Origin of the sequence: Agrococcus sp. KRD186, from assembly GCF_017168255.1 — a bacterium.
Lineage (GTDB): Bacteria > Actinomycetota > Actinomycetes > Actinomycetales > Microbacteriaceae > Agrococcus.
In genome coordinates this window covers 2,280,645-2,336,701 of the sequence record NZ_JABFAP010000001.1, presented here as the reverse complement: position 1 = coordinate 2,336,701, position 56,057 = coordinate 2,280,645, and the positions used below count along the sequence as shown (strand labels likewise).

Sequence of the window (56,057 nt, the reverse complement as noted above, 5' to 3'; positions counted from 1 at the left end):
CGATCGCCTCGACGGGGTGGTGGACGTTCTTCTCGGACCCCGAGCTGACGCTCGACAACTACACCGAGGTGCTCTTCTCGGGCTCGTCGACCTCGCCGCAGCTGGGCGAGTACTTCGTGAACTCGCTCATGATCGCCATCCCGGGCTCGATCTTCCCGCTGGTGCTGGCCGCGCTCGCTGCCTACGCCTTCGCATGGGTGAAGTTCCGCGGCTCGTCGACGCTGTTCGTGATCGTCTTCGCGCTGCAGATCGTGCCGCTGCAGATGGCGCTCATCCCGCTGCTGCAGCTGTTCGTGACCTTCGTGCAGCCGTTCCAGAACGCGCTGCACGAGGTGGTGCCGTTCATCAGCGACAAGCAGTTCATGCCGGTCTGGATCGCGCACACGATCTTCGGCCTGCCGCTGGCGATCTTCCTGCTGCACAACTTCATCTCGCAGATCCCGGGCGACATCATCGAGGCCGCCCGCGTCGACGGCGCCGGGCACGGGCAGATCTTCTTCCGCATCATCCTGCCGCTGGCGATGCCGGCGATCGCCTCCTTCGGCATCTTCCAGTTCCTCTGGGTCTGGAACGATCTGCTGGTGGCGCTCGTGTTCTCCTCTGGCACACCAGATACGGCGCCGCTCACGCAGCGGCTGGCAGAGCTCGCGGGTTCGCGCGGCGAGAACTGGGCGAGGCTCACCGCCGGTGCGTTCGTGTCGCTCATCGTGCCGCTGATCGTGTTCTTCGGGCTGCAGCGCTACTTCGTGCGCGGGCTGCTGGCGGGCTCGGCGAAGGGCTAGCTAGATCCCCTGCGGCGCGGGCGCGCTCGTCACCAGGTGCAGGTGCGCCCGCCCGCGGGGGCGCGTGCTCGGCGTGTGCGCGTTGATCTCCATCGGCTCGGGCGCGCTCGGCGGCACCGCCACGATCAGCCGCTCGGCATCCTTCGGCAGCTCGGCCTCGGCGGCGGCGCGCAGCGCCATCGAGACCGGCACGACGGATGCGGCGCTCCAGGCCTGCGGGCTGCAGGCACCCGGGTAGGGGATCGGCGTGGGCGTCTCGTCGAGGCCGAATCCGCCGTAGACCTCCGGCATCCGGCCGCCGAACGCATCCGCCGCCCGCTCCAGCTGCTCAGCGAGTGCGCGCGCGTCGGCGACGAAGCCGGAGCGCAGCAGCCCCTCGATGGCGATCGCCGTGTCGTGCGGCCACACCGCGCCGCAGTAGTGCGCGAGCGGCCAGTAGCGCTCGGCGTCGCTCGCCATCGTGCGCAGCCCGAAGCCGGAGGAGAGCCGCTCGTCGAGCAGCAGCCGCGCCACTTCGGCCTCCTCGACGCGGCTGAGCAGCGTCGTGCCGATGAGCTGGCCGATGTCGCTCACCAGGGTGTCATCCGGGTGGCCGTCGGCGTCGAGCGCCATGGCGGGGAAGCGCATGCCGCGCCGCTCGACCCAGAACTGCTCGCGGAACCGCGTGCGCAGCTGCTCGGCCCACGCCAGCCAGCCGCTGCCGTCGTCGCCCAGCGCGTCCAGCAGTGCCGCGCCCGCGACCGCCGCACGGCACGCGAGCCCCTGCGCCTGCGCCGTCGCCATGCCGGTGCCCACCAGCCCGGCCTCGCGCGACCCGTGCGCCGCGCTCAGGCGCAGCCCCTCTGGCTGCTCGCGCCAGCCCTTGCCCGAGAGCCCGAGCCCGGCTTCCTCCGGGCACCGCAGGAAGCCGTCGCCGGTGTGCGCGCGCAGCCAGAACAGTGCCGCGTGCAGCGCGGTGCGCAGCTCGCGCACCGCCTCGATCGGCAGGCCGGCCCGCCAGGCGTCGTGCAGCAGCACGATCCACAGCGGTGTGGGATCGAGCGAGCCAGCGTAGACCGGCGGGGCCTCGACGCCGGGCCGCAGCGCATCCGTCACGCCCTGCCGCATCTCGTGCAGCATCCGCCCGGGCTCCTCGCCCGTGCTGGCGTCGAACTGCACGCCCTGCCGGGCCGCGAGCGTGCGCAGCGTGCCCTCGGCGAGCTGCGTGCCGAGCGGCAGCAGCAGCCGGCAGGCGATCAGCGCGTCGCGCGCGACCATCGTCATGTGCCAGGGCGCGCCGGCGGCGGGGAAGGCCCCGTGGCCGGCATCGAGCAGCAGCCGCTCGAGGTCGCCCATCGCGCGATCCGTCCAGCGGTCCAGGGCGGGGCGCCCGCTCGGCTCCGGCTCGTCGCAGGGCTCGTCGCAGGTGGCGCCGTGCACGGGCAGCGTCGGGTCGACGATGGCGAGCTCGAGGGTGATGCCGGCCCAGTCGTCGGGCACCACGTGCACGCGCTGCGACACGACCACCCGGCCGTCCTCGATGCGCACCTCGCCGCCGCGGCTGCTGGCGCGCAGCGTGCGGATGCCGTCGGTCGCGACCGCCTGCTCGCCCTCGAGCCGCAGCTCGATCGCGACGGGCCCGGGCTCCCCGGCGCGCACCGTCGACATCGGTGCGAGCTCGACCTCGCACACGAGCTCGAGCAGCGTATCGATCGGCTCGTCGCGGCCGTTGATGAGCGTCACCCGCTCGACCATCCCGCCCGGGCTGATCTCACGCATCCGCTCGACCGAGACGCGGGGGATGGGCCGGCTCGTCCCGGGATCGACGGTGACGGCGCGGAAGACGGTGCGGCCGGGCTCATCGGCGGTGGAGATGTGCGCGGTGGGCGAGCGGTCGAGCAGCAGCTCGATGCCCCGCACGTAGCGCCAGTCGCCGTGGAAGACGCCGTGCGAGCCGCCGGGCATGGTGCCGTCGTCCGCCGACCATGCCTGCGTGGGGGCCGCGAGCGAGACGAGCTCGGTGTGGGGGAGCGACGGACGGCTGCCGTTCCTCCGAGGCTCGTCGTGCATAGCTGCACTCCCATCGCTGATCGAGACGTCCATCACGCTAGCTGGCGACCCGCGAGGCCCACGCAGGACGGGGTAAGCCTTGCCTCACAGGAACCTCAAGCCCCGGCGTGGCCCGCTCTCAGCAAGGTGTGCATGCCGCTATGGCGTCGGCGTGCGCGCGTCGTAGTCGAGGAAGGTGCGCTGCGCGCGCGTGAGCACCGCGATCAGCACGATGATGATCAGGCCGCCGAACAGCGGCGGCGCCCAGAGCGCGATGAGGGTGGCGGCGGCGCCCGCGTAGAGGTCGCCGATGCGCGGGCCGCCGGCGACGACCACCATGAACAGGCCCTGGGTGCGGCCGCGCATATCGTCGGGCGCGGCCGTGAGCATCATGGTGGAGCGGAAGATCGCGCTGATCTCGTCGCTCGCGCCCATGCCGGCGAAGGCGAGGCACGCGACGCCCAGCGCCACCCACGACACCTGCGACCAGTCCTCGCCGACCGGCCCGCCCCATCCGAGGGTCATCGCCAGGATGACCAGGCCCAGCAGGGCGACGAAGCCGCCGTAGACGGTGATCGCGCGCGAGACCGCCAGGCCGTGCCGGTGCACGTGCGCGACCGGGCCCGAGAACAGGCTCGCGAGCAGCGTGCCCATCGCAGCCGCGGCGGTGAGCACGCCGACGGTGACGGGGCCGCCGCCGATCGCGACCGCGCCGACCGCCGGCAGCAGCGCGAAGGGGCGGCCGAAGGTCATGGCGACGATGTCGACGATGAACGACATGCGGATGTTGGGCGCCTGCCGCATGAAGGCCACCCCGTCGAGCAGGGAGGCCAGGCCGGGGCGCGCGACCGTGCCCAGCGGCGGCAGCTTCGGCAGCCCGACGATGCCGAGGAAGCCGGCCGTGAACAGCACCGCGTCGACCGCGAAGGTGATCGGCAGGCCGATGGTCGCCACCAGCACGCCAGCGGCGGCCGGGCCGACCGTGAGCATCACGCCCATCGCGATGCCGTTGAGGGCGGCGGCGCGCGAGATGAGGTGTGCGGGGAGGATGCGCGGGGTGACGGCGCTGCGGGTGGCGCCCGAGATGGTGGCGGCGACGGTGTTGATCGTCGTCAGCACGTAGAACGGCCACACCTCGGCGCGCTGGCCGTCGGCGATGAGCGCGGCATCCCAGTTGGAGAGCGCGAACAGCCCCAGCACCGCCAGCCAGCCGGTGAGGCTCGAGAGCATCAGCACCAGCCGCCGGTCGAAGGCGTCGGCGAGCATGCCGCCCCACAGGCCCGCGACCACCATCGGCAGCAGCGCGACGCCGCCCACGAGCGCGACCATCATCGTGCTCGCGGTCATGTCGAAGACCTGCAGGCCGACCGCGACGATGGTCATCTGCGCGCCGATGCCGCTGATGGCGTTGCCGATCCAGAGGCGCGCGAACGCCGGGGAGGCGCGCAGCGGCGCCAGGTCGACGAAGCGGCGCTTCTTGCCGGGGCCGTCGCCGGCATCCAGCGGGGTGGGCGGCAGGATCCCGTGCGCGCCGGTGGTGGGCTCGCCGCCGGACTCGAGCTGCGGGTCTGTCACGCCGGGCGGTCGATGCCGTACAGCGCGTCGATCGCCGACAGGAAGTCGTCGTGACGGCCCTCGGCGGCCAGCTCGCGGGCGCGCACGGTCGGCTTGTGCAGCAGCACGCCGGCGAAGTGGCGCAGCGCCTGCTCGGCGAGCCGGCGCTCATCCTCGGTGCCGCGCTTGCCGATGCGCTCGAGCTCGGCCTCCATGGCCTCCTGCACGTGCTCGCGCAGCGCGGCGATGGCCGGCCCGACCTGCCGCTCGGCGGTGCCGCGCTCGAAGCGCAGCGCGGCCTTGCGCACCAGATCGCGCGCGTCGGAGGTGGCGGTGAGGTGCTCGAGCGGGGCGTGCAGGCGGATGGTCTCCAGGTCGAGCACCTCGACGCCGTGCACGGTCGTCACGTCGGGGTCGACGTTGCGCGGCATCCCCATGTCGACGACCAGCTGCGCCGAGCGGCCGTGCTCGACGGGGCAGCGCGGCTCGTCAGTGATGGCTGCGTGCATGGGGCAGCCGGCCGGTGCAGAGAGCGCCGGTGCGGACAGACCCGGTGCAGACAGACCCGGTGCCGGCGCGGCAGCGGCGCTCGGCGCGGCCTCGCCCTGCGCGCCCAGGTGCACCGGGCAGCCGATCGCGCCGGAGGCCTCGGGCTCCGAGCCCGGGAAGGCGTGGGTGGCGGCCAGCTGCTGGCGGCCGGCGCGCAGCAGGGCGGCGTCGACGACGAACCCCTCGGCGCTCGTGCAGGCGACGATGATGTCGGCGCTCGCGGCGGCCAGCGCGGCATCGCGGCCGTCGACATGGCCGATCGCGTGGCTGCGGGCGAAGCCGTTGCCGCGGCCGGAGGGGCTCCACACCTCGATGTGCCGGGCGCCGCGGCGGCGCAGCTCGGCGAGCGAGACGCCCGCGAAGCGGCCGGTGCCCACCAGCAGCACGCGGGCGTCGGCGATGTCGATGCGAGCGCTCGCCAGATCGAGCCCGAGCCGCACGATCGAGCGGCCCGCCTCCCCCAGGCCGGTGCGGTTCTTGATGCCGCGCTGCGTCTCGGAGGCGCGCTGGAACAGGCGCTCGAGGTGCGCGCTGGTGGTGCCGGCCTCCTGCGCGGCGGAGAGCGCGCGCCGCACCTGACCGGCGATCTCGCCCTCGCCGACGACGACCGACTCGAGCCCGGCGGCGACCGCGAACAGGTGCTCGGCGGCACGCGCTTCGGTGAGCGGCTCGAGCGACTCCGGGTGGTGGAAGCCGAGGGCATCCGCCGCGGCGGTCTGCGCGATGCCCGCCGCCGAGTGCTCGTCGGCCTGCACGTCGAGGTAGACCTCGAAGCGGTTGCAGGTGGAGACGACGACCGCGCCGTCGACTGCCGGATGGGCGGCGAACGCGATGGGCAGCTGCGCCGCGTCAGCCGTCGACAGTGCCTCGAGGGCGGTGAAGTCGGCGTTCTTGTGACTCGCCGTGAGGCAGATCAGCACTGACTCAGCGTACCGCGTCTCCCGACCGGCCCCCGCGGTGCACCGCCTCGCAGTGCACCGCCTCGCAGTGCACCGCCTCGCAGTGCGAGGTCGTGGCATAATCGTGGCATGGTGAGAGCACGAGTGAGCACGACGGTGGACGCCGACCTTCTCCGGGCCGCTCGAGCGCTGCGGTCGAACGCATCCGATGCTTCGATGATCGAAGAGGCGCTGCGAGCCTTGCTGACGCGCCACCGCTCAAGCGAGATCGACGCCAGCTACGCCGCGTACGACGAGCACCCACTCGATGCGCCGGACGCGTGGGGCGATCTGGCGTCGTTCCGCGAAGCCGCGGCACGGTCATGACCGTGCTGCCCGCGCGAGGCGAGGTGTGGTGGTGCGAGATGCCGGAGGTCGGCCGTCGCCCCGTGGTCGTGCTCTCGCGCGACGCGGTGATCCCAAGACACCGACGCGCGCTTGTCGCGCCATGCACCACGACGATCCGCGGCCTGGTCAGCGAGGTGGGTCTCGAGCCTGGTGAGGATCCGATTCCGCTGCGTTCAGTGGTCAACCTGGACTCGGCGGAGAGCGTGTCCGTCGCGGTCCTCGTCGAGCGCATCGGTCGACTGGCCGATGCGCGGATGCGACAGATCTGCTCCGCGCTCGCCGTTGCGGTCGACTGTGGCGACTGACCTTGGGTAGTGTGCTCCCCACTGACTGCGACGCTGGCTCCTCACCGCTGCTCGTGCGCCGGACGCGCCGTGCCCATCGCCGATCGGTAGCGTTGCTCAGTGCTGAACAATCGATCGCGAAAGGCAACGCGCTTGCTGGTGCTCCACACGTTCTGGTCGCTCGACGACGGCCCCGGCCTGTGGGCCGAGGACTCCGAGCAGACCGTGATGAGTCCCAGCCAGTCGCTCAGGACGGCTCGGCCTCATCCCTTCGCGGCCCCGGCAGATGCGCTGGCCGCGCTGCAGCCCGGCGAAGCCGGTAGCACCGCACTGCTGCTGCCGTCGTTGCGGCGCTCGCCATTGGACTCGCCAGAACTCGTGCGAACGGTTCCGCGGCCGGAGCGCTCCAGCGATCCTTCCCTGCTGCCGTGGACGGTGCCCGTCCTCTGGCTGGCACCGGCGGGGCTGACGGCCATGGCCGACCCGGACTCCGCTGCACAGGGCGGCACGGCGCTCGCCTCGGCGCTCTTCCCCGACCGCTTCCCGGATGCAGCAGAGGACATGGACGCTGAGGAGTCCGTGGACGATGCGCTGACCGACGTGGGCGACGCGCGCATCGCACCCTCGGCGCGGTTCCTCGGCGAACTGGCGCGATTCGCCGCCGAGCTTGCCGAGCGCGGCCGGGTGCTCCCGGAGATCGTCTGGGCCTCCGGCACCGAGGGTGCTCCTTCGGCCGAGGCCCGATGGCGCGCGGTGCTCCGCGGGGCGGATGCACTCGCGTTCGGCGATCTGATCGCGGCCACACCGCCCGCATTCCGGGCCGCACCTGGCGCGCAGGACGCTGGCGCACTGATCGCGGTGGCACTCGACACCCTGACCGACGCCGCGGTTCGGCACCGTCTGCCGGTCGACCTGGCGATGCTGCCGCCGCGTCGCGGGCGCAAGCCGCTCCAGCCGCGCGCGGCAGAAGCGTGGCTGGAGGCACTCCGAACGCCGGACCCGCGCATCCGCATGTCTGCCCCGGAACTCGCCGGGCTCGAGCAGTCGCTCCTGCCCTGGGCAGGCTACGCGCGGGAAGCCGGTGCTCCGGCGCGCGCCACCTTCAGGCTCACCGAGGCTTCCGGTCCCGATCCCGACGGCGAGACCGGAGACGTCGATGCTGCACCCGCCCAGGGCACCGCTCCCGGCGCCCACCCATGGCGGCTGGAGTTCTTGCTGCAGTCCTCGGCAGACCCGAGCCTGGTGGTCCCCGCCGAGCAGGTCTGGCGGGATGACGGTGCGCTCGCGCGCTGGCTCGGGCGTCCGCAGGAAGTGCTGCTGAGTGAGCTGGGCAAGGCTGCACGTGTCTACCGCGGCCTGGAATCGGGGATGCGCCAGGCGCGCCCGACAGGCCTCGACCTCGACGCAGAAGCCGCATTCGCGTTCCTTGACGAGGCAGCGCCCGCCCTGGACGAGGCGGGGTTCGGGGTCATGCTGCCCTCCTGGTGGGGGCAGCGGGCGAGGCTCGGGCTGCGGCTGTCGGCGTCCACCCCGATGGGCGATGACACAGGCAAGGCGACCGCGTTCGGTCGCGAGCAGCTGTGCGACTTCGAGTGGAGCCTCGCCGTCGGCGAGCACTCCCTCACCGAGGAGGAGATCGCGGCTCTCGCCGAGGCGAAGGCGCCGCTGGTGCGGCTGCGCGGCCAGTGGGTGGCGGTCAACACCGAGCAGCTGCGCCGGGGCATCGACTTCCTTCAGCGCGAAGCGGAGGGACGCGGCACCGTCGCGGAGGTGCTGGCCTTGGCCGCCGCGCATCCCGACGACCTCGGCCTGCCCCTCCCCGTCGCCGAAGTCAGCGCCGAGGGTTGGCTCGGTGCGCTGCTGGAGGGTTCGGCGGATGCCATCGTCCAGCGCGTCTCCCTGCCGGAGGACTTCAGGGCGACGCTCCGCCCCTACCAGGAGCGCGGACTGTCGTGGCTGAGCTTCCTCGCCGATCTCGGCCTCGGTGGCTGCCTGGCCGACGACATGGGGCTCGGCAAGACGGTGCAGCTGCTGGCGCTGGAGTCGGTGCGCCGGCAGGCCCATCCGGGAGCTGGTCCGACGCTGCTGGTGTGCCCGATGTCGCTGATCGGCAACTGGGAGGCCGAGGCCGCGAAATTCGCTCCCGGACTGCGGATGCGGGTGCACCACGGTTCGGACCGGATGCGCGGCGAGGACTTCGATGCGGCCATGGACGGCATCGACATGCTGGTCACCACGTACGCGACGCTGACCCGAGATGTCGAGCAGTTCGCGGCGCGCACCTGGAACCGCGTCGTCCTCGATGAGGCACAGGCGGTGAAGAATCGGCTCTCCCGTGCGGCGAAGGCGGTCAAGCGACTGACTGCCGACCATCGCATCGCCTTGACCGGCACCCCGGTGGAGAACCGGCTCGGCGAGCTGTGGTCGATCATGGACTTCCTGAACCCCGGGATGCTGGGCTCGCCAGAGCAGTTCCGCACCCGGTATGCGATCCCCATCGAGCGGTACGGCGATGACACGGCAGCCCGGCGGGTGCGCGCGATCACCCGGCCCTACCTGCTGCGTCGCGTGAAGACCGATCCCGCCGTCATCGACGACCTGCCCGAGAAGATCGAGATCAAGCAGTACTACACGCTCACGAGCGAGCAGGCATCGCTGTACCAGTCGGTCGTCGACGACATGATGGAGAAGATCGAAGGCTCCGACGGCATCGAGCGCCGCGGCAACGTGCTGGCCGCGATGGCGAAGCTCAAGCAGGTCTGCAACCACCCGGCCCAGCTGCTGCACGATCGATCCGCCATCGGGCGGCGCAGCGGCAAGGTCATGCGGCTGGAGGAGATCCTGGAGGAGATCCTCGCGGAGGGCGACAAAGTGCTGTGCTTCACCCAGTACACGGAGTTCGCCGAGATGCTCATGCCCCACCTCGCGGCGCGCCTCGACACCGACGTCGCGTATCTGCACGGCGGCACGTCCCGGCAGCAGCGCACGGAACTGGTGCGCCAGTTCCAGTCCGACGACGGACCATCCGTCTTCCTGCTGTCGCTGAAGGCCGGCGGCACCGGACTCAACCTGACGGCAGCCAACCACGTCATCCACCTCGATCGATGGTGGAATCCCGCCGTCGAGAACCAGGCCACCGACCGGGCGTTCAGGATCGGCCAGCAGCGACGTGTGCAGGTGCGCAAGTTCATCTGCCGGGGCACGCTGGAGGAGCGGATCGACACCATGATCGAGGAGAAGCGAGCGTTGGCGAACATGGTGGTCGGCGACGGCGAGGGGTGGCTCACCGAGCTGTCGACCGCGAGCCTGCGCGACCTGTTCGCCCTGTCGAAGGAGGCCGTCGGTGAGTAGACGCAGCTATCAGTCGCCGTTCTTCCCGCCATCGACCCCGCGCAGTGTCGAGGGCGGCGTCAAAGCCAGGAGCGTGCGGGGCGCCATCGGCACCAGCTGGTGGTCCGGGCGATTCATCGAGGTGCTCGAGGGGCTGGGCGTGGGGGGACGCCTGCAGCGCGGTCGCAACTATGCCCGCCGCGGGCAGGTGATCTCCCTCGACATCGATGCCGGGAGCGTCGTCGCGAGCGTGCAGGGCTCACGCGCGAGGCCATACCGGGTGCGCATCGGCATCACGGCGTTCGGCAAGGCCGAGTGGGCATCAGTGGAGGAGGCGCTCGCCGGGAACGCCTGGTTCGTGGCCTCCCTGCTGGCCGGGGAGATGCCCGCCGACATCGAGGACGTCTTCGCCGCGGTCGGGCTCTCGCTCTTCCCGCGCGGCGCGGCTGAGCTGAGCATGGACTGCTCCTGCCCTGACTGGGAGGTGCCCTGCAAGCATCTCGCGGCGGTGTTCTATCTGCTGGCCGAACGGTTCGATGACGACCCGTTCCGCATCCTCGCCTGGCGCGGACGAGAGCGCGAGGAACTGCTGGGGCGGATGCATCAGGCGGACTCCACGAGCGAGCATCGGGCACCTGTGGGAGCACCGCTCACGGACGTGCTCGACATCTTCTTCGTCTCGCCCTCGCCCGTGCCCCTCCGGCGCAGCCACTCGGGTGGCGCGCTGCTGGTGGATCAACTGCCACCGGTGGATGTCATGGTGCGCTCGCGCCCTCTCGCCGATGCGCTGCGTCCGGTGTACGCGGCGCTGAGCGCACCCGCCGCTCAACCATGAGCCGGGCTGCAGCGCGCGGCGGTGTCCGACGCGGGGCCGCCGCGGCGCGCCGAAGGTGGGAGAATGAAGGCGATGCCTGCGCTCCGTGAAGACCACCCGCTCAACACGCGCACCGCCGCCTCCGGCCTGGTGCGCGCCTATCGCGGCGACCGCCCCGACGTCACGCCCGTCTGGTTCATGCGACAGGCGGGCCGCTCGCTGCCCGAGTACCGCGAGCTGCGCGCCCGCACCGACTCGCCCGCGCGCGACATGCTCGAGACCTGCCTGGTGCCGGAGCTCGCGAGCGAGATCACCCTGCAGCCGGTGCGCCGCCACGGCGTCGACGCGGCCATCTTCTTCAGCGACATCATGGTGCCGCTGAAGCTCGCGGGCGTCGACGTGCGCATCGAGCCGGGCGTCGGGCCCGTGGTGGCCGAGCCCATCCGCACGCCCGACGACGTCGAGCGGCTGATCGCCAGCGACCCGGCCGTCCTCGACGCCGCGCTCGAGCCGGTGCGCGAGGCGGTGCGGCAGACGGTCGCCGGCCTGACCGAGATCGGCGACGGCACGACGCCGCTGATCGGCTTCGCCGGCGCCCCGTTCACGCTCGCCGCGTACCTGGTCGCCGGGCGCCCCTCGAAGGATCACCTCGAGGCGCGCACCCTCATGCGCTCGTACCCGGAGGCGTGGGATCGCCTCACCCGCTGGGCCGCCGAGGTCACCGGCCGCTTCCTGCGGGCGCAGGTCGCCGAGGGCGCCAGCGCCGCCCAGCTGTTCGACTCGTGGGCCGGCTCCCTGCCGCTCGATCAGTACCAGGAGCACGTGGCGCCGGCCTCGCGCCTGGCGCTCGAGCACGTGCGCGACCTCGCTGACGGCTCCGGCCGCCACGTGCCGCTCGTGCACTTCGGCGTCGGCGCGGGCGAGCTCTACAGCGCCATGCACCTCGGCGTCGACGCGGTGGGCGTCGACTGGCGGGTGGCGCTCGACGTCGCGCTCGAGCGCATCGACGCCGACGTGAGCGTGCAGGGCAACCTCGACCCGGCGGTGCTCGGCGCGCCGTGGGAGATCATCGAGGCCGCCATCGACCATGTGCTGATGGCCGGCTCGGTCGCCCGCGCGCACGTGTTCAACCTGGGCCACGGCGTGCCGCCGACGGCTGACCCGACGGTGCTGACCCGCATCGTGCAGGCGGTGCACGAGCGGTGAGCGCCGACGCGGCCACCGGCGCACCGATGGCGGAGGGCACCGTGCCGGCTGACGACGCGGTGCCGGCCGGCGACGCCGTGCGGCCCGACGGTGCGGTGCAGGCGGATGCGTCGGCCCCCGACGGGCCCGTGCACTACGACACGATCGTGGCGGGCGCCGGCATCGCGGGCCTGACGATCGCCCACGACCTGGCGGCGCGCGGCTACCGGGTGCTGGTGCTCGAGGCGGCGCAGCGAACCGGCGGCACGGCGGCGAAGCTCGCGCTGGCCGCCCCCGGGTCGGATGCGCTGGCGCTCGACGCGGGCGCCGAGTCGTTCGCCGTGCGCGGCGGCGCCGTCGCCGAGCTCATCGGCGAGCTGGGCATGGCCGACGACATCGTCGAGCCGAACCCCGCGGGCGCCTGGCTGCTGCTGCCCGGCAGCGGCGGATCGCACCGCGCCGTGCCGCTGCCGAAGCGCACGCTGCTGGGCATCCCCTCGACCCCGCTCGCGCAGGATGTCATCGACGCGCTCGGCTGGGGCGGCGCGCTGCGCGCCCACCTCGACCGCCTCATGCCGGTGCTGCGCATCGGCACCGACGACGCGCTCGGGCCGCTCGTGCGCCGCCGCATGGGGCAGAAGGTGCTCGACCGCTTGGTCGCGCCGCTCGCCGGCGGCGTCTACTCAGCCGATCCCGAGCAGCTCGACCTCGCCGTCGTCGCGCCGGGCCTCAACGGCGGCATCACCCGCACCGGCTCGCTCTCCGGCGGCGTCGCGCTCGTGCTCGAGGAGCGCGCCGCGGCCGCCGGCGGATCCGACGCGACCGGCGCCAAGCCGGGCAGCGCGGTGCAGGGCCTGCGCGGCGGCATCCACCGCATCGCCGAGCGGCTCGCCGAGCGGGCGCGCGGGCACCACGCCGAGATCCGCACGGGCGAGCGCGTCCAGTCGGCGGCCGAGACGGGCTCCGGGTGGCTCGTGACGACGGATGCCGGCAGTCACGCCGCGTCGTCGCTGGTCGTCGCGCTCCCCGAAGCCGAGGCGCGCCGCCTGCTGGCGACCATCACGTCGGTCGAGGAGCCCGCGGCGAAGCCGCTGGCCTCACGAGACCAGGCCGCTGCGACTGCCCCAGGCGTCAGCGTCGAGCTCGTCACCCTGGTCTTCCCCGCCGGCGCGATCGAGGGCGATCCGCGCGGCACCGGCGTGCTGGTGGCCGCCGACGCCACCCAGGTGCGCGCGAAGGCGATGACGCACGCGACCGCGAAGTGGGCGTGGCTGCGCGAGGCCGCGGGCGGCCGCGAGATCGTGCGCCTCTCGTACGGCTCCGGCACCGCCGCACCCGCGACGGCAGGGCTCGACGCCGCCGCCGCCGCCGCGCTGGCGCTCGAGGACGCCCGGGCCATCTTCGGCACCGCGCTGCCCCAGCCGCTCGCGAGCGCCCGCGTGCGCTGGCAGCAGGGCCAGCCCGCGAGCATCATCGGCGCCCGGCAGCGGCAGCAGGCGCTGCGGGATGCCGCGGCCGAGCACGAGAACCTGCTCGTGGTCGGCGCCGCGGTCGCCGGCACGGGCCTGGCGCAGGTCGTGCCCGACGCCCGCAGGGCAGCGCTCGAGATCCGCCGCGAGCGCTTCGCCGAGCCCGGCAGCCCCTGGACGGCAGACATCGCGCCCGATGAGGCGCTCGACGACACAGCCGCAGCCGCGGCGGACGCAGACAAGCGAGGAGACACATGAGCGACGAGACGCCCATCGGCGACGGCTTCACCATCTGGGCAGTGTTCAAGCGCGGCGGCCAGGCGCACGCTGCGCATGGCTCGGGTCGCCCCGCGCTGGCCGACGAGCTCGCCGCCCTCGCAGGGCAGGGCGTGGTCACCCGCGGCATCTACGACATCTCCGGCATGCGCGCCGACGCCGACATCCTGGTCTGGATGCACGGCACGCCCGGTGGCAGCACGCGTCCCGAGGCGCTGCAGGCGGCCGTGCGTCGCATCCGTCGCTCCCGCGAGCTCGCGGGCACCGAGCAGGTGTGGGGAGCGATGGGCGTGCACCGCGACGCGGAGTTCAACAAGCGCCACGTGCCCGGCTTCCTGACCGGGGTCGAGCCGAAGGCGTGGGCGACCGTCTACCCCTTCAACCGCTCCTACGACTGGTACCTGCTGGAGCCGACCGAGCGCAGCCGCATGCTGGCCGAGCACGGCCGTGCCGGCGCCGCCTACCGGGGCGTGGTGGCCAACACCGTCTCGGCGTTCGCGCTGGGCGACTACGAGTGGATCCTGCCACTGGAGTCCGACGAGCTCACCGAGCTGGTCGACATGATGCGCGAGCTGCGCGCGGTCGACGCCCGCATGCACGTGCGCGAGGAGATCCCCTTCTTCACCGGCCGCCGCATCGGCGCCGACGAGATCGAGGAGGTGCTCGCGTGAGCGAGACCCAGATGGAGCAGTCGGGCGGATGCTGCGGCGGCGGATGCTGCGGCGGTGCGCAGGCGCAGGCGCAGGGCGGGCAGGCGCAGCCGCTGCAGCTGCAGGTCGAGCAGCAGCAGGCGCAGGAGCAGCAGGCCGAGCAGGCCCGCCGCGAGACCAAGCCCGCTTCGGCCACCGGCGTGCACCTCGAGCCCGGCGCGGCCGTGCCGAGCGCGACCCCCGCCGCGCAGGCCGGCCCCGAGCACGTGGAGGAGCCGGTCGCCTACGACGGCATCCTGCTGTCGGGCTTCGGCGGCCCGGAGGGGCAGGACGACGTCATCCCCTTCCTGCGCAACGTCACCCGCGGCCGCGGCATCCCCGACGAGCGCCTCGAGGAGGTCTCCACCCACTACCGCCACTTCGGCGGCGTCAGCCCGATCAACCAGCAGAACCGCGACTTGAAGGCCGCCCTCGAGGGCGCGCTCGCCGCGGCGGGCGTCGACCTGCCGGTCTACTGGGGCAACCGCAACTGGGCGCCCTACCTCGACGAGGCGCTGCAGCAGGCCGCCGACGCCGGCGCCACGACGCTGCTCGCCATCCCCACCTCCGCCTACTCCTCCTACTCGTCATGCCGGCAGTACCGCGAGGACTGGGCGGATGCGCTGGAGGCGACGGGATTGCAGGGCACGATCCAGATCGACAAGGTCCGCCAGTTCTTCAACCACCCCGGGTTCCTGGCTCCCTTCGTCGACGGTGTGCGCGCATCCGTCGACGAGGCACGGGCTGCCGGTTTCGCGGATGCCGACATCGAGGTGCTCTTCGCCACCCACTCCATCCCCACCGCTGACGCCGAGCGCTCGGGCGCGCCCGATCTGCACCAGTGGGGGCCCGGCGGCGGCTACGAGGGCCAGCACCTCGCTGCCGCCGAGCACGTGATGGCCGAGGCGGCACCCGGCCTCGCCTGGCAGCTCGTCTACCAGTCGCGCTCAGGGCCCGCCTCGCAGCCATGGCTCGAGCCCGACATCAACGACGCGATCGGCGAGCTGCAGGGGCGCAAAGCCGTGGTGATCGTGCCGCTCGGCTTCGTGAGCGACCACATGGAGGTCATGTGGGATCTCGACGAGGAGGCCATCGAGACGGCCACCGAGGCCGGGCTGTGGGTGCGGCGCGCGCCCACGCCGGGCGTCGATGCGCAGTACGTGGGCGCGCTCGTCGACCTCGTGCAGGAGCGGCTCGAGGGCAGGCCGGCCGCCGAGCGGAAGGCCGTCACGTCCATCCCCGCCTGGTACGACGTGTGCCGGCCGGGCTGCTGCGAGAACCCGCGCCTGGGCTTCCGCCCCGCGATCGCCGGGCTGCAGCCGTGAGCGGCGTGCTGAAGGTCGGCACACGCGGCTCCGAGCTCGCGATGGCGCAGTGCGCGGCGCTCGCGAAGCGCTTCGCGGGTGAGGTCGAGCTCGTGCCGATCACCACGCAGGGCGACACCGACCGCTCCTCGCTGCAGCAGATCGGCGGCACCGGCGTGTTCGTCTCCGCCCTGCGCGACGCGCTGCTCGACGGCACCGTCGACGTGGCCGTCCACTCGCTGAAGGATCTGCCGACGGGCGCGGCCGAGGGCATCGAGCTCGCCGCGATCTCGAAGCGCGAGGACGCGCGCGACGCGCTCGTCGCCCGCGACCGGCTGACCTTCGCGCAGCTGCCGGAGGGCGCGAAGGTGGGCACCGGCTCGCCGCGCCGCATGGCGCAGCTGCGCGCCGCGCGCCCCGACCTCGAGGTGGTCGACCTGCGCGGCAACGTGCCGACGCGCATCGCCCGCGCGCTGGGCGATGCCGAGACCGGCGAGGGCGTCGACCTCGACGCGGTGGTGCTCGCGCTCGCGGGCCTCAAGCGCCTCGGCCTCGACGGCAAGGCGACCGACACGCTCGAGCTCATCGATTTCCCGACCGCGCCCGGCCAGGGCGCGCTCGCCGTCGAGATCCGCGCGGGTGACGCGGTAGCCCGCAGGGCGGTCGCGAAGACCGACCACGCCGCCACCCGCGCGGCGGTCGAGGCCGAGCGGCATGTGCTGGCGGGGCTCGAGGCCGGCTGCGCGGCGCCGCTGGGCGCGCACGCGGAGGTCGCCGACGGGATGCTCTTCCTGACGGCGAGCGCGTACGCGACCGACGGCACCAAGCGGCTCACCGCATCCCACGCCTACACGCTCGACGAGCGCACGGCTGCCGAGTACGCGGAGGCGGCGCACGATGTCGCCGGGCGCGCGGTCTCCGAGCTGATGGAGGCCGGCGCGGCCGACCTCATCCACGGCAGCGTCGGCTGAGGCGCGCTCGAGCGCGGCGGGGCAGCGGACGGCCATTGCCACAACTCATGCTCAAATGTACAATTTCGCTATGACCACGATTCCCGCGACTGCTGCCCGCCAGCGCTGGGCCCAGACGCTCGACGCCGCCCGGCGCCAGCCGATCACGATCACCGAGCACGGCCGCGAGACGGTCGTCGTGATGGATGTCGAGCTCTCCCGTCGTGCACTCGCCGCGCTCGAAGAAGCGCAGGACGCGGCAGCCGCGTCCGAGGCCGCCCGCGCGATCGAGGCCGGCGAGGAGACGGTGCCACTGGCGCAGCTCGCTCGCGAGCTCGGCTTCAACCTTGGCTGAGCGCTACAGCGTCGAGCTTTCCAAGCGCGCAGCCAAGGCACTCCGCAAGCTCGATCGGACCGCCCAGGCGCGCCTGCTCGCTGCGCTCGCACTGCTGCAGGACGACCCCCGACCCGCCAGTGCGAAGGCGCTCACCGGCTATACCGGGTACCTCCGGATCCGCGTCGGCGACTACCGCGTGGTCTACACGGTCGAGGACGCGCGGCTGCTCGTCCTCGTGCTCGCCGCCGGGCACCGCAGCTCGATCTACGACGAGCTCTGACACGCGCGATCCCATCGATCGGGGGGTACCAGGACACGAGGCCGGTACCTTGGCGCTATGCGGTCCATCGCCACGATCCTCGCCGTCGTCAGCCTGCTGTGCCTCGGTCTCGTGCTGCTCGATCAGGGCGGCGAGCGATCCGCGATCGCTGCGGTGACGTGCGCGATCGTCGCGGTCGCGTTCGCGGTTCTCTCCCTCGGCACTCGCGGTCGCGAGCCCGTGCCCCAGGCGGGCGAGCACGCGATCGAGCGATCGAGCGACTGACGGCGTCGGTGCTCGGCTTCGCGCCGCGACCGCGCGTCGGCGGCGCGCGGATCGTGCGCCACGCGCGAACGGCGACCCGACGCATCCGCCGTCGGTGATTGGATGCAAAGCGACCGAACACCGCAAGGAGACCCATGCGCGTCCTGATCCCCCGCGGCGGCAGCTGGGGCGACGACGTCGCCCGGCGCGTCACCGAGGCCGGCTTCGAGCCGCTCATCCTGCCGCTGGTGCAGATCGAGCCGGCCGAGGACCAGCAGCAGCTGCAGGCCATGTTCGGCCACCTCGCCGACGGCCGCTTCGACTGGCTCGTCGTCACCAGCCAGTCGACCGTGCGGGTGCTGCCGCGGGTGCCGGCGTCGGTGTCGGTCGCCGCGGTCGGCAACGTCACCGCGGCCGCCCTGCGCGAGCGCGGCGTGCCGGTGGCCTTCATCCCCACGAAGCAGTCGGCAGCGGGCCTGGTGGACGAGTGGCCCATCCGCGAGGGGCGAGTGCTGTGGCCGCACGCGCTCGACGCGAAGCCCACGATCGCCGACGGCCTGCGCCAGCACGGCATGCAGCTGAGCGAGGTCGTCGCCTACCGCACGAGCCCGGTGTTCCACTCTGCCGACCAGCTCGTCGAGGCGATCGAGACGGGCGCGATGCCCGTCATCGATGCGGATGCGCTGCGGCAGCAGGAGGAGATGCAGGCGGCCGGGCAGGACGGCTCGGAGGGCGTGCTGACGGCGGTCGAGCCCGCCGAGACGCCGATCGACGCGGTGCTCGTGACCTCGGGATCGGTCGCGAAGCAGGTCGCGCGGCTGGGCCTCGCGCCCGCCACGCGGATCATCGCGATCGGCGAGCAGACCGCCGAGGACTGCGGTCGCAGCGGTCTGCAGGTGGCGGCCATCGCGAAGCACCCGAGCGCCGCCGGCCTGGTCGACGCGCTCGTCGGCGCGGCCTGAGCGCGTCGGCGTAGCCTGGGCGCATGGCTGACACGAACCTCGCACTCGAGGCGCTTGCCGCATCCGGTCTCGAGCACGAGGTGACGCGCCACGGGATGGTCCGCTCGCTCGCCGAGGCGGCGGAGGCCCGCGGCGTCGAGCCGGCCGACATCATCAAGACGATGGTCGTGCGGCGCGGCGAGGACGATCATCTGCTGGTGCTCGTGCCGGGCGATCGCACGATCTCCTGGCCGAAGCTGCGGGCGCTGCTGGGCGTCAACCGGCTGTCGATGCCGGATGCCGACGCGGCCTTCGAGGTGACCGGCTTCCGGCGCGGCACCATCACGCCCTTCGGCACGAAGCAGCCGCTGCCGGTCGTCGCCGACGAGCGGGTGCTCGGCCGCCGCGTCTCCATCGGCGCCGGCGACCACGGCGTCGCCGCGACGGTCGACGGGCATGCGCTCACGCAGCACCTCTCGGCGACGGTCGCCGACGTGACCGAGCCCGAGCCGCAGCGCTGACGAGCCACCGTGAGCCACGACTTCGACGCCGACTACTGGCGGCAGCACTGGCGCGAGACTGGTACGGGCGGCGCAGAGCGGCAGGTGCCGGCGCACCCCAGCATCGCCAGTGAGCTCGGCGCCCTGCAGCCGGGCACCGCGCTCGACGCCGGCTGCGGCGAGGGCGCCGAGGCCATCGCGCTCGCCCGCCGCGGCTGGCGGGTCACCGGCGCCGACATCTCCGCCGAGGCGCTCGAGCGGGCCAGGGCACGCGCCCCGCGCGAGGGCGCGAGCGTCACCTGGCTCGAGGCCGACCTGGGGCGCTGGGAGCCGGCGGAGCCGTTCGACCTCGTGACGACCTTCTACGCGCACCCCGACATTCCGCAGCTCGACTTCTACGCGCGCATCGCCGAATGGGTGGCGCCCGGCGGCACGCTGCTGATCGTCGGTCACCTGCGGGGCGGCGGGCACGCGCACGACCACAGCCACGGCTCGGCGACCGGGGGCGAGCGCACCGGGGCGCATGCGGACGAGCACGCGGGTGGGCATGCGGGCGCCCATCCGGGCGCGCGTGCGGGGGAGCACGCGCGGGAGTCCCAGTCCCCCATCGAGGCGACGGTCCGCGCGAGCGACGTGGCGGCGCTGCTCGATCCCGATCGTTGGAGCGTCGAGACCGCACAGGAGCGCGAGCGCGAGGTGCCCGATCGCGCGGGCCGGCCGCGACTGCTGCACGACGTGGTCGTGCGCGCGACGCGACGCTGACGCATCCGCAGACGCGACGCATCCGCAGGCCCGACGCATCCGCAAGCCCGACGCACCCGCAGGCCCGACGCATCCGTGGCCCGACAACATCTGCCCTTGCCTCCCGCGCGCGCGTCGCGTAGCGTCTCCTGCGCAATCGCGAGTGGTGTCAGTGCCCGCGTCCTCCGCATGAGAAGAGCCGAGATGACCGAGATCCAGGGAGCCGCGACCCCGCGCTGACCCGACCGCACACGCACGGTCGATCGATCCGTCAGCGCACCCCACGCTCTCGGAGGATCTCTCTTGGCACATCCCGCCATCGCGCTCACGCGCGTCCACTTCTCCTGGCCCGACGGCACCCCGGTGCTCGACGGCGTCTCCGGTGCGCTCGGCCACGGCCGCACCGGCCTGGTCGGCCGCAATGGCGCCGGCAAGTCCACGCTCCTGCGGCTGATCGCGGGCGAGCTCACCCCTGCCTCCGGCGAGGTGCAGCTGCACGGCACCGTCGCGACGCTGCCGCAGGAGCTCGCGCTCGGCTCGGGCACGGTGGCGGATGCGCTCGGCATCGCAGGGCTCCTCGGCGCGATCGAGGCGATCGAGTCGGGCGACGTCGCGCCCGAGCGCTTCGACCAGGTCGGCGACCGCTGGGGCATCGAGTCCGAGGCGCTCGCCGAGTTCGCGGCGCTCGGGCTGCCGGCGCTCGAGCGCACCCGCGGGGCCGAGCTGCTGCGCAGGCCGATCGCGGCCCTCTCCGGCGGCGAGGCCGTGCTGGTCGGCCTGGCCGCCATCCGCCTGCAGCGCGCCGACATCGCGTAGAGGGTGGCGATGTCGTTCACGCCGAAGATCAGTTCTCGCAGTACGCATACGTGACATCCATCTGTGTTCCGCTTGTATGAGGCGATCACACTCGATCGGTTCGCCGTCCGACGGTGCCCCCTTGCGGCATATCACTTCACGCTGGCCGGGTGTAGTTGTAGACGGCTGCTGTCGATTTGGCAAGCCTTGAGGATGGACTGGGCGTCTCGCTCTGGCCGCGACGCGATGCTGCGTGGGACGCTGAATGCGACCGGATGGTGATTTCTGCGAATGGTCTCGCGGACTTCCTGATCGAACGGTGGACAGGGCGTGTGCCTCCCTCGATCACGAGCAACGACTGGCCGAATGAAAACTGCTTCACTGAGGAAGCGGAGAGGGTTCGTCTAGTTGTGTTGCGTGTAAAGACGGCGGTGGACGACTTAGGTGTCGATGAGGTCGGCCCGCGCACCGGCATTCCCGCGACGGAGATGCAGAGCTGGGTTGATGGTCGTCGGTGGCCGACTCAGCTGGAGCTGGCACAGCTCGAACTCGGGCTCGGCAATCGAGTATGGACACGCTCTCCCGTTTGATACTTGGAGTCGGCAGACCCGTCTGCGAGTTTCTCCTGGTAAGTCGACTTTCGCCGGCGATCGGCAAGGCAATATCGGGCGGGCTGCCATAGGCCATGCCGCTCTTCGCCCAGCAGCACGGACACGCTGTTCGCAGGCTTCACCATGTCGGCGATGCGTATCGGGCCGGATTCTGCCGCGTAGCCGATGTCGAGTACTGGACGCTCGCGTTCAGGGCTCTATCGGCCGATTAGGTCCCTGTCACTCGTACCAATTCTCGTGCCAAAACAACGCACGAAGATTGAGTGATCTGGACCCACCCAGAAACCGTCGTTATATTGACACATCGCCGTCGGCTCGCGAGCGATAGCGAGCGAGATCTAGTAGTTTCAAGCGCCGAGAAGCGGAAGTCCCCGAGTGGCAGCGAAGCGGGCAGCACTATGGCTCACGTCTTGAGGGGTCACGTGGATCCGCTAAGTCCAGCGAGTCGTGATGCGCTGGAATTCACTGGCAATTGCGCACGATCTTCCTGAGAACTGAGCTGTGAGCTGTCTCTGACAGGACTCTGCGTCGCCAGACGTCACATCGCCGACGCTGGTGCACCGGCGTCCACGCGGTAGTGCTCGACGACCGACAGGTCGACGTTCACACCGAGTCCGGGCGAGTCGGGCACGCGGACACGTCCGTCCTCAAGTGCGAACCCTTCGGTGAGCAGTTCGTCGCGGAGCGGGTTGCGGGTTCGGTCGAACTCGATGACCGGTTCGTTCTGTAGCGGCACCGGCACGTGTGTGTACGGCGTCAGGGGCAGGGTGCTGCACACCTGCAATGCGGCGGCCAGGGCGATGCCCGATCCCCAGACGTGTGGGATGACGCGCATATTGCGCGTCGAGGCGAGCGTCGCGATCCTCTGTACTTCGGAGATGCCCCCGCACACGCAGATGTCGGGCTGAAGGATGTCGACGCAGCCAGCCTCGATGAAGTCGCGGAAGCCGTAGCGGGTGTATTCCGCCTCGCCGCCGGCGATCGCGATGTCCAAACGGGAGCGGACCCGGGCGTATCCCTCGCGGTCCTCCGGCGGCACCGGCTCCTCGAAGAACAGGAAGCCATTGGCCTCGAGCTCGCGGCCGATCGCCACCGCGGTGCTGGCGCTGTAGGCGTGGTTCGCGTCGGCGAGGAGGGCGAAATCGTCGCCGAGCGTTTCGCGGACCGTCGCGATGCGTCGGGCATCTTGCGCGACCGCCAGGAGCCCAACCTTGAGCTTCAGCATGCCGAAGCCGTCAGAGGCGTACCGCGATACGGTTTCCGCCAGTGCCGGCAGGTCGCGATCGGCGTCGAATTCAGTCGAGGAGTAGTAGCCCCCCGTCCCGTACGCTTTGACGCTGTCGCGGAATCGTCCGCCGATCAGCGCTGAGACGGGCGCCCCGAGCGACTTGCCGAGGATGTCCCAGAGGGCGATGTCGATCGCGCTGAGCGCCTCGACGTAGGTACCCTTCTGGCCGAAGTCGCGAGTGCGCGAGTAGAGCGTCTCCCAGACCACTCCGGGCGACGCGTCGGGCATCGCGAGGAGCTGGGCGGCGAGGACGTCGTCGACGCATGACTTTACGGGTTCCGCCGGGCCGTACTGACCGCCTTCGCCCCATCCGGTGATGCCATCGGTGGTCGTCAGCCGAACCAAGAGACTGGTGCGCTCAGGAAACGCTGCCTGAGAGGAGAAGAACGTGTCAGACCCGAGGGGGGCCTTCAGGATGAAGGTCTCGACGCGCGCAATCTTCATAGGGATGCCTTTCGCTGCAGGTGCAGGGAAACTGTAACAGGTCCTCAGAGGAGTGGTTGCCGGTGCCACATACAGGCTCGATCCTCAGGTTCTTCCTCTCGGATTGACAGCGCTTAAGCGGTTGCATACTGTGTCAAGTTGTCTGAGGAGTCGTGCCGTTGACGCGGGGCATTTCCCGCGAATCCGGTGCGTCGTCCGGCGCTGGCCCGAGTCGAAAGCGGTGACACAGTCAGCAGCTGGGCTGACCGCGCTCTTCATCCTCGTATGCCTCGCAATCGGGCGAGCCATCGTCTGGCTTCGCGTGAACCCGGCCATCGCGTTGCTCTGCGGCACGATCGTGCTGGGGCTCGCTTCGGGAATGTCGTTCGCCGACGTGGTCCACGGGGTGAACCAGGGCTTCGGTGCGCTGGTGGCCGAGCTCGGCCTCCTGATCAGCCTGGGCATCGTCATGGGCACGCTGATGTCAGTGTACGGGGCCGTGGAACGCATCGCCGGCAGTATCGTGAAGCTGTCCGGCTCCAAGGGTTCGCCAAACGCATTCAGTCTGACGCTCTCCACGGTCACGCCTTCGATCGACTGCGACGTGCTGCTGGCGCTGGTGGCTCCGATCGCGCGCACCGCCGCACGTCGCACCGGTCGACCGGTGGCGTCCCTCGTAGGGCCTGTGGCCATGGGCCTCGCCGCTGGAAGCGCGCTCGTGATCCCGGGGCCGGCGATGCTCGTCTACATCGGCATGCTCGAGTTGACCGCCGGGGAGATGCTGCTGCCAGGGTTGCTCGCCGCGATCCCAGCGGTCATGGTGACGACGTTCGCGTATCTCCTGCTGATCGAGCGCGGGGGATGCTGGAAGACGACGCTCGACGAGGACATCGCGGATGAAGCCGTTCCCGGGTTGCCGAGGACGACGGCGACACCGGCGGTCGGCTTCCCTCGCTGCTCGTGACTCTCGCGCCGATCATCGTCGTCCTTGAGCTGATCGTCACGTCGAGCATGACCACGGCATTGGGGGCTGAGGTCCCAATCGTCGAGTTCCTGGGAAGCCCTGTGATCGCCCTGCTGGCGGGTACGCTGACCGCACTCGTGATCATCGTCGTCCGAAAGGCCTTGGCGGCTGAGGAGAAGCAGGTGAACCGGGCTCGAGACCGTGGGGACGATCCTCGTCGTCACCGCTGCCGCCGGTTCGCTCGGCGCGATTATCGTCGGAACGGGCATGCAGGAGGTGCTCGCCGATCTGCTCGATGCGAACCCGGCGCTTCCGCTCGTGACGGTCTGGGGCATCGCGGCGGTGTTTCGGATGGCGATCGGCGGTCAGACGGTCGCCGGCCTGACGGCCATCGGCATCATCGCTCCCCTCATCGCCGATCTCGGTCTCTCTCCGATTCTCGTCGTGCTCGCCGCGGGGCTGGTGGCTGCTTCGGCGGCCAGTTCAGTGACAACGTGTTCTGGATGCTCCGGAGTCTGTGCGGGCTGCCCACCCGGGGCACGCTGAAGACCTATACGCTCGCCCAGTCGATGCTCGCCTTGGTGGTCTTGGCGTTCGTGCTCCTGGCCGACATCTTGGTCTGAGCCGCGAGGCACGTCGGCGCCTTCAGTTCTCCGTGGTGGCGCCGGCCCGCAGTTCTCGTTGCACCGCGAACACATGCTCACGGGCGCGCTCGGCGGCCAGATCCGCGCAGCCGGCGAGGATCGCTTCGACGATCGAGCGGTGGTCTTCGTGCGCGCGGTGCTGGCGGCCCGGCATGCAGATGACCTTGGTCGAGTACTCCTCGAACTGCGCGGAGAGACCCTCCCACATGTGCAGCAGCAGTGGATTGCCACTGGCCTCGGCGACCTGACGGTGCAGTCGCGCGTCCAGAGCGACGAAGCTCATCGCGTCTATCTCCGGGTCCGACGCGGACGCGATGATCGACTCGAGCAACTCCCGGTGGTGGTCAGTCAGCCGGCGCGCCGCGAGAGCAGCCGCGGTGGACTCGATGGCAACGCGAGCTTCGAACAAATCACTCATGGTGTACCCGCCCATGAGCGACTGGTCCATGCCGAAGGCGCGCGGCTCGCGACGGACGACGAAGACTCCGACACCCTGTGTGCTTCGCAGGTACCCGGCGGTCTGCAGTGTGCGTACCGCTTCGCGCATCGAGCTTCGGCCTACGCCCAGTTGTCTCGCGAGCTCCTGCTCGGAGGGCAGCCGGACACCGACCTCGTAGTCGCCACGCATGATTCGTCGCCGGAGCTCCTCGGCTGCCGAGTCAGACACGCGCGCGCGAGGCTGATCGGTTCCCATGCGCTTCATCGTAGCCAGCGTGCGCGCAGGTCTCCTGCGGTGCGACACACCGTCAGGCGCGGGGCGCGGCCGTCGACGCGCGCACTCGCACGACCGGCGTCGAGTCGACCATGACATCGCGCGGCCGGCCGCCGCTGAGCTGGGCGATCAGTTCGCTGGCTGCACGCGCCCCGAGCTCTCTGAGCGGGAGCTCGATCGTCGTGAGCGGCGGATCGAGGTAGGCGGCGACCGGGAAGTCGTCTGCGGTGATGACCGACATCCGGCTGGGAACGTCGACACCGAGCTGACGGAGTGTGTCGAGTGCGCCGAGCGTCTGCATCAGAGTCCCGAGATAGATGGCAGTGACGTCCGGGTGCTGCCCGAGCAGGCGGCGGGCGGCTTCGGCTCCGTCGCGTTCGGAGAACTCCGCGTGCAAGACCGGTCCTGCGGTCCCGGAGGGCAGCGCCTCCATGGCCGAGACGAACCCGGCCGCTCGTTCGTCCGCGGTCGAGACGCCACGGGGTCCGGCGATGTGCGCGATGCGGGTATGCCCCAGGGCGCTGAGGTGTTCAACCGCCGCGCGGCTGGTCGCCGCATTGTCGAGGCTGACGTTGCGTCCGGAGCCGGCCGCCGCGCGGTTCACGTACAAGAACGGCACGCGGTGGGCGTCGAGGAGGTCGACGAGTCCCGTCTGCGGCTGAGGGGTCCCGAGCAGAAGGCCGTCGACGCGTCCGGCGAGCACCAGCTCGGCGAACATGTCGGCCGCGGCGACCGTCTCGGCCGCCTCGACGATGAGTACGACGTACCCGCTCGCGGTGGCCGTTTCCCAAGCGCCGCGGTTGATCATCGCCATGCCGGGATTGGTGAGGTTCGGTGTGACGAACGCGATCGCTTTCGCGCCCGCACCGTTGATCGCCCTGGCGGCCGCGCTCGGCCGGTAGTTGAGCTCCTCGATCGCAGCGAGGACGCGCTCTCGGGTCTCGGGGCGGATGGCGAGCGTCCGGTCGCCGTTAAGGACACGGCTCACGACCGACTTGGTCACGCCGGCGTGCGCGGCGACGTCGACGAGCCGCGCCCGTGTGCGATCGCCGTCTGTCCGCGTCATTGTTCCACCGTACTCGCCACGCCGCCGCTGCGTGCACGGCTCAGCTGCCTCCGATCCGTGCCGTGAGACGCTCCATCGCGCGCAAACCCAGGGCCATCATCGTCAGGTGCGGATTCACCCCGGGGCAGGTCGGGAACGTCGCGCCGCTCAGCACGAACAACCCGGTCGTGTCGTGCACTTCGAGGTCGGGGCTGACCACGCTCGTACGCGGATCCTCGCCCATGCGCGCACCGCCCAGATCGTGACTGGACCCGACCCCGGTCAGGCGTCCGCTCGACCAGGTCTTCGTCGCGCCCATCTCCCTGAGGATGTCGCGGGCGCGTTCGTCCATGAAGTCGCGCAGCCGGTGCTCGTTGGCGCGCATGTCCGTCGTGACCCGCAGGACGGGCAGTCCGAGCCCCGAACGGTCCCGGTGGACGGGATCGAGATCGACGAAGTCGGAGGCGTAGGGAAGTGTTTCGGGCTGGATCCGGACCGCGGTGATGTCCTGCCAACGGCGGAGATGCTCCTGGTACGGGCGGCCCCAGGGCCGCACATCGTCGGGGAGCGGGTCCCTGGCGATCTGCAACGGCAGCACCTGATTCTCCATGCTGAGACTTGCGCCGCCGATGAAGCCGCCGGCGCTGGAGTCGAACGATTCGGCGGTGAGGTCGTCCATCGTGACCATCTGAGATGCCGGGCCGGTGTGCGCGTTGAAAGTTGCGCCCGGGACGATGCCGTAGACGTCGCCCCACTGCTTGACCATGAAGTGCCGGCCGAGCTGTCCGCCGGAGTTCCCCAGGCCCGCGCGGTGACGATCATCCGCGGACAGGAACATGAGGCGGAGGTTCTCGAAGGTGTAACTGCTGAGGATCACCGTCCGAGCGCGTTGCACCTGCACGTCGCCTCGAGCATCGACGTATTCCACGCCGGTCACGCCGTCGGCGTCGGTGAGCACTCGGATGACCCGGCACTGCGTGCGCAGGTCGAGCAAGCCCGACTCGAGCGCTTCGGGCACGGAGGTGAGCCCGGGATTCCAGCGTTCGTCGTCGAACGCGCCGAACGCCGCCGCCCAAGCGTGATAGCGCAGGCTCGGAAGCCCGTTGTACGGCTCGCTGTTGACACAGGCCGGCGTCGGATACGGGTGGTAGCGCAGGCGCGAGGTCGCGTCGGCGAACAGCTGTCCCTTCCGGAACGGTCGCAGCGGCGGCATTGGATAGTCGCTGCGCCGCGGGACGAACGGATTGTCGGTGTTGCCCGCGACCCCCGCCAGGTGTTCGGCGATTTCGTAGTACGGCTCGAGATCGCTGTACGAGAGGGGCCAGTCGACGAGGGTCGAGCCGTCAGGCAGCGCATCCTCGCCGTACCGGTCGACGACGTGGCTGAGGAACCGGAGCTGGTGCGGATGGAACCGCCGCAGGGCGCCGCCCCAGTGCACGATCGTCCCGCCGACGCCGTTCATCATGCGTCCGAGGGAGTAGGTCATGGGCTGGGTGGGGTCGCCGTCGTTGCGACGCCAGCGCGGAGATTCGGACGTGAACTTTGCGCCCATGCCGGCTCGCGCGTAGTACGCGGCCTCGAGCTCGTCCGGCCGGTAATCGCGACGTTGGCGCCACCCGCCGGCTTCGAACCCGACCACGCGCAGACCCGCTGCGGTGAGGAGGGGCGCGACCATGCCGCCCATCGCGCCCATGCCCACGATCACCACGTCGGCGTCATCGGCGGGCGGTCGAGCTCCGGCCTGCGGGTCGAAGCCCGGGATCTGGGCTGGGGCGGGCACAGCGGTCATCCGGTAGCCCGCGTCGGCGGCCGTGCGGATCTCGCCGCCCCGATCGACGGGCTCGCTCGAGAGGTTCTCCTCGGCGCTGTGGTCGAGCCACACACCCGGGTGCCCGAGGAATCGCCAGCCGGCCGTTCCGGCGTTACCGCCGTGAACGGGATCGGCGAACATGCCCTCCTGGACATGGGCGCGCAGGCGCGCGAAGAACCGGCGTTGGGGCGGGTGGATCTGCCCGGGCAGTTCGTTGCGCTCGAGCCGTTCGATGAGCTCATCGATCTGATCGTCGCTCGCTGCGACGATCTCGCAGTCGAACAGCTCCGAAGCCGCCCGGGCGAGATGATCGAGGCCGAGTCGGTACTCGTCGAGCTGCTCGTGGTCGTGACCGCCCAACGCGCGATCGATATACGTGACGACGCCGGCTTCCGTCGCGCCGGGGTGCCCGTCGAACGGCGGGAGGATCCGGTCGGCGACGCGGGCGAGGATCTGGGCCCGGTACGGGTCCAGACTCACCAGCGGTGTGCCGTCTGCATGCCGACTCGACATGGGCTCAGTCCTCGACCCGCCGCGTGAAGTCGAGGTAGGTGGTGCGGCTGCGGACGTACCGCCGGTAGCCGTGCTCGCCGTCTTCGCCGCCCATGCCGGATTCCTTCCACCCCGTGTGGAAGCCTTGGACCTCCTCCGGGCCTGTGCGGTTGACGTAGACCTCGCCGAATTCAAGATCCCGGGTGGCGTTCATCGCCGTGGCGAAGTCGGTCGTGAAGACGTAGGAGGTCAGGCCGAACGCGCTCGCGTTCGCACGCGCGATTACCTCGTCGTATCTGTCGAACGTCGTCACCGGGAGGACCGGACCGAAGATCTCGCGGGTCATGATGTCCATGTCGTCCCGCACGTCCGTGAGCACGGTCGGGGCGTACCAATGTCCGTCGCCCGCGGAAGGGAGCCGTGCCCCGCCCGTCGCGACCCGGGCTCCCGCGTCGATCGCAGATTGCACGAGCGCGTCGACCTTCTCCAGCTCTGCCGCGGAGACCTTCGGCCCCATCTGCGAGTGCTCGGAACGCGGGTCGCCGACGACGAGTGCGTCGACACGGGCGCGCAGCTTGGCTTCGAAGACGTGGGCGATGGACGCGTGCACGAAGGTGCGCTCATTGCAGGTGCAGACCTGCCCGCAGTTCTGGAAGCGCGCGGTCACCGCCTCATCGACGGCGGCGTCCAGATCGGCGTCCGCGAACACAATGAACGGCGCTTTGCCGCCGAGTTCGAGTGATACGGGAGTCAGTGAGGTTGACGCGGCCTGGAGCACCTGCTTCCCGGCGCGGGTCGAACCCGTCATCGTGACGAGGTCGACGCCGGGGTGCTTCGCCAGCCGGTCGCCGACGGTGAGTCCGTCGCCGGGCACGACGTTGACGATGCCGACCGGCACTCCGGCGCGGTGGCACAACTCGGTGAGGGCCAGCGCCGACAGCGGGGTGATCTCGCTGGGCTTCAGCACGATCGCGTTGCCGGCCATGAGCGCCGGCGCCACCTTGCGGGCGAAGATCGCGGCCGGGAAGTTCCAGGGCGTGATCGCGGCCACGACGCCGAGCGGTTCCTCGGTCACAGTGAGCATGCGCCGATCGGCGGTCGGGGCGATGACCTCGCCCAGGTCGCGATACCGGTGGCGCGACGCCGCGAAGTCGAAGAAGCTCCGGACGCCGGCGATCTCGCCGCGGGCTTCGGTGATCGTCTTGCCCTGTTCAGCGACTACGATCGCCGCGAGCTCTTCGCTGTGGCGCTCGACCTCGGCGATCACGCCGCGCAGGACGTCGGAGCGCTCCGCCATGGTCTTCCGCCCCCACGCCGGCTGCGCGGCGCGGGCCACCGCGACCGCTTCGTCCGCGACGTCGGCCGTCGCGTCGCCCACGGTCGCGATGATCTCGAGGTCGGCTGGGTTCTCGACCGGTCGTGCGGATTCGCCCGGGCGGCGGCTGCCGCCCACGTCCGGCCCCAGCGGGCCGCTCAGCAGCGTCCAGGAATCAGAGTGCTCCGAGGTCATGCGGGTGTCCTTTCAGTGAGATGGGAGAAGCGGATGGCTCACGCGGAGGTGCGTGCGCTGATTCGCGACGGGCGTAGGGCCTCGTAGTCGAACTCGAGCCCATGTCCGTCGCGCTCCGGGGCGATCGCGAAGCCGTCTTCGATGACGAGAGGGTCGCGCAGGAATCGTTCGAGGCCGAATCCGTGCGCCTCCATGTAGCTGCGGTTGGGGGCAGCGGCGAGCAGATGCACCGTCAGGTCGTGCGCGCCATGGGACGTCACGGGCAGGTTGTGCGCTTCGGCGAGCGCCGCAACCTTGCGGAAGACGGTCATGCCGCCGACGTTGCAGACGTCGGGCTCGGGGAAGGTGACCGCACCCGCGGTGATGAATGCGCGGAACTCGTGCAGAGTGTGGAGGTTCTCGCCGGTCGCGAGGGGCAGCCCGCCGTCGCGGAGGACGCGGAGGTGACCCGGGATGTCGTCGGGGATCGTGGGTTCCTCGAGCCAAACGAGCCCGAACTCGGCGAACGACCGCGCGGCGCGGACCGACTCGTCCGCGGACCACTGCATGTTCGCGTCGACCATGAGCGGGAAGTCGTCGCCGAGGTGCTCGCGCATCGCCGCCACACGCTCGATGTCCTCACGGAGGCGCGCGCGGCCGACCTTCATCTTGATCGCGCGGAACCCCTCGGCTTGGAAGCGGTCAGCCTGCTCGAGCAGCTCGGGCAGGGAGAACTGCAGATCCACACCGCCCGCGTACACCGGGACCTTCGGGTCGTATCCGCCGAAATAGCGCCAGAGCGGGCTGCGGTCGCGGCGTGCTCGGAGGTCCCAGAGCGCGATGTCGATGGCCGAGATCGCCGAGGTGGCGTGTCCGCCGCGCCCGGCGTAGTGCGTGGCCCACCACATGCGCGTCCACGAGAGTTCGGTGAGATCCACATCGAGCCCGATGACGGCCGGCACGAGGTACTCGTCGATGAGCACCGCGATTGCTCCGGCGCCGGAGTTCACGGTGTAGGTGTAGCCCGTGCCGACGGCGCCGTCGCTGTCGGTGACTCGCACGATGACGAGTTCGAAGTGCGGGATGAGGCCGTGGGTCGAGTCAGTCAGGGTGATTGGGAGGTCGACGCGGTAGAAGTCGGTCTCGACACTCGCGATGGTGCTCATGCGGATTGCCTCTCGTAAAGAAGGTAGAAAACTGGTTTTCTACATAAGCACAGGTACGTCACCGCGGTCAATCGCACTCGAGACGTCAGAGGGCAGAATCGCCGTGGCGCTGCGCGGCGCGGGCGACCGCGAGAGTGCGACGAGCCGTCTCGATGTGCACCACCATTGCCGCGCGAGCGCCTTCGGAATTGCGCTCGAGGATGAACTCGGCGATCGCCTGGTGCTCGATGCTGGCGCGCTGGACTGCGCCGGGCACCGTGTCGGTCGCGCGACGTACCGCGACGAGCGTGTTGGACACCGCGGCCAGGGCTGCGGAGTAGGCGGAGTTCATCGAGGCCTTGGCTACGGCGGCGTGGAACTCCACGTCTCGGCGGTACGCGTCGACACCGGCCTCGGCGGCTTCTTCGTATCGACGCAGAGCCGCTGCGACCTCGGCGCGCTCCTGTGGACCGGCGCGCTCGGCCGCGCGTGCGGCTGCCTCGGTCTCGAGCAGCATCCGGAACTCGTACAGGTCGTCCACCGCCGTGTCGGTGAGTAATCTTTCGAGGTGTTCGCGCTCGATCGCCCGCCTGCCGTCGACGCCCAACACCGTCGTGCCGCGGCCGGGCCGTACGTCGAAGATCGACTGTGCGACGAGTGATTGGACGGCTTCACGGATCGTGTTGCGACCGACCCCGTACCGAACCATGAGCTCGCGTTCGGTCGGCAGTTTGTCGCCGACCGCGAATTCCCCCGAGCTCACGGACGCGAGGAGTTGAGCGGCGACCGACTGCGAGAGATTCTGTCTCATCGGACGTTCCCTTCCCTCCTCGTGCCTGGCATTACCGTACGGCCCTGATGCCGCTACCGGCAGCGAGCGCCTCCACTTCGGTTCGCCGTGCGCTGGACGTGTCCCCGGGCGTGGTCATCACAAGCGCGCCGTGTGCGACGCCCAGCTCGAGCGCCCATGACAGCTCGGCCCCCGTGAGCAGGCCGTACGCGAGGCCGGCGACGAATGAGTCGCCCGCGCCTACCCGGTCGAGGATGTCGAGGCGTTCACGTACCGATGAGTGCACGACGCCGGTGCGGTCGGACCACGCGATCGCGCCCCAATCGTTTACGGACGCCGAGCGCATGGTGCGTTGCGTCGCCGCCATGAGCGCGATGTTAGGGAAATCCTTGCGTGCGCGTTCGACCATGCGGAGGAAGCGCTCGGCCTGAGCGTCGGATGCATCGACGACGGTCTCGCCGACGCTGAGCAGGTACTCCGGCTCGTTGCTGATGAGCACGTCGACGTACCGGAAGATCTCCCGCGTGGTCGCTGCATGGTCTGCAGGGTCTGCGAGGGCGCGCCAGAGACTCGGCCGGAAATTGACGTCATACGACACCGTCACCCCGTGCGACTTGGCAGCCCGCACCGCTTCCAGCGTCAGTGCGGCTGACGACGGGGAGAGCGCGGTGAACACGCCGCCGGTGTGGAACCAGCGCACCCCGCGACGTCGGAACAGGTCATCCCAATCCACCTCGCCCGGCGCCAGCCTCGCCGCCGCGCTGAATGCGCGGTCCGAGACGCCGTATGCCGGGCGCACACCGAAGCCGCGTTCCGTGAAGTTCAGGCCGTTCCTGGCGCCGATCCCCGTACCGCCGTCGTCACGCCGCTGAATGAGGGAGGTGTCGACGCCGCCCTGTCGGATGAGCGAGCTCATCAGCGCGCCGACCTCGTTGTCTGCGAGTGCCGTGACCACGCCCGTGCGCAGCTCGAAGCAGTTGCTGACCGCGAAGGCGACGTTAAACTCGCCGCCGCCGACGTGCGCTTCGAACGTTCGGGCATCGCGAATGCGCCCCTCGCCCGGGTCGAGTCGCAGCAGCACCTCGCCCAGCGAGACGAGATCGAACTCGTGTCCTGCGCGCGTGTCGGTGAGCACGCCGCTCATCGCGTCAAAGGATTCGTCAGCGCGGCGAGGGCGTCGCGAACTCCTGTGGCGGTGGCCTCCGGGTCGCGCGAGGACGCACCCTTCGGCAGGAACCAGCTGCCGCCGACGGCAAGCAGGTTGGGTCGCGCGAGGAAACCAGGAGCGCTGGCGGCGTCGATGCCGCCGGTGGCGACGAAACGCATATCGGGGATTGGGCCGGCGATCGCGGCGAGCCACGCTGCGCCGCCTATCACCGAGGCAGGAAAGAACTTCAGCGTTCGCAGGCCCATCTCGCGAGCGGCGAGCACTTCGGTCGCGGTCGCCACGCCCGGCAACACCGGCATCCCATTGTCGAGGCACCAATCCACGACGCCGCTGTGCAGGCCCGGTGAGACGATGAAAGACGCACCCGCGTCGGCGGTGGCTTTCGCGTCGTCGACCGTCAGCACCGATCCGGCCCCCACGCGCAGGGCGTGCGTCGACGACGCTCGGGCGATCGCGCGGTGCGCATACGCGCTCCGCAGGGTGATCTCGACGATGGGCAGCCCCGCCAGGGCCAGGCCCCCGGCGAGCGCGTCGAGGTGTGCTTCGTTCTCAATCGACACGACCGGAACGATTCGATGGCGCTCGAGGTCTTCGAAGACCCGAGCGGCGCTGTCAAGCGGCATCACTACCTCCCAAACATAGGATGAAGCCTATCTATCACGAACGCAAGTCCGCTGAGTCTTTTGACATTTGGCGGAGTAGGTTCTAGTTTGATCCTACATTCAATGGAGAGCGCGACCGCAGAGACGCGTTTGATGGGATCAACGGAGGCCCAGTCGCATGACCACACCACCCCTCCTCGAGGTGCGGGGAGTGACCAAGAGCTTCGGCGGCAACAGCGTGTTGCGGGGCGTCGACTTCGACGTGCGCGCCGGTGAGGTGCACGCGCTTCTCGGCGAGAACGGCGCCGGCAAGTCCACGCTCACCAAGATCGTGGCGGGCGTGCACAAGGCGGACGCCGGTTCGGTCGCGTTCGAGGGAGCGCCGGCCGACTTCAAGGACCCCGGCTCCGCCGTGCGAGCCGGCATCAGCACCGTCTACCAGGAGCTGAACCTGATTCCGCACCTCGACTGTGCGAGCAACATCTTCCTCGGCCGCGAGCCCGAGACGGCTCTCTTCGAGCACGCCCGGAGCATCCGCTCGGGCGCAGCCGCCGCGCTCGCCGAGATCGGATCACGGGCCAAGCCGACGACCGTCGTCGCCGATCTGACGACGGCTGAACGTCAGCTCGTCGAGATCGCCAAGGCGCTCGCCACCAACGCTCGGCTGATCATCATGGACGAGCCGACGGCGGCACTCTCGTCGGCAGAGATCGAACGCCTGCACGAGTCGATCCGGCGCCTCACCGCGCGCGGCATCGCGGTCATCTACATCAGCCACAAGCTTGACGAGGTCTTCCGCATCTCGGACCGGATCAGCATCATGCGCGACGGTAGGGTGCTCAGCACCCGCGTACCGGCTGAGACCACGCGCGACGAGGTCGTGTCGGCGATGCTCGGTCGTGAGCTCGAGGCCGAGAAGCGAGAGATCGAGTCGGACCACGGCGAACGATTCACCGGCCCACCCATGCTTAGCGTGAGCGAGCTCTCCGTGCGAGGGAAGGTCACTGATATCAGTTTCGACGTACGCCCGGGTGAGATCCTCGGGATGGCGGGGCTTGTCGGCGCCGGCCGTACCGAGACCGTTCGTGCGCTCGTAGGCCTGGAGCGCGGTGTCACTGGATCGGTCTCGCTCGACGGCGCGCGCTTCCGGCCGCGCACGCCGAACGCGGCCATACGCGCCGGGCTCGTGCTCGTGCCCGAGGATCGCAAGACGCAGGGGCTCCTGCTCGGCTCGAGTATCGAAGACAACGTGGTGCTGCCGCATCTCGCGAAGCTCTCGGTCGCGACCTGGGTCCGGCGCAAGGCCGCGAAGGCCATGGCCACCGAGTGCGTCGACTCGTTCGACGTGCGCCCGCGCACGATCGACAAGGCGACGACCTATCTCAGCGGCGGCAACCAGCAGAAGGTGCTCATCGGCCGCTGGCTGCTCGACGAGTACAAGGTGCTGATTTTCGACGAGCCCTCGAAGGGTGTCGACGTGGGTGCTCGGTCGGGCATCTGGCGCATGATCCGCGACGCGGCCGCAAAGGGCGCCGCGGTGATCGTGATCTCGTCCGAGACCGAGGAGCTGATCGCGCTTGCCGACCGCATCCTCGTCATGCGCGAGGGGCGCGTCTCAACAGTTCTCAACAACACCGGCCTGACGGAAGACGAGGTCATGGAACATGCTTTCTAACACCGAAGTCGCCACCGGCGACAACACCAAGCCCGCCGTCTCGGCGCTCGAGCGCCGAGAGCGCGTGCTCGGCATCCTGTCGAAGTCGCAGTCCCTCGTCGGCCTCGTGCTGGTGTGCGTGATCTTCAGCGCGCTGACGGACGCGTTCTTCACCGAGTACAACGTCATCAACATCCTCAGGCAGAGCGCGGTCACGGCGATCCTTGCGGCCGGCATGACGTTCGTGATCATCGCGGGCGGCATCGACCTCTCGGTCGGGTCGGTGGTCGCGCTGACCGGCGTCATCGCGGCGGGCATGATGCAGGGCGGCACGCCGGTCTGGACAGCCATCCTCATCGCGCTCGCGATCGGCCTGGTCTTCGGCCTGGTCAATGGTGTCGCGGTCGCGGTCTTTAAGATCCCGGCGTTCATCGCCACGCTCGGAACCATGACGATCGGATCGAGTCTCGCGCTCGCTTACACGCAAGGCCTGCCGATCTCGGGCCTCCCCGAGGCGTTCACGTATCTCGGCCAGGGCTTCATCGGTCCGATCCCTACCCCCGTCATCATCGCGTTCCTGGTCGTGGCGATCTGCGCTCTGCTGCTCCGGCGCACCCTGATCGGCCGCTACGCGTTCGCGATCGGCGGCAACGAGAAGGCGGCATTCCTCTCCGGAGTGCGCACGCCCCGCTGGAAGATCACGATGTACGCGCTGCTCGGCGTGCTCGGCGGGATCGCGGGCGTCGTGCTCACGGCTCGTCAGAACTCCGGCCAGCCGACCGCCGGTGCCGGCATCGAGCTGATCGTGATCGCTGCCGTCGTCATCGGTGGCACGAGCCTCAGCGGTGGTCGCGGCTCGGTCTGGGGCTCGATCGCCGGTGCGCTGCTGATCACCGTCATCAACAACGGTCTCAATCTGCTGAACGTCTCGCCCTACTTCCAGGGCCTGTTCGTCGGCGGGTTGATCTTGCTCGCAGTCGGACTCGACTGGAGAAACAGGAGAACCAATGACTAAGAACGAAGGAGTTCCCATGCACGGACGTACCCGACGCACCGCCGCCCTAATCGCCGCCGCGGCTTCCACCGCACTGGTCCTGACCGGTTGCTCGGGCGCAGCGGGCGGCAGCGAGGGCGGCGGCGAGGGCGGCGACGAGGACACGATCGTTATCGGCCAGAGCCTGCCAACGCTTGACAACCCCTGGTATGCGGCCTTCGCAGACGGTGCGCAGGACATGGCCGACGCGCTCGGTGCCGAGCTGCGCCTGGTTACCAACCCCGCCAGCAGCCCCTACGAGCCGTCGTCGCAGATCGCGTCGATCGAGAACCTGATCGCGCAGCGACCCGACGTGATCCAGATCGACCCAACGAGCACCGACGCCATCAACGGCGCGATCGACGAGGCCCGCAATCAGGGCATCCCCGTCGTGACCGACGGCATCAATGTCACGACCGATGTGGATGCATCGGTCGTCGCCGACAACCAGCAGGGCGGCGAGCTCGCCGGCGAGTGGGTCGCCGCCGCCCTGCCCGACGGCGGCACCGTCGCGGTGCTCGAGGGGACGCCCGGGCGCGACATCATCCAGCAGCGACAGGACGGCTTCACCGCCGGGCTTGAGGCGAACCCCGGTGTCGAGGTCGTGGCCTCGCAGATCGCGAACCTCTCGCGCGAGGAAGGGCAGACCGTCGCAGAGAACATCCTGCAGGCGAACCCCGACCTCGACGCCATCTGGGCGGCGAACGACAGCATGGCACTCGGCGCGCTCGAGGCGTTGAAGTCGCAGGGTCTCGCCGGCCAGGTGCTGCTCGGCGGCTTCGACGGGACCCCCGACGCGTTCACCGGCATTCAGGACGGCGTGATGGGCTTCACGATCGACCAGGTGCCGTACGAGATGGGTGCGACCGCCATCGCGCTCGCGTACCTGCTCGCGACCGACGGCGACGCGGAGTCCGAGGTCATCCTCGACACCCAGCTCGTCGACACCGAGAACGTCGGGTCCTACGTCGACGACGTCGAAACCGCCCGCAAGACCACGCTGGAGGCGGTGCTCGAGCAGTACGGCCTCACGGCGGAGTAGGCGAAGCAATCGCCCGGGGCGCGGCGTTCGCCGTGCCCCGGGCTCTCACACCTCTCGAAAGGCATCATGTCCAAGCGTCTGTTCTTCCCCGGCGATCGGCGGGTCGAAGTGATCACGGCTCCGGAGCGACCCGCGGGCCGTGACGAGGTCACGGTGCGGATCGAGGCCGCCGGAGTGTGCGGCAGCGATCTGCACTATCTGTACCGTGTGCCGTCGGAGGAGCGTGGCAAGCCGCGGCTCGGCGTCACGATCAATCCCGACGCGGTGCCCGGCCACGAACCGGCGGGCACGATCGTGGCGGTCGGCGACGGCGTCGTCGGCCTCTCGGTCGGCGACCGCGTCATCGTTCACCACATCTCCGGCTGCGGGCACTGTTCGTGGTGCACGCGCGACCTGCCCATGCACTGCGAGGGCAAGCGCACGTACGGCTTCGACATCGACGGCGCCTTCGCCGAGACGATGGTCGCGAGGGCGAGAGACGTCATCCGCGTGCCCGACGACCTTTCGATGACGGTCGCCGCCTATTGCGCGTGCGGTGCGGGCACCGCCTACAACGCCCTTCGCAAGCTCGCGGTCACGAGCCTCGACACCGTGGTCGTCTACGGTCTCGGCCCGGTCGGTCTCGCCGCTGTGGCGTTCGCCAGGGACTTCGGTGCACGGGTCGCCGCGGTCGACATGTCGGCCGAGCGGCGCGAGCTCGCCGAGCAGGCCGGTGCCGACCTCGTGCTGAGCCCGGCCGAGGGCGATGCGGTTGCCGCGATCCGCGAGTGGAGCGGCGGCGGCGCGTCGGTCGGTCTGGATGCGTCGGGCAACGGCCGTGCCCGCCACGACCTGCTGGATGCCATGGCGGTCCTCGGCCGTTTGGCCTTCGTCGGCGAGGGCGGCAACGTCGACGTCGACGTCAGCGAGCAGGTCATCCACAAGCAGCTGACCGTGATCGGATCCTGGGTCTTCGGCCTCGACGAACTCGCGGGGGTGCTGTCGTACGTGTCGGAGCGGAACGTCGACCTCGGTGCGCTCGTGACGGACGTGTACGACATCGACGATGCAGCGGCGGCGTTCGCGGTGGCGGACGGCGCGGCGAGCGGAAAGATCGTGATCACGATGGGGCAGACGTCGGGCGAAGCGGAGGCCACAGCATGACGCGTGCACGCCGGAATGTCCTCGTCACCGGCGCCGCCGCGGGGGTCGGCCGGGCGATCGCCCGCACCTTCGCCTCAGAGGGCGCTCACGTCGTGATCGCGGACATCCAGGACGCAGCGGACACGATCCAGCTCATCGAGGCAGGGGGCGCCACGGTAGATCAGGTGCGGTGCGATGTCTCCTCCGAACCGAGCGTCCGTGACGCGGTCGCCCAGGCCGGGCGACTGCTCGACGGCCGAATCGATGTGCTCGTGAACAACGCGGGCATGAACGGCCACTACCACCAGGTCGAGGACATGCCGCTCAGCGGCTGGGAGCAGACTCTTCGCATCAACCTCACGGGCACGATGCTGGTCACGCGCGAGGTGATCCCGCTGCTGAACGGCGACGGAGCGGCGATCGTGAATCTCTCCAGCAACGTCGGCAAGCGCGGCCTGCCCTATCGCGGTGACTACGTCGCGAGCAAGTGGGCGCTCGTCGGACTCACGCAGACGCTCGCACTCGAGCTCGCCGATCGCGGCGTGCGCGTCAACGCAGTCTGCCCGGGGCCCGTCGAAGGCGACCGCATCGAGGACGTCATGCGGCGCCACGCGGGAGCCGAGGGTGTGTCGCTCGAAGGCATGCGCGAGCGCTGGGAGAGCGAAGCGCCCCTGGGTCGCTTCGTCACCGCCGACGAGGTCGCGGCCGTCGTCCAGTTCCTTGCCGGCCCGGCCAGCAGCGCGATGACTGGGCAGGCGATCAACGTCACCGCGGGTCTGGTCATGCACTGATGGGCGCCGCGCGCTATACGGCTGAGCCGGTCGTCGGCAGCGGCGACGGCTTGGGTGAGAGCGTCGTCTGGGATGCCGAGCGCTCCGAGCTGTCGTGGGTCGACATCCACGCCGCGCGGTTGCAGCGCTGGGGCAGCGAAACGGGGCTCATCACGGCGACGCTGCCCGAGCGCATCGGCGCCATCGGTCTGCGCGCCGGAGGCGGCCACGTAGCGGCGTTCGCGAGCGGATTTGCGCTGCTCGGCGAGGATGGCGAGATCGAGCGCCGCATCGCGGAGGTCGAGCCCGAGCTGCCGACGACCCGCCTGAACGACGGCCGCGTCGACCGCCAGGGCCGCTTCGTCTGCGGCGGCATGGACGAGGCCGCCGACCAGCGCGCGGTCTCGGCCGTCTACCGGCTCGACGCGGACGGCGCGGTCGTTCGCATCCTCGACGGCATCGCCTGCGCGAATAGCATCGCGTTCAGCCCGGACGGCACGCGCATGTACTTCACCGACATGCCCACGGGGCGGATCGTCGCCTACGCGTACGACATCGATGAGGGTGTTCCCCACGACCCGGTGCTGATCTCGGACGGCACGGAGTATCCCGGCCTGCCCGACGGCTCGACGGTCGACGCCGACGGCTGTCTGTGGAACGCGCGGTGGGGTAGCGGCGCCGTCGTCCGGTTCACGCCGGACGGAGCACTCGACGCGATCGTCGAAGTGGCGGTCGGCAACCCGACCTGCCCGGCCTTCGGGGGGCCCGACCTGTCCACGCTGTTTATCACGACCGCTCGTTTCGGTCGCACGGATACGCAGCTGGCCGGCGAGCCGCGCGCCGGCGACGTCTTCACGGTCGACGTCGCCGCATCGGGGATCGCCGAACCGCGATTTCTGGGCTGACGCAGTCGCCTCGTTCACGACGCTCTGCTCTTAGTCGGACGCCCGCCCGCCGGCGGCCGCGCCATCGGCCCACAGACCGGCGATGCCCTCGGCGGCGCGCGCCAGCACCGACACGTCGGCCGCGACCAGCACTAAGCTGGCGCCGGCGGCGACGTACTCGCGGGCCACGGTTGGATCGAAGGCGTTCACGCCTGCCGGCTCTCCTGCCGCCCGCGCAGCCGAGATCGCTCGCCGAACCGCGGCCATCACTTGAGGGTGCGACTGCTGACTTAGCAGACCCATCGACGCCGCAAGATCGCTCGGGCCGTTGAAGACACCGTCCACACCATCGATCTATGCGATCTCTCGGGCGTGCTCGACGGCCTCGGCGGTCTTGATCTGCACGAAGAGGCTTGTGAAGTCGTCGGCGAGGGCGAGGTAACCGTCAGGCGGAAGTCCGCGGTCACGACGTCGCGCGGCTCGACCCACATCGGTAGCGTGAAGGACCCCGCGAGGATGAGCGCGCCCGCCTCGAGCGCGTCACCGAAGCTTCTTCGCGAGCCACGCAACGTCCGTGGCAGGGTGGTTCAGCACGGCCGCGGCGACGCCGGGCTCCTCGATCGTCTCGTTGCGGTAGAGCAGCGCGCTGACCCACCTGAGGTCGACATACTCGGGGACGAACGGCGTACCGCCGTAAGACCATGCCGCCCATCGCCGCATTGTCGCTGATGGTGTCGACGATGGTCCGCCCTCGAGTTCGATGCGGCTGGAGAGATATCAAGCGCCGGCACCATGTACTCGGTTGCGCGCAGCACGTCGAAGATGGTCACGTCGGGGCCCCGAGCGACTCGCGTAGCACGAAGGCGAACTCGACTTCGATGCGCACGAGAATCGGGAGTGCTCGATCACTGAGCCGTTCTCGTGGACCATGTCGGGCGAAGATCGCGCCGTAATCGGGCTCGGTGATGCCGGTGGCCTGCTGCATGACCTTGCTCGTGAGCCCGATGTTCCGGCCCACGACGGCCGGCCGCAATGTCCGCCGCGCGCCATGCGCGCTGCACGGTGTACGCGTCCTCGACGGTCATGCCGGGGTGGCGCGCGGTGAGGAGCGGGACGACCGTGCGGTCGCGCTCGGCGGCGGCGAGCTCGGCGACGATGCCGCTGATCGTGCCTTCTGAGAGCATCAGTCGCCGAGGTGACGCACCGCGTCTAGGTGCGTGGGTCAGTATTCGACGCGCGCGCAGGAATCTTGAACCGCGCTTGAGATGCCTGTGTTGCGACCCGTTTTCGTGCATGAACCGCGCTTAGCCGCGGTAGCGATGCAGCATTCTTGTCTCGACTCCATTACTGACCCACGCACCTAGGAGACGGCGATGCTGTCGCAGCGCATCCGCTTCACCGACGACGAGGCCATGCTCGTCGACGTGGTGCGGGAGGCCGCGCCCCGGGCGCACGCCGCAGGAGGTGCGGGCCCAGCTCGCGCGATTCCTCTTCAGCGGGGCTCGAGCCGGGCAGCGCGTGGGGGAGCTCTCGGGCGGCGAGCGATTCCGGCTCGCGCTCGCGCGGCTGCTGCTGGCCGACCCGGCGCCGCAGCTGCTGCTGCTCGACAAGCCGACCAACTCGCTCGACCTCGACTCGCTCGACCGACTGGTCGAGGCGTTCGCGGCCTACGAGGGGCGCTCATCGTGTCGAGCCACGATGCGGCGTTCCTCGAGCGGCTCGGCATCACGCGCCGCTGGACGATCGAGTCGGGGCGGCTGACGGACCGCCCGGCCTGATCGCCGGTGGACGATCGGGGCAGGGCGGCCGGCCGACCGCCGGGCCGGATCCAGCCGCGGCGCCCGCGCCTGCCGTAGCATCGCGACGCACGACCAGCTTGGAGGCCGAGATGCACATCGATCCACGATCCCTCGACGATGCGATCGCAGAGGATGCCTTCACCGGCGTCGCGACGATCGACGTGGCGGGCGAGCGCACGCTCGAGCGCTGCGAGGGCTTCCGCCACCGCGCGCTCGGTGCACCGATGCGCGCCGACACCCGCATCGGCATCGCGAGCGGCAGCAAGGCGTTCACGGCGCTCGCGATCCTGCGGCTCGTCGAGCAGGGCGAGCTGCGCCTCAACCAGCCGGTGCGCGAGCTGCTCGGCGCCGACCTGCCGCTCATCGACGATGCCGTCACGCTCGAGCAGCTGCTCGACCACACCTCGGGCATCGGTGATTACCTCGACGAGGAGGCCGACTGGGAGGTCGACGACTTCGTGCTGCCGGTGCCGGTGCACACGCTCACGACCGCCGAGGCGTTCCTGCCGATGCTCGAGGGCTTTCCGCAGGCCTCCGCGCCGGGTGAGCGCTTCGCCTACAACAACGGCGCCTACCTGGTGCTCGCGGTCGTGCTCGAGCGTGTGACCGGCGAGACCTACCACCAGGCGGTGCAGCGCCTCGTGCTCGATCCGGCCGGCCTGTCGCAGACCGGCTTCCTGCCGCTCAACGCGCTGCCGGGCGACGCCGCGCTGGGCTACCTGCACGAGGAGGGCGACCTCGCCAACACGCTGCACCTGCCGCTGCTCGGCAACGGCGACGGCGGTGCGTTCACGACCGCCGCCGACCTGCACCGCTTCTGGCTCGCGCTCGTGGACGGCCGCATCGTGACGCGGGAGACCTTCGAGCAGATGGCGCGCCCGCGGCACGACGTGCCGGACGAGGAACAGCGATCCGGCATGGGCCTGTTCCTGCACGAGACGCTCCCGGTGCTCATGCTCGAGGGCTACGACGCCGGTGCCTCGTTCTGCTCCTGGCACCTCCCCGAGTCGCAGACCACGCTGAGCGTGCTCGGCAACAGCTCCGAGGGCGGCTGGCCGGTCATGGGCGTGCTGCGCGACGCGATCGAGGCCGAGCTCGCTTGAGCCCGGCCTCGCGCAGGCACCCCGTCCGGACTACACGGCGGTCGTCGTCATCGTCGGGTCGCTCGAGCCCGGGAGCATCTCCCGCAGGAGGTCGTGGAGCGAGACCACGCCGAGCAGTCGGCCGTCGTCGACGACGGTCGCAAGCTGCACGCGCCCGTGGCGCATCCGTGCGAGCGCGTCGTACGCGGAGGTGCGCGGACCCACCACGACCGCATCCCGGGCGATCTCCGTCGCCGGAGTCTCGGGGTGCACCGTCAGGGTGTCGCGCACGTGCGCGACGCGGCTGTCGGCGCCGGTGCCGACGAGGATGCGCAGGTGGCCGGACGCGGATGCTGCGGCCTGCACGTCGGCGGCCGTGGCGGAGACCGGCACCGAGGTGGGGACCCGGTCGGTGCGGACGATGTCTCCCACCGTGAGCGTGCCGAGCGCGATCGCCCGGGCGATGGGCTCGGAGAACTGCTCCTCCAGCACGCCAGCAGCGCTGGAGTGCGCGACCAGCTGGCGGATCGTGTCGGCATCCTGCCCGCCCGCTGCCGCCTTCTCGACCGGTTCGACACCGGAGGCCTTGACCAGCTGGTTGGCGAGGTGGTTGATCCACAGCAGGAAGGGACGCAGCGGCCACGTCATGCCGCGCGCCGCGAGCCCGGTGGCCTTCGCCGCGGTCTCAGGGTGCGCGATCGCCCACGACTTCGGCGCCATCTCGCCGATGACGAGGTGCAGGAAGGTGACGACGATGAGCGCGAGCATGAACGCGGTGACGTCGGCCAGCACGTACGGCAGCCCCCACTGCTCGAGCACGGGTGAGAGCGCGTAGTCGATCGCGGGCTTCGTCACGGCGCCGAGCAGGAACGTGCAGACCGTGATGCCGAGCTGTGCGAACGCGAGCATCACGGTGAGCTCGTTCATCCCGCGCAGCGCTGCTCGGGCCGAGGCGCTGCGATCGGCCTCCGCTTCGAGCCGGTGCCGACGCGCCGCGAGCAGCGCGAACTCGACGATGACGAAGAACGCGCTCGCCAGGATCAGCACCACCGTGATGATCGTGACCATCCACCAGCTCATCGGTCCGCCTCCGCGGCCGCATCGACCGCATCCAAGTCGATCTCCCGGAGTCGCACGATCAGCTGCGACGGCACGTGGCGCTCGACCGCGGTGACCTCGACGTCGAGCCAGCGCTGGATGCGCAGGCCCTGCACGGTCTCCGACGTCCGCTCCGGCAGGTCGATGCGCACGACGGCGCCCACGGGCATCAGGTCGCCGTGCTCGCTGACGATGAGGCCGGCGATCGTCTCGACGTCGTCACGCGGCAGATCGTGGCCGATCAGGCGCTCGACCTCGTCGAGATGCACGTCTCCCGGCAGCGTCCAGTGGTCGGCGCCGACGTTCAGGACCTCCTCGACCTCGAGGTCGTGCTCGTCGGAGATCTCGCCGATGACCTCCTCGGTGAGGTCCTCGACCGTGAGGATGCCGTCGAAGTTGCCGTACTCGTCGACGACGCACGCCATCTCGTTGCGCGTGCCGCGCATGCGCTCGAGCGCGACCGGCAGCGGCATCGCGGTCGGCAGCACGACGGCCTCGCGCATGACCGTCGACACGGGTGCGTGATCGTCGTGGGTGCCGCGGAGCAGATCGATGAGCTCGACGACCCCGACCGGCGAGTCCTCGTCGCCGATCACCGGGTACCGGGTGTGCGCCGTCGCCATCATCGCCCGTACCTCTCCCACGGTCGTGTCGGGCGAGATGGAGTCGACGCGCGAGCGGGGCACCATGGCGTGCTCGACGTCGCGCTGCGGGAAGTCGAGGATGCGGTCGATGATCATCGACAGGTCATCGGGCAGGTCGCCGCTGGCGCGGGACTCCTCGATGATCGCCTCGAGGTCGCGCGCGGTGGCGCTCTCGTCGACGTCCTCGAGCGGCTCGATGCGCAGCAGCCGCAGCAGCGCGTTCGCCGCCAGGTCGAACACGGCGATGAGCCATCCGAATGCGAGCAGGTAGATGCGCGTCGGCATCGCCAGGGCCCGCGCAAGCGGCTCGGGGTTGGCGATCGCGAGGTTCTTCGGGTACAGCTCCCCGAAGATCATCGTCACGACGGTCGCCAGCAGCAGCGCGCCGATCGTGCCGATGAGCACCGAGGCCGCCGGGTCGATGCCCGCACCGCCCAGCAGCGTGCCGATCGACCGGCCGATGAGCGGCTCCGCGACGTAGCCGATGAGCAGGCCTGTCACCGTGATGCCCAGCTGTGCGCCCGAGAGCATGAAGGAGGTGCGCTTCGTGATCGCGAGCACGCGCTTCGCCTGGACATCGCCCTTCGCCGCCTGCGCCGCGATGCGCGAGCGGTCGACCGACATGTAGGCGAACTCCTGCGCGACGAAGAAGCCGCACGCGGCGATGATCGCCAGCGTCACCAGGATGCCGATGAGGAGCGTCAGCACTGCCTCGAGCATCGAATGTCACCCCCTCGAAGATCGAGGGGGACGGGTGATCGACCCTCCTGGTCTGCGGAGGCGCGATGGTGGCTCACGGGTGGTGCTCTCTCGTGGGTCGGATGAACGTCCCCGCAAGCATACGGAGGAAATCTGTCGAGACCCTGTCGAGCAGTGCCGTGCGGCCGTCCCCCGCAGGCCGGACGAGAACCCGGGCACCTCCGCGGCGGTCCGCGCGAGAGTACCCTGGAGGGCGATGTCACCCACCCTTCGCCCCCGCCGGCTGCGGCAGAGCGCTCCCATGCGCCGCCTCGTCGCCGAGACCCGCATCCACCCCGCGCAGCTGGTGCTGCCGATGTTCGTCGCCGAGGGCCTGAGCGAGCCTCGCCCGATCTCCTCGATGCCCGGCCAGGTGCAGCACACGCTCGACTCGGCCGCCCGCGAGGTCGAGCGCGCGATCGCGGCAGGCGTCGGCGGCATCATGCTCTTCGGCGTGCCCCAGCAGAAGGATGCGGTGGGTTCCGGCGCGACCGACCCCGACGGCATCCTCAATCGGGCCACCGCCTTCCTGGCCGAGCGCTTCGGCGACGCGACCGTGGTGCAGACCGACCTGTGCCTGGACGAGTTCACCGACCACGGCCACTGCGGCGTGCTGCACGGCGACGGCTCGGTCGACAACGACGCCACGCTCGAGCGCTACGCCGACATGGCGATCGCGCAGGCCGAGGCCGGCAGCCAGCTGCTCGGCCTCAGCGGCATGATGGACGGCCAGGTCGACCACGTGCGGGCAGCCCTCGACGCGGCCGGCCACCAGGGCACCGCCATCCTCGGCTACAGCGCCAAGTACGCCTCCGCCCTCTACGGCCCCTTCCGCGAGGCCGTCGACTCGAGCCTGACGGGCGACCGCAAGACCTACCAGCAGGATCCGGCCAACCGTCGCGAGGGGCTGCGCGAGGCGTTGCTCGATCTCGCCGAGGGCGCCGACATCGTGATGGTGAAGCCGGCCAGCCTCTATCTCGACGTGCTCGCCGACGTGGCCGCCGCATCCGACGTGCCTGTGTGGGCCTACCAGGTGAGCGGCGAGTACGCGATGGTCGAGGCGGCCGCCGAGCGCGGCTGGATCGACCGCGACCGGCTCGTCACCGAGAGCATCACGAGCATCATCCGGGCCGGCGCCGACACGGTGCTGACGTACTGGGCGGTCGAGCAGGCCGAGTGGTTGCAGACACGGGGGATCGGAGCACGTTCATGAGCACCAACGCCGAGCTCTTCGAGCGCGCCAAGCTGGCCATCCCCGGTGGCGTCTCGAGCCCCGTGCGCGCCTTCGGCTCGGTCGGCGGCACGCCCTCGTTCCTGATCCGCGCCAAGGGCGCCTACGTGACGGATGCCGAGGGCCGCGAGCTCGTCGACCTGGTCGCCAGCTGGGGCCCCGCCATCCTCGGCCACGCGCACCCGGAGGTGGTGGAGGCGGTGCAGGATGCCGCCGGCCGCGGCCTCTCGTTCGGCGCCTCCACGCCCGGCGAGGCGCTGCTGGCCGAGGAGGTCGAGCGCCGCGTGGGCCCGGTCGAGCAGCTGCGGCTGGTCTCCACCGGCACCGAGGCGACCATGACGGCCATCCGCCTCGCCCGCGGCGCCACCGGCCGCGACCTGCTGGTCAAGTTCGACGGCCACTACCACGGCCACTCCGACGGGCTGCTGGCCGCGGCGGGCTCGGGGCTGGCGACGCTCGCCCTGCCCGGCTCCGCCGGCGTGCCGGCTGCGGTCGCGGCGACGACGCTCGTCATCCCCTACAACGACCGCGACGCCGTCGAGGCGGTCTTCGCCGAGCGCGGCGCCGAGATCGCGGCGGTGATCGTCGAGGCGGCACCGGCCAACATGGGCGTCGTCGAGCCCGACGGCGACTTCAACGGCTTCCTCGCCCGCACCGCGCACGCGCACGGCGCCCTGCTGATCAGCGACGAGGTGCTCACCGGCTTCCGCGTGCACCGCGCCGGCATGTGGGGGCTCGAGGAGTGGACGGGCGACGAGGCACCCGACCTCGTCACCTTCGGCAAGGTCATCGGCGGCGGCATGCCGCTCGCGGCGCTCGGCGGGCGCGCCGAGCTCATGCAGCAGCTCGCCCCGACCGGCCCGGTCTACCAAGCGGGCACGCTCTCGGGCAATCCGCTCGCCGTGGCGGCCGGCCTCGCCACCCTGCGCCTGACCACCGACAGCGTCTACGAGCGGCTCGACACGGCCGCCGACGTCATCACGGCGGCATTGACGGATGCGCTCCGCACCGAAGGCGTGCCGCACGCGATCACCCGGGTCGGCAGCCTCTTCTCGGTGGCCTTCCGCGAGGGTGCGCCGACGAGCTTCGACGAGGTGCGGGCGCAGGACGCCTTCCGCTACCCGCCGTTCTTCCACGCCATGCTCGACGCGGGCGTGAGCCTGCCGCCGAGCGTGTTCGAGGCGTGGTTCGTCACCGCCGCGCACGGCGACGAGCCCCTCGCGCGCATCGTCGAGGCGCTGCCGGCCGCGGCGCGCGCGGCGGCTCGAGCCTCCGCCGACTGACGGCAGCGGCTCCGCGCGGCCGCCGCCTGCCCGCCGGCTCGCGCGGCCGCCGCCTGGCCGCAGCGCCTCGCGCGGCCGCGCGCGCTGGACCCCTGCGAGATCGCAGGACCTGCTCTGGCGGGTCCCGCGATCCGGAAGAGGTCCATGCCGCGGGCCCAGCCCCGTTCCGCCCGCCGATTCGACCCCTGGTCGCGACGCCGCATCCGGTTTACCGTGGCGATATGGCGAAGCAGTTGGCATGCCCGACGTGCGGCACAGCCCTGCGCGAGATCGTGTGGGGCTACGGCACCCTGGCCGACGTCACCGAGGCGGGCGACGTCGTGATCGGCGGCTGCGTCGTCGATGTCGACCCCGACGGCCGCGTCGCGGCCCTGCAGTGCCCCGCGTGCGGCACGCGCACCGACGCGACCGGGGTCGCGCTCGAGCGCCCTGACCCGCCTGCGACCACCGAGCATCCGTTCGCGGTCGCCTTCAGCAACCCGCAGCCTTCGAGAGGGGTGGTCACGATGACCGATGAGGCACAGCCCGGCGGTGGCCGGAGCGACGAGGGGGCGGATGCGTCGCCGTTCGTCGACGAGGATTTCGGCGGCATCGCCTCTGGTGGCGACTGGCGCGATCATGTGGAGCCGTACGCCTCGCGGGAGGACGCGCTGCCGCAGAGCGGGGCGCAGGCGCCCGACCGAGTGGAGCCCTACGCGTCGCGCGAGGATCAGCTGCCGCAGCGCTCGACGTCTTCGCCCGAGCAGGTGGAGCCCTACGCATCGCGCGAGGACCAGCTGCCGGCCGCGTCGTCCTCCGCCCCCGAGCGGGTCGAGCCCTACGCATCGCGGGAGGATCCGGTGCCCGAGCGCGGCAACGCCTGGCGCGACAGCATCGACCCCTTCGCGACGGCCCCGGGGGTGAGGGCAGACGCCGAGGCCGCTCCCGGCGCCGACCAGTCGGTCGATCAGGCGGCCCCGCCGGGCATGGCCGTGGACGACCGCACGGGCGACACGAGCGACTTCACCGACGCCGAGGAGGAGGGCTGGCCCTCCCGCGACGACGAGTGAGCCCGCTGGTCGAGGCGGCCGGCGCAGGCCGCCCCTGTCGAGGCCAGCTGCCCCGACGGCTCAGAACAGCCGCGTGTGCCCCGAGTCGATGCCGCGCATGTCGTCGTAGTCGAGCACCACGCAGCGGATGCCGCGATCCTCAGCGAGCGTGCGCGCCTGCGGCTTGATCTCCTGCGCCGCGAACACCCCCGTCACCGGCGCGATGCGCGGGTCGCGGTTGAGCAGCTCGAGGTAGCGGGTGAGCTGCTCGACGCCGTCGATCTCGCCGCGCCGCTTGATCTCCACCGCCACCGTCGCGCCCGCCGAGTCACGCGCGAGGATGTCGACCGGCCCGATCGGCGTCATGTACTCCCGCCGCCACAGCTCGTAGCCATCGCCGAGCCGGTCGATCTGCTCGGCCAGCAGCACCTGCAGGTGCGACTCGACACCGTCCTTCACGAGCCCCGGGTCGATGCCCAGCTCGTGCGAGGTGTCCGAGAGCACCTCGTGCACCGACACGATGAGCGAGTCGCCGGTCTTCCGGTGGGTGACCGTCCAGACCTCGGTGATGCCGGCATCCGCCTGATCCTGATCGGGTGCGGATGCGGTGAGCACCGCGGGCGGGCTCATCCAGTTGAGCGGCTTGTACGAGCCGCCGTCGCTGTGCACCAGGATCGACCCGTCGGCCTTCAGCATCAGCACGCGCGGCGCGAGCGGCAGGTGCGCCGAGAGGCGCCCGGCGTAGTCGACGGAGCAGTGGGCGACGACGATCCTCACTGATCCATGCTATCGATCGGACCAGCCGGGACCGAACGATCGTGTCAGCCCGGATGCGTCGCAGCTGACGCTGCGGATTCTCATCATCGAGTGGCCCGGAAACGAGCGGTGAACTCGCCGTCGCGGTGCTGTCCCGGTCGTCGGTGCCGTGCTTGCGAGCCGACGGCCGGACGATCACGCGGCGTGAGCCCAGGCGTCGAGCGCCGCGCGGATGGCTTCGGAACGATTCAGGCCGTCGCGCTCGGCTCGGGCCATGACCGCAGCGAGCTCAGCTTCGGTCAGTCGGACGGGGACCACCTGCGCGGCAGAGGACCCACGTGGAGCGCGTCCCCACCGAGTGCGCAGTGTGTCGACGTCGTACCCAGCCTCGGCCTCAGCCACCCACTCGTCGACCTTCGGCTCGTCGACCTCGTGGCCCTGCATCGTGCGCTTCATGTACCTGTCGTATTACGAATTGGCCAATTCGTCACGGGTCGAAACACAAGCCTCGATCCTCATGCGACCTTCTTGATGGGGGATGTGGCGGTGCCGCGCTCGCGCGCGACGTGGCTGGTGAGCAGCGAGAGCAGCACGAACACGAGCACGACCAGCAGCGCCAGGCGCATGCCGACGAGGTCGCCGAGCAGGCCGAGCAGCGGCGGACCGGCGAGGAAGGCGATGTAGCCGATCGCCGAGACGGTGCCGACGCGCGCCGCGGCCAGGCGCGGTTCGTCGGATGCGGCGCTCATGCCGACGGGGAAGCCGAGGCTCGCGCCGACGCCCCAGAGGACCACGCCGGCGATGACGAGCGGGGTGGGCTCGGCGAAGATCACCAGCAGCAGGCCGATCGCGGCGGTGGCGGCGGTGGCGCGCAGCACCGGCACGCGGCCGAAGCGCTCGAGCAGCTTCACGCCCAGCAGCCGGCCGAGCGTCATGGCGGTGAGGAACAGCGCGAGCATGAAGGCGCCGCCCTCGTTCGAGAAGCCGTGGCCGTCGACCATGGTGAGCGCCAGCCAGTCGTTGGCGCTGCCCTCGGTGAGCGACATGCCCAGCACCAGCAGGCCCAGCAGGATCGTGCGCGGGTCCTTCCAGACGGCCAGGCGCTCCCGCAGCGTCACCGGCTCGTCATCCTCCGCCTGCACGTCGTCCGGCAGGTGGCGATAGACCACCAGGCCGAGGCCGGTCGTGACGACCGCGATGCCGGTGGCCTGCCAGCCGAGGCCGATGCCGAGCAGCTCGCACAGACCGCCCAAGCCGGCGCCGGCGACGGTGCCGAGCGAGAACAAGGCGTGGAAGATCGGCATGATCGGCTTGGCCGCCGCTCGCTCGTTGGCGGCGCCGGAGATGTTCATGGCGACGTCGGTCATGCCGGTGACGCTGCCGCCCAGGATGAAGCCGCCGATCACCAGCCAGATGAGGTCGGCGTCGACGGCCCAGCCGGCGATCGCGAGCCCCGAGGACACCACGATCATCCCGAACGAGGCCACCACGCGGGTGCCCAGCGCGTGGATGATGTGGCTCGCCAGCAGCAGGCCGGTCACCGAGCCGATCGAGATGCCCAGCAGGATCAGACCCATCTCGCCCGTCGAGATGTCGAGCCGGTCGCGCACGTAGGGCACGCGGGCCATCCAGCTGGCGAAGCCGAAGCCCATCGCGAAGAAGGTCGCGAAGACGGCGTTCCGCCAGGCAGTCAGTGTGGGCACCGGCCCATTCTGCCGTGCCGCGGGCTGAGATGTGCACGCGCGCGCGGTGCTGTCGCGGGCCGCCGCCGGCGCCAGGCGGCAACTCGGCCGTGCCCCGCGCGGCCGTGTGCACATCTTGGCCGCTGGTCGTGCGAATTGCGAACTTGCGCAACTACGCAAGCGCGCAGATGATGGGGGCATGCGCCGTGCTCTCGCCCATCCTGCCTACCGGCGCCTCTTCCTCGCGCAGGCGGTGGCGCTCGCTGGCACCGGCCTCGCAACGGTCGCGCTCGGCCTGCTCGCGTACCAGCTCGAGCCCGCCAACGCGGCGGGAGTGCTCGGCACCGTCTTCGCGATCAAGATGGTCGCGTACGTGTTCGTCGCGCCGTTGGCCGCGGCCGCGCTCGCGCGGCTGCCCCGCCGGGCCGTGATGGTGGGCTCCGACGTGGTGCGGCTGCTGGTCGCTGCGAGCCTGCCGTTCGTCGGCGAGGTCTGGCAGATCTATGTGCTGATCTTCGTGCTGCAGGCTGCGTCTGCGACCTTCACGCCCACCTTCCAGTCGGTCATCCCCGATGTGCTGGAGGACGAGGAGGACTACACGGCGGCACTCTCGCTCTCGCGCCTGGCCTACGACCTCGAGGCCGTGCTCTCGCCCGTGCTCGCCGCAGTGCTGCTGCTGCTCGTGCCGGCGAGCGCCCTCTTCTTCGGCACCGCTGCCGGTTTCGCGGGTTCGGCGCTGCTGGTGCTCGCAACCGCCGTGCCGGGCCGTCGCGTGGAGCCGGATGCGCCGGAGATGTTCTTCAGCGACCGCGCCCGCCACGGCATGCGGCTGTTCGTGCGAACGCCCACGCTGCGCCCGATCCTGGCGCTCAACCTGGTCGTCGCCGCGGCTGGTGCCTTCGTGCTGGTGCAGACGGTCGTGATCGCGAAGACCTCGTTCGGCCTCGGCGACGGGGCGGTAGCGCTGCTGCTGGCGGCGAACGGCGCGGGTTCGATGGCGGCGGCGCTCGCGCTGCCGGTGCTGCTCAAGCGGGTAGCCGAGCGGCGCGTGATGCTCGGCGGTGCGGTGCTGCTGGTGGTCGTGACGGGGCTCGCGGCGAGTGCCGTGACGCTGCCCGCGGTGCTCGACGGCGTCGCGATCGGCGGGCTACCAGGAGGCGTCGTCGTCGGCACCGTGGCGATCGCCGTGCTGTGGCTGCTGGTGGGCATCGGCTGGGGAGCGGTCGAGACGCCGGTGGGCCGGCTGATCCGCCGCGGCGTGCCGGCCAGCGACCTCGCGCCCGCGTTCGCTGCGCAGTTCTCACTCTCGCACGCGTGTTGGCTGCTGACGTATCCGCTGGCCGGCTGGCTCGGCTTCATCGGCCTGCCGGGCACGGCGCTCGCGCTCGCTGCCGTCGCGCTGGTGGCGACGGTGGTCGCCTGGCGGCTGTGGCCGGCATCGGCTCCCGAGGGCTCGCGGTCTGACACGATGCAGCCATGAGCCATCCAGAGGGGTCATCGCGCCCGCCGAGCCAGGGCGAGGTGAGCGCCGCCGTCGACGTGCTGAAGCTGCTCGCAGACCCCACGCGGCTGGCGATCCTCGCGATGCTCGACGGCACCGAGCTGCCGGTCAGCGCGATCGCCGCGAGCCTCGAGCGGCCGGTGCCGGCCGTCTCGCAGCACCTCGCGAAGCTGCGCGCGAGCGGCCTCGTGGTCGCGCGCCGAGAGGGCAGCTCGGTGCACTACAGCCAGCCCGATGAGCACGTGGCGCTGCTGGTCACGAACGCGCTGCAGCACGCCGAGCACCTCCTCCACGACCAGCCGCCGCACCACCTGCCCTGACGCTGCGGGCGGCCTGCCGAGGAGTACCGTCGGCGCCATGGCGGAGACGGTCATCGAGACCCGCGGTCTCGACAAGCGGTTCGGCAGGGTGCAGGCGCTCGACCAGCTGGATCTCACCGTGGCGCGCGGCGACGTGCACGGCTTCCTGGGGCCGAACGGCGCCGGCAAGTCGACCACCATCCGGGTGCTGCTGGGCATGCTGCGCGCGAGCGGCGGCGAGGCGAGCGTGCTGGGCATGGATCCCTGGCGCGGCGCGGTCGCCATCCACCGCCGCGTCGCCTACGTGCCCGGTGACGTGACCCTCTGGCCCGGGCTCACCGGCGGCGAGGCGATCGACACGATCACGCGCCTGCGCGGGCATCGGGCACCCGCATCCGACCCTCAACGCCTCATCGACGCGTTCGACTTCGACCCGCGCCGCAGGGCGAAGACCTACTCGAAGGGCAACCGGCAGAAGGTGGCGCTCATCGCCGCGTTCGCGAGCGAGGCCGACCTGTACATCCTCGACGAGCCGACGAGCGGACTCGACCCGCTGATGGAGAGCGTCTTCCAGGCAGAGATCCGCCGCACCACCGAGCGCGGCGCCACGGTGCTGCTCTCGAGCCACATCCTGAGCGAGGTCGAGCGGCTCTGCTCGACGGTCTCGATCATCCGCGACGGGCGCATCGTCGAGACGGGCACGCTCGACGAACTGCGCCACCTGCAGCACACCGTCGTCGCGTACCGCGGGCCGGCGCCCGAGGGGCTGCCGCTGACCGACGTGCAGGTGGTCGGCGAGCACGTGCGCGGCTCGGTCGCGGGCGAGCACGTGCCCGCCGTGCTGCGCTGGCTGGGCGAGCGAGAGGCGCAGGCGGTCACGCTCACGCCGCCTAGCCTCGAGGAGCTCTTCCTGCGCCACTACGGAGACCAGCGGCGGGTCGAGACCGCCCGCGGCGAGCGCGCGAAGGGCGAGCACCACGCCGATGTCGTGCTGACGGATGCGTCGACCGACGCCGGGCAGACCGGCGCACGGTCGGGTGCGGAGCCGGAGGAGATGACCGGCACGATCGGCTCGGATGGCCGGCTGCCGCCCGGGCCGCCCGCGCCGCCCGAGCTGCCTGAGCTGCCCGAGCCGCTCGAGCCGCCCGCGCCGCCGGCGCCGCCCGAGCCGCCCGCGCGGCCGGCGCCGCCCGGGCCGCCCGCGCCGCCGCATCGCGGTCGCCACGAGCGGTGAGCGGGCGATGACCGGCACCGGGCTGCTGCTGCTCGCGGCGCTGCGCCGCGACCGGCTCGTGCTGCTGCTGTGGGTGGTCGCGATCGCGGGGCTGTGGGCGGCGGTGCTGGGCGGGCTCGGCGCGGCCTTCGACGAGGAGGCTCGCCGCGCGCTGGTGACTGTGCTGTCGGCGCAGCCGGCGCTGCTGCTGCTGCGGGGCGCACCCGCCGGCATCGGCCTCGGCGCCGTGATGTTCGTCTCCACCTACGCCTTCCTGGCCGTGATGGCCGGCTTCATGATGACGTTCTTCGCCGTGCGGCACTCGCGCGGCGACGAGGACGCCGGCCGCGCCGAGCTGGTGCGCGGCACCGCCGTCGGCCGCTGGGCGCCGCTGGGCTCCACGCTGCTCGCGGGCGCCGTGCAGCTCGCGGTCCTGTGCGCCGCGATCCTCGCCGTCTCGCTGCCACTCGGGCTCGAGCCGGTCGGCTCGCTGCTGCTTGCGGGGGCGCTCGCGGGTGTCGGCGCGGTCGGCATGCTGGTCGGCCTGCTGGCCGGCCGCATCTTTCCGACCTCGCGCGCGGCGAACGGCGCTGCCGCGATCGTCGTCGGTCTGTGGTTCTTCGTACGGGGGATCGGGGATGCGCTGGGCGAGCCGAGCGCGGATCTCACGCGGGTCGAGGCGGCCTGGCCGGTCTGGCTCTCGCCGATCGGCTGGGGTGCCCAGACGCATCCCTACGCCGACGCGCCGTGGGAGCCTGACGCCACCCCGCTGCTGCTGTTCGTCGCCGCGGTGCTCGTGCTGCTCTCGCTCGTGGTCGCACTCGAGTCGCGGCACGAGCTGGGCGGATCACTGCTGCCGGAGCGCTTCGGCCGCGGCACCGGCAGCGTCCTGCTGGGCTGGAGCCCCGCGGGCGCGCCGCTGGGGCTGACCGCTCGCCTGCTGCGCGGCTCGGTGCTCGGCTGGGCGATCGTCGGGGTGGTGCTGGGGGTGCTCGTCGGCAGGCTCGCACCGGTCGTGGCGTCGGCGCTCGAGGAGGTCGAGCAGCTGCGCGCGATCGTCGGGCAGCTCGGTGCTGAGAGCGGCGGCGACGCCGAGGCGATGTTCATGACGGCGCTCGCGGGCATCGTGGGCGTGATCGCCTGCGCGGCCGCGATGCAGGGCGTGCTGCGACTGCGCCACGAGGAGGCCGCGCACGGCGAGATCGTGCTCGCCACCGGTGCCAGCCGTCTCGGCTGGCTCGGCAGCCATCTGTTCGTCGGCGCGCTCACCGCGCTCGCGGTGCTGGCGGGGTTCACGCTGGTCGCCGCCGGCTCGCTCGCCGCGGACGGCGACGACCGCTGGGGCCAGCTTGCGGCGATCGCAACGACGCACCTGCCGCTGGTGGCGATCTACCTCGCGGCCGCGGCGGCGATCGTCGCATTCCTGCCCTCGACGGTGACCTGGCTCGGCTGGGTGCTGCTCATCGGCCTGATGCTGGTCGGCGACTTCGCGCCGCTGCTGGGGGAGTCGTGGGAGTGGCTCCAGAACCTCAGCCCCTTCCACTGGGTCGCGAACCCGCTCGCCGCCGACCCCGACTGGACGGGCTCCTGGTGGCTGCTCGGCATCGCTGCCGCCCTGCTGATCGCGGCCGCCGTGCGCTTCCGCCGCCGCGACGCGCTCGTCTGAGCGAGCGCCCGC

The 56,057-nt window shown here is 71.0% G+C and carries 52 protein-coding genes and 3 pseudogenes (1 of these 55 only partly in view); 35 read left to right on the top strand and 20 right to left on the bottom strand.

Features of this window, described 5'->3' with window-relative positions; translation table 11 throughout:
* Positions 1–782, top strand: partial view of a carbohydrate ABC transporter permease gene (locus J1M46_RS11445; RefSeq protein WP_206447918.1) — the 3' portion only. The gene continues 193 nt to the left of window position 1, outside the view; the window shows 782 of its 975 coding nt (coding positions 194–975); the start codon falls outside the window, past its left edge; its stop codon occupies positions 780–782.
* Here J1M46_RS11445 and J1M46_RS11440 read toward each other — a convergent pair whose 3' ends face one another.
* From J1M46_RS11440 to J1M46_RS11430, 3 genes are all read right to left on the bottom strand, one after another.
* A complete protein-coding gene (locus J1M46_RS11440; RefSeq protein ID WP_206447917.1) occupies positions 783–2,831 on the bottom strand; it encodes an amylo-alpha-1,6-glucosidase in 2,049 nt (682 codons plus the stop codon).
* A 138-nt stretch (positions 2,832–2,969) separates the two neighbouring features.
* Positions 2,970–4,385, bottom strand: a complete 1,416-nt coding sequence (locus tag J1M46_RS11435) for an MFS transporter (RefSeq protein WP_342384366.1) — start codon at positions 4,383–4,385, stop codon at positions 2,970–2,972.
* Positions 4,382–5,833 (bottom strand): glutamyl-tRNA reductase, encoded by a 1,452-nt coding sequence (locus tag J1M46_RS11430; RefSeq protein ID WP_206447916.1) that lies wholly within the window; start codon positions 5,831–5,833, stop codon positions 4,382–4,384. The genes J1M46_RS11435 and J1M46_RS11430 overlap by 4 nt, the downstream gene beginning before the upstream one ends.
* A 195-nt stretch (positions 5,834–6,028) precedes the next feature.
* Between J1M46_RS11430 and J1M46_RS15670 the strand changes: the two genes are divergently transcribed.
* From J1M46_RS15670 to J1M46_RS11355, 17 genes are all read left to right on the top strand, one after another.
* On the top strand, positions 6,029–6,178 hold the full coding sequence (locus J1M46_RS15670; RefSeq protein WP_274606931.1) for a hypothetical protein: 150 nt from the start codon (positions 6,029–6,031) through the stop codon (positions 6,176–6,178).
* Positions 6,175–6,504, top strand: a complete 330-nt coding sequence (locus J1M46_RS11420) for a type II toxin-antitoxin system PemK/MazF family toxin (protein WP_206447914.1) — start codon at positions 6,175–6,177, stop codon at positions 6,502–6,504. The genes J1M46_RS15670 and J1M46_RS11420 overlap by 4 nt, the downstream gene beginning before the upstream one ends.
* Positions 6,505–6,642: 138 nt before the next feature.
* Positions 6,643–9,834, top strand: a complete 3,192-nt coding sequence (locus J1M46_RS11415) for a DEAD/DEAH box helicase (protein ID WP_342384415.1) — start codon at positions 6,643–6,645, stop codon at positions 9,832–9,834.
* A 259-nt stretch (positions 9,835–10,093) separates the two neighbouring features.
* Positions 10,094–10,648 (top strand): SWIM zinc finger family protein, encoded by a 555-nt coding sequence (locus J1M46_RS15470; protein ID WP_342384365.1) that lies wholly within the window; start codon positions 10,094–10,096, stop codon positions 10,646–10,648.
* A 72-nt stretch (positions 10,649–10,720) separates the two neighbouring features.
* Entirely contained in the window at positions 10,721–11,833 is a 1,113-nt protein-coding gene (gene hemE, locus J1M46_RS11405) for a uroporphyrinogen decarboxylase (protein ID WP_241249105.1), read from the top strand.
* Entirely contained in the window at positions 11,830–13,539 is a 1,710-nt protein-coding gene (gene hemG / locus J1M46_RS11400) for a protoporphyrinogen oxidase (RefSeq protein WP_342384364.1), read from the top strand. The genes hemE and hemG overlap by 4 nt, the downstream gene beginning before the upstream one ends.
* Positions 13,536–14,228 carry a hydrogen peroxide-dependent heme synthase gene (hemQ, locus tag J1M46_RS11395; RefSeq protein ID WP_206447910.1) on the top strand — a complete coding sequence of 231 codons (693 nt, stop codon included), beginning with the start codon at positions 13,536–13,538 and terminating at the stop codon, positions 14,226–14,228. Before hemG ends, hemQ begins: the two co-directional genes overlap by 4 nt.
* The gene (locus tag J1M46_RS15465; RefSeq protein ID WP_342384363.1) at positions 14,225–15,571 is read left to right on the top strand and encodes a ferrochelatase; all 1,347 of its coding nucleotides are present in this window, start codon (positions 14,225–14,227) and stop codon (positions 15,569–15,571) included. The genes hemQ and J1M46_RS15465 overlap by 4 nt, the downstream gene beginning before the upstream one ends.
* Positions 15,568–16,521, top strand: coding sequence for a hydroxymethylbilane synthase (gene hemC, locus J1M46_RS11390; RefSeq protein ID WP_342384362.1), 954 nt, complete (start codon positions 15,568–15,570; stop codon positions 16,519–16,521). The genes J1M46_RS15465 and hemC overlap by 4 nt, the downstream gene beginning before the upstream one ends.
* 70 nt (positions 16,522–16,591) lie before the next feature.
* The gene (locus J1M46_RS15460; protein ID WP_241249104.1) at positions 16,592–16,855 is read left to right on the top strand and encodes a type II toxin-antitoxin system prevent-host-death family antitoxin; all 264 of its coding nucleotides are present in this window, start codon (positions 16,592–16,594) and stop codon (positions 16,853–16,855) included.
* Positions 16,848–17,117, top strand: a complete 270-nt coding sequence (locus tag J1M46_RS11385; protein WP_241249103.1) for a type II toxin-antitoxin system RelE family toxin — start codon at positions 16,848–16,850, stop codon at positions 17,115–17,117. The genes J1M46_RS15460 and J1M46_RS11385 overlap by 8 nt, the downstream gene beginning before the upstream one ends.
* Before the next feature lie 57 nt (positions 17,118–17,174).
* Positions 17,175–17,381: a hypothetical protein gene (locus J1M46_RS11380; protein ID WP_206447907.1), complete on the top strand. Its 207-nt coding sequence runs from the start codon at positions 17,175–17,177 to the stop codon at positions 17,379–17,381.
* A 134-nt stretch (positions 17,382–17,515) separates the two neighbouring features.
* On the top strand, positions 17,516–18,322 hold the full coding sequence (locus J1M46_RS11375) for a uroporphyrinogen-III synthase (protein WP_206447906.1): 807 nt from the start codon (positions 17,516–17,518) through the stop codon (positions 18,320–18,322).
* A 23-nt stretch (positions 18,323–18,345) separates the two neighbouring features.
* The gene (locus J1M46_RS11370) at positions 18,346–18,822 is read left to right on the top strand and encodes an aminoacyl-tRNA deacylase (protein ID WP_206447905.1); all 477 of its coding nucleotides are present in this window, start codon (positions 18,346–18,348) and stop codon (positions 18,820–18,822) included.
* A 9-nt stretch (positions 18,823–18,831) separates the two neighbouring features.
* Positions 18,832–19,563 (top strand): methyltransferase domain-containing protein, encoded by a 732-nt coding sequence (locus J1M46_RS11365; protein WP_206447904.1) that lies wholly within the window; start codon positions 18,832–18,834, stop codon positions 19,561–19,563.
* Positions 19,564–19,845: 282 nt separating this feature from the next.
* The gene (locus J1M46_RS11360) at positions 19,846–20,358 is read left to right on the top strand and encodes an ATP-binding cassette domain-containing protein (RefSeq protein ID WP_206447903.1); all 513 of its coding nucleotides are present in this window, start codon (positions 19,846–19,848) and stop codon (positions 20,356–20,358) included.
* 254 nt (positions 20,359–20,612) lie between these two features.
* Positions 20,613–20,927 carry a hypothetical protein gene (locus tag J1M46_RS11355; protein ID WP_206447902.1) on the top strand — a complete coding sequence of 105 codons (315 nt, stop codon included), beginning with the start codon at positions 20,613–20,615 and terminating at the stop codon, positions 20,925–20,927.
* Positions 20,928–21,486: 559 nt separating this feature from the next.
* Here J1M46_RS11355 and J1M46_RS11350 read toward each other — a convergent pair.
* On the bottom strand, positions 21,487–22,680 hold the full coding sequence (locus J1M46_RS11350) for a mandelate racemase/muconate lactonizing enzyme family protein (protein WP_206447901.1): 1,194 nt from the start codon (positions 22,678–22,680) through the stop codon (positions 21,487–21,489).
* A 52-nt stretch (positions 22,681–22,732) separates the two neighbouring features.
* Here J1M46_RS11350 and J1M46_RS11345 point away from each other — a divergent pair, with 52 nt between their 5' ends.
* A complete protein-coding gene (locus J1M46_RS11345) occupies positions 22,733–23,623 on the top strand; it encodes a GntT/GntP/DsdX family permease (protein WP_342384361.1) in 891 nt (296 codons plus the stop codon).
* Positions 23,624–23,824: 201 nt separating this feature from the next.
* Positions 23,825–24,246 (top strand): annotated as a pseudogene (locus J1M46_RS11340) (GntT/GntP/DsdX family permease).
* A gap of 22 nt (positions 24,247–24,268) precedes the next feature.
* Here J1M46_RS11340 and J1M46_RS11330 read toward each other — a convergent pair.
* The 9 genes and pseudogenes from J1M46_RS11330 to J1M46_RS11295 form a co-directional block, all read right to left on the bottom strand.
* Positions 24,269–24,961, bottom strand: a complete 693-nt coding sequence (locus tag J1M46_RS11330; protein ID WP_206447897.1) for a FadR/GntR family transcriptional regulator — start codon at positions 24,959–24,961, stop codon at positions 24,269–24,271.
* 52 nt (positions 24,962–25,013) lie between these two features.
* Complete coding sequence (locus tag J1M46_RS11325; RefSeq protein ID WP_241249101.1) at positions 25,014–26,045, bottom strand: LacI family DNA-binding transcriptional regulator; 1,032 nt, start codon at positions 26,043–26,045, stop codon at positions 25,014–25,016.
* 40 nt (positions 26,046–26,085) lie between these two features.
* Positions 26,086–28,347 carry a GMC family oxidoreductase gene (locus J1M46_RS11320; RefSeq protein ID WP_206447895.1) on the bottom strand — a complete coding sequence of 754 codons (2,262 nt, stop codon included), beginning with the start codon at positions 28,345–28,347 and terminating at the stop codon, positions 26,086–26,088.
* A gap of 4 nt (positions 28,348–28,351) precedes the next feature.
* Positions 28,352–29,836, bottom strand: a complete 1,485-nt coding sequence (locus J1M46_RS11315) for an aldehyde dehydrogenase family protein (RefSeq protein WP_206447894.1) — start codon at positions 29,834–29,836, stop codon at positions 28,352–28,354.
* 38 nt (positions 29,837–29,874) lie between these two features.
* Entirely contained in the window at positions 29,875–30,981 is a 1,107-nt protein-coding gene (locus J1M46_RS11310) for a mandelate racemase/muconate lactonizing enzyme family protein (RefSeq protein ID WP_206447893.1), read from the bottom strand.
* Positions 30,982–31,066: 85 nt separating this feature from the next.
* A complete protein-coding gene (locus tag J1M46_RS11305) occupies positions 31,067–31,567 on the bottom strand; it encodes a FadR/GntR family transcriptional regulator (RefSeq protein WP_241249100.1) in 501 nt (166 codons plus the stop codon).
* A gap of 12 nt (positions 31,568–31,579) precedes the next feature.
* Positions 31,580–31,771, bottom strand: a pseudogene (locus J1M46_RS15935) (FadR/GntR family transcriptional regulator); the annotation flags it as partial.
* A gap of 31 nt (positions 31,772–31,802) precedes the next feature.
* Positions 31,803–32,894, bottom strand: coding sequence for a sugar kinase (locus J1M46_RS11300; protein WP_206447891.1), 1,092 nt, complete (start codon positions 32,892–32,894; stop codon positions 31,803–31,805).
* A complete protein-coding gene (locus J1M46_RS11295; protein WP_206447890.1) occupies positions 32,891–33,541 on the bottom strand; it encodes a bifunctional 4-hydroxy-2-oxoglutarate aldolase/2-dehydro-3-deoxy-phosphogluconate aldolase in 651 nt (216 codons plus the stop codon). The genes J1M46_RS11300 and J1M46_RS11295 overlap by 4 nt, the downstream gene beginning before the upstream one ends.
* Before the next feature lie 157 nt (positions 33,542–33,698).
* On the opposite strand from J1M46_RS11295, the gene J1M46_RS11290 reads away from it, so the two are divergent.
* The 6 genes from J1M46_RS11290 to J1M46_RS11265 all read left to right on the top strand — a co-directional run bounded on the left by J1M46_RS11290 (position 33,699) and on the right by J1M46_RS11265 (position 40,046).
* The gene (locus J1M46_RS11290; protein ID WP_206447889.1) at positions 33,699–35,195 is read left to right on the top strand and encodes a sugar ABC transporter ATP-binding protein; all 1,497 of its coding nucleotides are present in this window, start codon (positions 33,699–33,701) and stop codon (positions 35,193–35,195) included.
* Complete coding sequence (locus J1M46_RS11285; RefSeq protein ID WP_206447888.1) at positions 35,185–36,189, top strand: ABC transporter permease; 1,005 nt, start codon at positions 35,185–35,187, stop codon at positions 36,187–36,189. Before J1M46_RS11290 ends, J1M46_RS11285 begins: the two co-directional genes overlap by 11 nt.
* Positions 36,190–36,205: 16 nt before the next feature.
* Positions 36,206–37,249: a sugar ABC transporter substrate-binding protein gene (locus J1M46_RS11280; RefSeq protein WP_206447887.1), complete on the top strand. Its 1,044-nt coding sequence runs from the start codon at positions 36,206–36,208 to the stop codon at positions 37,247–37,249.
* Positions 37,250–37,315: 66 nt separating this feature from the next.
* Positions 37,316–38,392 carry an alcohol dehydrogenase catalytic domain-containing protein gene (locus J1M46_RS11275; protein ID WP_206447886.1) on the top strand — a complete coding sequence of 359 codons (1,077 nt, stop codon included), beginning with the start codon at positions 37,316–37,318 and terminating at the stop codon, positions 38,390–38,392.
* Positions 38,389–39,162: an SDR family NAD(P)-dependent oxidoreductase gene (locus J1M46_RS11270; RefSeq protein ID WP_206447885.1), complete on the top strand. Its 774-nt coding sequence runs from the start codon at positions 38,389–38,391 to the stop codon at positions 39,160–39,162. The genes J1M46_RS11275 and J1M46_RS11270 overlap by 4 nt, the downstream gene beginning before the upstream one ends.
* Positions 39,162–40,046: an SMP-30/gluconolactonase/LRE family protein gene (locus tag J1M46_RS11265; RefSeq protein WP_206447884.1), complete on the top strand. Its 885-nt coding sequence runs from the start codon at positions 39,162–39,164 to the stop codon at positions 40,044–40,046. The genes J1M46_RS11270 and J1M46_RS11265 overlap by 1 nt, the downstream gene beginning before the upstream one ends.
* A gap of 30 nt (positions 40,047–40,076) precedes the next feature.
* On the opposite strand, the gene J1M46_RS11260 is transcribed toward J1M46_RS11265, so the two are convergent.
* Both J1M46_RS11260 and J1M46_RS11255 read right to left on the bottom strand, forming a co-directional pair.
* Positions 40,077–40,370, bottom strand: coding sequence for an aldolase/citrate lyase family protein (locus J1M46_RS11260; RefSeq protein ID WP_342384360.1), 294 nt, complete (start codon positions 40,368–40,370; stop codon positions 40,077–40,079).
* Positions 40,371–40,477: 107 nt separating this feature from the next.
* Positions 40,478–41,209 (bottom strand): annotated as a pseudogene (locus J1M46_RS11255) (2-oxo-hepta-3-ene-1,7-dioate hydratase); the annotation flags it as partial.
* A gap of 280 nt (positions 41,210–41,489) precedes the next feature.
* Between J1M46_RS11255 and J1M46_RS11250 the strand changes: the two are divergent.
* Both J1M46_RS11250 and J1M46_RS11245 read left to right on the top strand, forming a co-directional pair.
* Positions 41,490–41,786, top strand: coding sequence for an ATP-binding cassette domain-containing protein (locus tag J1M46_RS11250; protein ID WP_342384359.1), 297 nt, complete (start codon positions 41,490–41,492; stop codon positions 41,784–41,786).
* Positions 41,787–41,913: 127 nt separating this feature from the next.
* Positions 41,914–42,927: a serine hydrolase domain-containing protein gene (locus J1M46_RS11245; protein WP_206447883.1), complete on the top strand. Its 1,014-nt coding sequence runs from the start codon at positions 41,914–41,916 to the stop codon at positions 42,925–42,927.
* Positions 42,928–42,957: 30 nt separating this feature from the next.
* Here J1M46_RS11245 and J1M46_RS11240 read toward each other — a convergent pair whose 3' ends face one another.
* Positions 42,958–43,986: a CNNM domain-containing protein gene (locus tag J1M46_RS11240; RefSeq protein ID WP_206447882.1), complete on the bottom strand. Its 1,029-nt coding sequence runs from the start codon at positions 43,984–43,986 to the stop codon at positions 42,958–42,960.
* Complete coding sequence (locus tag J1M46_RS11235) at positions 43,983–45,368, bottom strand: hemolysin family protein (RefSeq protein ID WP_206447881.1); 1,386 nt, start codon at positions 45,366–45,368, stop codon at positions 43,983–43,985. The genes J1M46_RS11240 and J1M46_RS11235 overlap by 4 nt, the downstream gene beginning before the upstream one ends.
* Positions 45,369–45,603: 235 nt before the next feature.
* Between J1M46_RS11235 and hemB the strand changes: the two genes are divergently transcribed.
* From hemB to J1M46_RS11220, 3 genes are all read left to right on the top strand, one after another.
* Positions 45,604–46,599 carry a porphobilinogen synthase gene (hemB, locus tag J1M46_RS11230; RefSeq protein ID WP_206447880.1) on the top strand — a complete coding sequence of 332 codons (996 nt, stop codon included), beginning with the start codon at positions 45,604–45,606 and terminating at the stop codon, positions 46,597–46,599.
* Positions 46,596–47,900: a glutamate-1-semialdehyde 2,1-aminomutase gene (gene hemL, locus J1M46_RS11225; RefSeq protein WP_206447879.1), complete on the top strand. Its 1,305-nt coding sequence runs from the start codon at positions 46,596–46,598 to the stop codon at positions 47,898–47,900. The genes hemB and hemL overlap by 4 nt, the downstream gene beginning before the upstream one ends.
* Positions 47,901–48,121: 221 nt before the next feature.
* Positions 48,122–48,949: a hypothetical protein gene (locus J1M46_RS11220; protein ID WP_206447878.1), complete on the top strand. Its 828-nt coding sequence runs from the start codon at positions 48,122–48,124 to the stop codon at positions 48,947–48,949.
* 60 nt (positions 48,950–49,009) lie between these two features.
* Here the strand turns inward: J1M46_RS11220 and nucS are convergent, their stop codons facing one another.
* From nucS to J1M46_RS11205, 3 genes are all read right to left on the bottom strand, one after another.
* Positions 49,010–49,705, bottom strand: coding sequence for an endonuclease NucS (gene nucS / locus J1M46_RS11215; protein ID WP_206447877.1), 696 nt, complete (start codon positions 49,703–49,705; stop codon positions 49,010–49,012).
* A 174-nt stretch (positions 49,706–49,879) separates the two neighbouring features.
* Complete coding sequence (locus J1M46_RS11210; protein ID WP_241249099.1) at positions 49,880–50,140, bottom strand: ribbon-helix-helix protein, CopG family; 261 nt, start codon at positions 50,138–50,140, stop codon at positions 49,880–49,882.
* A gap of 59 nt (positions 50,141–50,199) precedes the next feature.
* Positions 50,200–51,387, bottom strand: coding sequence for an MFS transporter (locus J1M46_RS11205; RefSeq protein WP_206447876.1), 1,188 nt, complete (start codon positions 51,385–51,387; stop codon positions 50,200–50,202).
* A gap of 178 nt (positions 51,388–51,565) precedes the next feature.
* On the opposite strand from J1M46_RS11205, the gene J1M46_RS11200 reads away from it, so the two are divergent.
* The 4 genes from J1M46_RS11200 to J1M46_RS11185 are packed head-to-tail and all read left to right on the top strand — an operon-like array spanning position 51,566 to position 56,045.
* On the top strand, positions 51,566–52,846 hold the full coding sequence (locus tag J1M46_RS11200) for an MFS transporter (protein ID WP_206447875.1): 1,281 nt from the start codon (positions 51,566–51,568) through the stop codon (positions 52,844–52,846).
* Positions 52,843–53,187: an ArsR/SmtB family transcription factor gene (locus J1M46_RS11195; protein ID WP_206447874.1), complete on the top strand. Its 345-nt coding sequence runs from the start codon at positions 52,843–52,845 to the stop codon at positions 53,185–53,187. The genes J1M46_RS11200 and J1M46_RS11195 overlap by 4 nt, the downstream gene beginning before the upstream one ends.
* Positions 53,188–53,224: 37 nt before the next feature.
* Positions 53,225–54,400, top strand: a complete 1,176-nt coding sequence (locus tag J1M46_RS11190) for an ATP-binding cassette domain-containing protein (RefSeq protein ID WP_206447873.1) — start codon at positions 53,225–53,227, stop codon at positions 54,398–54,400.
* Between the two features lie 7 nt (positions 54,401–54,407).
* Positions 54,408–56,045 (top strand): polyketide antibiotic transporter, encoded by a 1,638-nt coding sequence (locus tag J1M46_RS11185; RefSeq protein ID WP_206447872.1) that lies wholly within the window; start codon positions 54,408–54,410, stop codon positions 56,043–56,045.
* Positions 56,046–56,057 lie beyond the last annotated feature (12 nt).

Coding starts and splice junctions, on each gene's coding strand:
- J1M46_RS11440 (WP_206447917.1), bottom strand. CDS start 2,831: ATGCACGACGAGCCTCGGAGGAACGGCAGCCGTCCGTCGCTCCCCCAC.
- J1M46_RS15670 (WP_274606931.1), top strand. CDS start 6,029: ATGATCGAAGAGGCGCTGCGAGCCTTGCTGACGCGCCACCGCTCAAGC.
- J1M46_RS11420 (WP_206447914.1), top strand. CDS start 6,175: ATGACCGTGCTGCCCGCGCGAGGCGAGGTGTGGTGGTGCGAGATGCCG.
- hemE (WP_241249105.1), top strand. CDS start 10,721: ATGCCTGCGCTCCGTGAAGACCACCCGCTCAACACGCGCACCGCCGCC.
- hemQ (WP_206447910.1), top strand. CDS start 13,536: ATGAGCGACGAGACGCCCATCGGCGACGGCTTCACCATCTGGGCAGTG.
- J1M46_RS15460 (WP_241249104.1), top strand. CDS start 16,592: ATGACCACGATTCCCGCGACTGCTGCCCGCCAGCGCTGGGCCCAGACG.
- J1M46_RS11380 (WP_206447907.1), top strand. CDS start 17,175: ATGCGGTCCATCGCCACGATCCTCGCCGTCGTCAGCCTGCTGTGCCTC.
- J1M46_RS11375 (WP_206447906.1), top strand. CDS start 17,516: ATGCGCGTCCTGATCCCCCGCGGCGGCAGCTGGGGCGACGACGTCGCC.
- J1M46_RS11370 (WP_206447905.1), top strand. CDS start 18,346: ATGGCTGACACGAACCTCGCACTCGAGGCGCTTGCCGCATCCGGTCTC.
- J1M46_RS11355 (WP_206447902.1), top strand. CDS start 20,613: ATGGTGATTTCTGCGAATGGTCTCGCGGACTTCCTGATCGAACGGTGG.
- J1M46_RS11350 (WP_206447901.1), bottom strand. CDS start 22,680: ATGAAGATTGCGCGCGTCGAGACCTTCATCCTGAAGGCCCCCCTCGGG.
- J1M46_RS11330 (WP_206447897.1), bottom strand. CDS start 24,961: ATGGGAACCGATCAGCCTCGCGCGCGCGTGTCTGACTCGGCAGCCGAG.
- J1M46_RS11325 (WP_241249101.1), bottom strand. CDS start 26,045: ATGACGCGGACAGACGGCGATCGCACACGGGCGCGGCTCGTCGACGTC.
- J1M46_RS11320 (WP_206447895.1), bottom strand. CDS start 28,347: ATGTCGAGTCGGCATGCAGACGGCACACCGCTGGTGAGTCTGGACCCG.
- J1M46_RS11315 (WP_206447894.1), bottom strand. CDS start 29,836: ATGACCTCGGAGCACTCTGATTCCTGGACGCTGCTGAGCGGCCCGCTG.
- J1M46_RS11310 (WP_206447893.1), bottom strand. CDS start 30,981: ATGAGCACCATCGCGAGTGTCGAGACCGACTTCTACCGCGTCGACCTC.
- J1M46_RS11300 (WP_206447891.1), bottom strand. CDS start 32,894: ATGAGCGGCGTGCTCACCGACACGCGCGCAGGACACGAGTTCGATCTC.
- J1M46_RS11295 (WP_206447890.1), bottom strand. CDS start 33,541: ATGCCGCTTGACAGCGCCGCTCGGGTCTTCGAAGACCTCGAGCGCCAT.
- J1M46_RS11290 (WP_206447889.1), top strand. CDS start 33,699: ATGACCACACCACCCCTCCTCGAGGTGCGGGGAGTGACCAAGAGCTTC.
- J1M46_RS11285 (WP_206447888.1), top strand. CDS start 35,185: ATGCTTTCTAACACCGAAGTCGCCACCGGCGACAACACCAAGCCCGCC.
- J1M46_RS11280 (WP_206447887.1), top strand. CDS start 36,206: ATGCACGGACGTACCCGACGCACCGCCGCCCTAATCGCCGCCGCGGCT.
- J1M46_RS11275 (WP_206447886.1), top strand. CDS start 37,316: ATGTCCAAGCGTCTGTTCTTCCCCGGCGATCGGCGGGTCGAAGTGATC.
- J1M46_RS11270 (WP_206447885.1), top strand. CDS start 38,389: ATGACGCGTGCACGCCGGAATGTCCTCGTCACCGGCGCCGCCGCGGGG.
- J1M46_RS11265 (WP_206447884.1), top strand. CDS start 39,162: ATGGGCGCCGCGCGCTATACGGCTGAGCCGGTCGTCGGCAGCGGCGAC.
- J1M46_RS11245 (WP_206447883.1), top strand. CDS start 41,914: ATGCACATCGATCCACGATCCCTCGACGATGCGATCGCAGAGGATGCC.
- J1M46_RS11240 (WP_206447882.1), bottom strand. CDS start 43,986: ATGAGCTGGTGGATGGTCACGATCATCACGGTGGTGCTGATCCTGGCG.
- J1M46_RS11235 (WP_206447881.1), bottom strand. CDS start 45,368: ATGCTCGAGGCAGTGCTGACGCTCCTCATCGGCATCCTGGTGACGCTG.
- hemB (WP_206447880.1), top strand. CDS start 45,604: ATGTCACCCACCCTTCGCCCCCGCCGGCTGCGGCAGAGCGCTCCCATG.
- hemL (WP_206447879.1), top strand. CDS start 46,596: ATGAGCACCAACGCCGAGCTCTTCGAGCGCGCCAAGCTGGCCATCCCC.
- J1M46_RS11220 (WP_206447878.1), top strand. CDS start 48,122: ATGGCGAAGCAGTTGGCATGCCCGACGTGCGGCACAGCCCTGCGCGAG.
- J1M46_RS11210 (WP_241249099.1), bottom strand. CDS start 50,140: ATGAAGCGCACGATGCAGGGCCACGAGGTCGACGAGCCGAAGGTCGAC.
- J1M46_RS11200 (WP_206447875.1), top strand. CDS start 51,566: ATGCGCCGTGCTCTCGCCCATCCTGCCTACCGGCGCCTCTTCCTCGCG.
- J1M46_RS11195 (WP_206447874.1), top strand. CDS start 52,843: ATGAGCCATCCAGAGGGGTCATCGCGCCCGCCGAGCCAGGGCGAGGTG.
- J1M46_RS11190 (WP_206447873.1), top strand. CDS start 53,225: ATGGCGGAGACGGTCATCGAGACCCGCGGTCTCGACAAGCGGTTCGGC.
- J1M46_RS11185 (WP_206447872.1), top strand. CDS start 54,408: ATGACCGGCACCGGGCTGCTGCTGCTCGCGGCGCTGCGCCGCGACCGG.